The sequence below is a fragment of the Bradyrhizobium tropiciagri genome (assembly GCF_018130545.1).
GTDB classification, from domain to species: domain Bacteria; phylum Pseudomonadota; class Alphaproteobacteria; order Rhizobiales; family Xanthobacteraceae; genus Bradyrhizobium; species Bradyrhizobium tropiciagri_A.
Map to the genome: position 1 here is coordinate 115,343 of NZ_JAFCKF010000009.1, position 55,099 is coordinate 170,441.

General features: G+C 64.9%; 57 protein-coding genes (2 of these 57 cut by a window edge). 33 read left to right on the forward strand and 24 right to left on the reverse strand.

The annotated features are described in order from the left end of the window. The 6 genes from JQ616_RS32415 to JQ616_RS32440 form a co-directional block, all read left to right on the forward strand. On the forward strand, nt 1–860 hold the 3' portion of the coding sequence (locus tag JQ616_RS32415) for an MFS transporter (protein WP_212021891.1). Its footprint begins 331 nt before the window's first position; the window shows 860 of its 1,191 coding nt (coding positions 332–1,191); its start codon lies beyond the left edge, outside the window; it ends in the stop codon at nt 858–860. Nucleotides 861–1,053: 193 nt separating this feature from the next. Further along, entirely contained in the window at nt 1,054–2,577 is a 1,524-nt protein-coding gene (locus JQ616_RS32420; RefSeq protein ID WP_212021892.1) for an SUMF1/EgtB/PvdO family nonheme iron enzyme, read from the forward strand. A gap of 37 nt (nt 2,578–2,614) precedes the next feature. Beyond that, the gene (locus JQ616_RS32425) at nt 2,615–3,040 is read left to right on the forward strand and encodes a DUF4399 domain-containing protein (RefSeq protein ID WP_212021893.1); all 426 of its coding nucleotides are present in this window, start codon (nt 2,615–2,617) and stop codon (nt 3,038–3,040) included. Between the two features lie 104 nt (nt 3,041–3,144). Beyond that, the gene (locus JQ616_RS32430) at nt 3,145–3,942 is read left to right on the forward strand and encodes a transporter substrate-binding domain-containing protein (protein WP_433996023.1); all 798 of its coding nucleotides are present in this window, start codon (nt 3,145–3,147) and stop codon (nt 3,940–3,942) included. 531 nt (nt 3,943–4,473) lie between these two features. Then, the gene (locus JQ616_RS32435) at nt 4,474–5,292 is read left to right on the forward strand and encodes a formate/nitrite transporter family protein (RefSeq protein ID WP_076865713.1); all 819 of its coding nucleotides are present in this window, start codon (nt 4,474–4,476) and stop codon (nt 5,290–5,292) included. A gap of 60 nt (nt 5,293–5,352) precedes the next feature. Next, nucleotides 5,353–7,089 carry a bifunctional protein-serine/threonine kinase/phosphatase gene (locus JQ616_RS32440; protein ID WP_212021894.1) on the forward strand — a complete coding sequence of 579 codons (1,737 nt, stop codon included), beginning with the start codon at nt 5,353–5,355 and terminating at the stop codon, nt 7,087–7,089. A 133-nt stretch (nt 7,090–7,222) separates the two neighbouring features. On the opposite strand, the gene JQ616_RS32445 is transcribed toward JQ616_RS32440, so the two are convergent. Together JQ616_RS32445 and JQ616_RS32450 are read right to left on the reverse strand one after the other, a co-directional pair. Continuing rightward, on the reverse strand, nt 7,223–8,017 hold the full coding sequence (locus tag JQ616_RS32445) for a substrate-binding domain-containing protein (RefSeq protein WP_212021895.1): 795 nt from the start codon (nt 8,015–8,017) through the stop codon (nt 7,223–7,225). A gap of 197 nt (nt 8,018–8,214) precedes the next feature. Next, nucleotides 8,215–9,438, reverse strand: a complete 1,224-nt coding sequence (locus tag JQ616_RS32450) for a polyhydroxyalkanoate depolymerase (RefSeq protein ID WP_212021896.1) — start codon at nt 9,436–9,438, stop codon at nt 8,215–8,217. A gap of 177 nt (nt 9,439–9,615) precedes the next feature. Here JQ616_RS32450 and JQ616_RS32455 point away from each other — a divergent pair, with 177 nt between their 5' ends. Both JQ616_RS32455 and JQ616_RS32460 read left to right on the forward strand, forming a co-directional pair. Beyond that, nucleotides 9,616–10,272 carry a glutathione S-transferase gene (locus JQ616_RS32455; protein ID WP_212021897.1) on the forward strand — a complete coding sequence of 219 codons (657 nt, stop codon included), beginning with the start codon at nt 9,616–9,618 and terminating at the stop codon, nt 10,270–10,272. A gap of 320 nt (nt 10,273–10,592) precedes the next feature. Then, complete coding sequence (locus JQ616_RS32460; protein ID WP_212021898.1) at nt 10,593–11,027, forward strand: cupin domain-containing protein; 435 nt, start codon at nt 10,593–10,595, stop codon at nt 11,025–11,027. Between the two features lie 299 nt (nt 11,028–11,326). Here the strand turns inward: JQ616_RS32460 and JQ616_RS32465 are convergent, their stop codons facing one another. After that, nucleotides 11,327–11,551 (reverse strand): hypothetical protein, encoded by a 225-nt coding sequence (locus JQ616_RS32465; RefSeq protein WP_212021899.1) that lies wholly within the window; start codon nt 11,549–11,551, stop codon nt 11,327–11,329. Nucleotides 11,552–11,747: 196 nt separating this feature from the next. On the opposite strand from JQ616_RS32465, the gene JQ616_RS32470 reads away from it, so the two are divergent. After that, nucleotides 11,748–12,119: a hypothetical protein gene (locus tag JQ616_RS32470; protein ID WP_212021900.1), complete on the forward strand. Its 372-nt coding sequence runs from the start codon at nt 11,748–11,750 to the stop codon at nt 12,117–12,119. 179 nt (nt 12,120–12,298) lie between these two features. On the opposite strand, the gene JQ616_RS32475 is transcribed toward JQ616_RS32470, so the two are convergent. Both JQ616_RS32475 and JQ616_RS32480 read right to left on the reverse strand, forming a co-directional pair. Next, entirely contained in the window at nt 12,299–13,402 is a 1,104-nt protein-coding gene (locus tag JQ616_RS32475; protein ID WP_212021902.1) for a mandelate racemase/muconate lactonizing enzyme family protein, read from the reverse strand. A gap of 202 nt (nt 13,403–13,604) precedes the next feature. After that, nucleotides 13,605–14,843: an ABC transporter substrate-binding protein gene (locus tag JQ616_RS32480; RefSeq protein WP_212021904.1), complete on the reverse strand. Its 1,239-nt coding sequence runs from the start codon at nt 14,841–14,843 to the stop codon at nt 13,605–13,607. Between the two features lie 240 nt (nt 14,844–15,083). Here JQ616_RS32480 and JQ616_RS32485 point away from each other — a divergent pair, with 240 nt between their 5' ends. Beyond that, nucleotides 15,084–15,923 carry an AraC family transcriptional regulator gene (locus JQ616_RS32485; RefSeq protein ID WP_212021906.1) on the forward strand — a complete coding sequence of 280 codons (840 nt, stop codon included), beginning with the start codon at nt 15,084–15,086 and terminating at the stop codon, nt 15,921–15,923. A gap of 129 nt (nt 15,924–16,052) precedes the next feature. On the opposite strand, the gene JQ616_RS32490 is transcribed toward JQ616_RS32485, so the two are convergent. After that, nucleotides 16,053–16,787 carry a GntR family transcriptional regulator gene (locus JQ616_RS32490; protein WP_212021908.1) on the reverse strand — a complete coding sequence of 245 codons (735 nt, stop codon included), beginning with the start codon at nt 16,785–16,787 and terminating at the stop codon, nt 16,053–16,055. A 128-nt stretch (nt 16,788–16,915) separates the two neighbouring features. Here JQ616_RS32490 and JQ616_RS32495 point away from each other — a divergent pair, with 128 nt between their 5' ends. Continuing rightward, complete coding sequence (locus JQ616_RS32495; protein WP_212021909.1) at nt 16,916–18,280, forward strand: class-II fumarase/aspartase family protein; 1,365 nt, start codon at nt 16,916–16,918, stop codon at nt 18,278–18,280. Between the two features lie 63 nt (nt 18,281–18,343). Beyond that, nucleotides 18,344–19,657: a cation:dicarboxylate symporter family transporter gene (locus JQ616_RS32500; RefSeq protein WP_212021911.1), complete on the forward strand. Its 1,314-nt coding sequence runs from the start codon at nt 18,344–18,346 to the stop codon at nt 19,655–19,657. 205 nt (nt 19,658–19,862) lie between these two features. On the opposite strand, the gene JQ616_RS32505 is transcribed toward JQ616_RS32500, so the two are convergent. Further along, nucleotides 19,863–20,873, reverse strand: coding sequence for a polyprenyl synthetase family protein (locus JQ616_RS32505; RefSeq protein WP_097675303.1), 1,011 nt, complete (start codon nt 20,871–20,873; stop codon nt 19,863–19,865). Nucleotides 20,874–21,008: 135 nt separating this feature from the next. Here JQ616_RS32505 and JQ616_RS32510 point away from each other — a divergent pair, with 135 nt between their 5' ends. From JQ616_RS32510 to JQ616_RS32545, 8 genes are all read left to right on the forward strand, one after another. Further along, on the forward strand, nt 21,009–21,236 hold the full coding sequence (locus JQ616_RS32510; RefSeq protein ID WP_212021913.1) for a DUF2007 domain-containing protein: 228 nt from the start codon (nt 21,009–21,011) through the stop codon (nt 21,234–21,236). Beyond that, nucleotides 21,199–22,056 carry a tRNA1(Val) (adenine(37)-N6)-methyltransferase gene (locus tag JQ616_RS32515; protein WP_249137551.1) on the forward strand — a complete coding sequence of 286 codons (858 nt, stop codon included), beginning with the start codon at nt 21,199–21,201 and terminating at the stop codon, nt 22,054–22,056. The genes JQ616_RS32510 and JQ616_RS32515 overlap by 38 nt, the downstream gene beginning before the upstream one ends. Before the next feature lie 320 nt (nt 22,057–22,376). After that, entirely contained in the window at nt 22,377–23,300 is a 924-nt protein-coding gene (locus tag JQ616_RS32520) for a S49 family peptidase (RefSeq protein WP_212021915.1), read from the forward strand. A 116-nt stretch (nt 23,301–23,416) separates the two neighbouring features. Continuing rightward, nucleotides 23,417–23,608 carry a hypothetical protein gene (locus JQ616_RS32525; RefSeq protein WP_050403245.1) on the forward strand — a complete coding sequence of 64 codons (192 nt, stop codon included), beginning with the start codon at nt 23,417–23,419 and terminating at the stop codon, nt 23,606–23,608. Nucleotides 23,609–23,853: 245 nt separating this feature from the next. Next, nucleotides 23,854–24,789, forward strand: a complete 936-nt coding sequence (locus tag JQ616_RS32530) for a glycine--tRNA ligase subunit alpha (RefSeq protein ID WP_212021917.1) — start codon at nt 23,854–23,856, stop codon at nt 24,787–24,789. Then, entirely contained in the window at nt 24,789–26,885 is a 2,097-nt protein-coding gene (glyS, locus tag JQ616_RS32535; RefSeq protein ID WP_212021920.1) for a glycine--tRNA ligase subunit beta, read from the forward strand. The genes JQ616_RS32530 and glyS overlap by 1 nt, the downstream gene beginning before the upstream one ends. Nucleotides 26,886–26,888: 3 nt before the next feature. Continuing rightward, nucleotides 26,889–27,482, forward strand: coding sequence for a class I SAM-dependent methyltransferase (locus tag JQ616_RS32540; protein WP_212021922.1), 594 nt, complete (start codon nt 26,889–26,891; stop codon nt 27,480–27,482). Between the two features lie 120 nt (nt 27,483–27,602). After that, nucleotides 27,603–28,694: a hypothetical protein gene (locus tag JQ616_RS32545; protein WP_212021924.1), complete on the forward strand. Its 1,092-nt coding sequence runs from the start codon at nt 27,603–27,605 to the stop codon at nt 28,692–28,694. Nucleotides 28,695–28,844: 150 nt separating this feature from the next. On the opposite strand, the gene JQ616_RS32550 is transcribed toward JQ616_RS32545, so the two are convergent. Then, nucleotides 28,845–29,204: a DUF1236 domain-containing protein gene (locus JQ616_RS32550; RefSeq protein WP_212021927.1), complete on the reverse strand. Its 360-nt coding sequence runs from the start codon at nt 29,202–29,204 to the stop codon at nt 28,845–28,847. 234 nt (nt 29,205–29,438) lie between these two features. Between JQ616_RS32550 and JQ616_RS32555 the strand changes: the two genes are divergently transcribed. The 7 genes from JQ616_RS32555 to JQ616_RS32585 all read left to right on the forward strand — a co-directional run bounded on the left by JQ616_RS32555 (nt 29,439) and on the right by JQ616_RS32585 (nt 38,136). Next, a complete protein-coding gene (locus JQ616_RS32555; RefSeq protein WP_021080009.1) occupies nt 29,439–29,594 on the forward strand; it encodes a DUF3096 domain-containing protein in 156 nt (51 codons plus the stop codon). Between the two features lie 91 nt (nt 29,595–29,685). Continuing rightward, nucleotides 29,686–32,601 (forward strand): pyruvate, phosphate dikinase, encoded by a 2,916-nt coding sequence (gene ppdK / locus JQ616_RS32560; protein ID WP_212021929.1) that lies wholly within the window; start codon nt 29,686–29,688, stop codon nt 32,599–32,601. A gap of 441 nt (nt 32,602–33,042) precedes the next feature. Continuing rightward, nucleotides 33,043–34,536: a cell wall hydrolase gene (locus tag JQ616_RS32565; protein ID WP_212021930.1), complete on the forward strand. Its 1,494-nt coding sequence runs from the start codon at nt 33,043–33,045 to the stop codon at nt 34,534–34,536. Between the two features lie 188 nt (nt 34,537–34,724). Continuing rightward, a complete protein-coding gene (locus JQ616_RS32570; protein ID WP_212021931.1) occupies nt 34,725–35,969 on the forward strand; it encodes an MFS transporter in 1,245 nt (414 codons plus the stop codon). A gap of 45 nt (nt 35,970–36,014) precedes the next feature. Next, complete coding sequence (gene acuI, locus JQ616_RS32575) at nt 36,015–37,001, forward strand: acrylyl-CoA reductase (NADPH) (protein WP_212021932.1); 987 nt, start codon at nt 36,015–36,017, stop codon at nt 36,999–37,001. Nucleotides 37,002–37,187: 186 nt separating this feature from the next. Beyond that, nucleotides 37,188–37,766 carry a hypothetical protein gene (locus JQ616_RS32580; protein WP_212021933.1) on the forward strand — a complete coding sequence of 193 codons (579 nt, stop codon included), beginning with the start codon at nt 37,188–37,190 and terminating at the stop codon, nt 37,764–37,766. Nucleotides 37,767–37,833: 67 nt separating this feature from the next. Further along, the gene (locus JQ616_RS32585) at nt 37,834–38,136 is read left to right on the forward strand and encodes a DUF6894 family protein (protein WP_433996024.1); all 303 of its coding nucleotides are present in this window, start codon (nt 37,834–37,836) and stop codon (nt 38,134–38,136) included. Between the two features lie 12 nt (nt 38,137–38,148). Here JQ616_RS32585 and JQ616_RS32590 read toward each other — a convergent pair whose 3' ends face one another. The 5 genes from JQ616_RS32590 to JQ616_RS32610 all read right to left on the reverse strand — a co-directional run bounded on the left by JQ616_RS32590 (nt 38,149) and on the right by JQ616_RS32610 (nt 43,714). Continuing rightward, the gene (locus JQ616_RS32590) at nt 38,149–40,869 is read right to left on the reverse strand and encodes a DUF2339 domain-containing protein (RefSeq protein WP_212021934.1); all 2,721 of its coding nucleotides are present in this window, start codon (nt 40,867–40,869) and stop codon (nt 38,149–38,151) included. A gap of 105 nt (nt 40,870–40,974) precedes the next feature. After that, the gene (locus JQ616_RS32595; protein WP_106320504.1) at nt 40,975–41,481 is read right to left on the reverse strand and encodes a tyrosine phosphatase family protein; all 507 of its coding nucleotides are present in this window, start codon (nt 41,479–41,481) and stop codon (nt 40,975–40,977) included. A gap of 120 nt (nt 41,482–41,601) precedes the next feature. Beyond that, nucleotides 41,602–42,213 (reverse strand): YfbR-like 5'-deoxynucleotidase, encoded by a 612-nt coding sequence (locus JQ616_RS32600; protein ID WP_212021935.1) that lies wholly within the window; start codon nt 42,211–42,213, stop codon nt 41,602–41,604. Then, nucleotides 42,210–42,836 (reverse strand): DNA-3-methyladenine glycosylase I, encoded by a 627-nt coding sequence (locus JQ616_RS32605; protein ID WP_212021936.1) that lies wholly within the window; start codon nt 42,834–42,836, stop codon nt 42,210–42,212. Before JQ616_RS32605 ends, JQ616_RS32600 begins: the two co-directional genes overlap by 4 nt. Beyond that, nucleotides 42,833–43,714: a YgfZ/GcvT domain-containing protein gene (locus JQ616_RS32610; RefSeq protein WP_212021945.1), complete on the reverse strand. Its 882-nt coding sequence runs from the start codon at nt 43,712–43,714 to the stop codon at nt 42,833–42,835. Before JQ616_RS32610 ends, JQ616_RS32605 begins: the two co-directional genes overlap by 4 nt. Before the next feature lie 129 nt (nt 43,715–43,843). On the opposite strand from JQ616_RS32610, the gene JQ616_RS32615 reads away from it, so the two are divergent. After that, nucleotides 43,844–45,178: a dihydroorotase gene (locus JQ616_RS32615; RefSeq protein WP_212021946.1), complete on the forward strand. Its 1,335-nt coding sequence runs from the start codon at nt 43,844–43,846 to the stop codon at nt 45,176–45,178. An 83-nt stretch (nt 45,179–45,261) separates the two neighbouring features. On the opposite strand, the gene JQ616_RS32620 is transcribed toward JQ616_RS32615, so the two are convergent. The 5 genes from JQ616_RS32620 to JQ616_RS32640 all read right to left on the reverse strand — a co-directional run bounded on the left by JQ616_RS32620 (nt 45,262) and on the right by JQ616_RS32640 (nt 47,742). Next, on the reverse strand, nt 45,262–45,528 hold the full coding sequence (locus JQ616_RS32620; RefSeq protein WP_212021948.1) for a hypothetical protein: 267 nt from the start codon (nt 45,526–45,528) through the stop codon (nt 45,262–45,264). A gap of 156 nt (nt 45,529–45,684) precedes the next feature. After that, nucleotides 45,685–46,341 carry an HAD family hydrolase gene (locus JQ616_RS32625; RefSeq protein ID WP_212021950.1) on the reverse strand — a complete coding sequence of 219 codons (657 nt, stop codon included), beginning with the start codon at nt 46,339–46,341 and terminating at the stop codon, nt 45,685–45,687. After that, a complete protein-coding gene (locus JQ616_RS32630; RefSeq protein ID WP_212021952.1) occupies nt 46,331–46,708 on the reverse strand; it encodes a TIGR02301 family protein in 378 nt (125 codons plus the stop codon). The genes JQ616_RS32625 and JQ616_RS32630 overlap by 11 nt, the downstream gene beginning before the upstream one ends. Nucleotides 46,709–46,782: 74 nt before the next feature. After that, complete coding sequence (locus tag JQ616_RS32635) at nt 46,783–47,202, reverse strand: NUDIX hydrolase (protein WP_212021954.1); 420 nt, start codon at nt 47,200–47,202, stop codon at nt 46,783–46,785. A 39-nt stretch (nt 47,203–47,241) separates the two neighbouring features. Continuing rightward, nucleotides 47,242–47,742, reverse strand: coding sequence for a hypothetical protein (locus JQ616_RS32640; protein ID WP_212021956.1), 501 nt, complete (start codon nt 47,740–47,742; stop codon nt 47,242–47,244). A 62-nt stretch (nt 47,743–47,804) separates the two neighbouring features. On the opposite strand from JQ616_RS32640, the gene JQ616_RS32645 reads away from it, so the two are divergent. Continuing rightward, nucleotides 47,805–48,566, forward strand: a complete 762-nt coding sequence (locus tag JQ616_RS32645) for an SOS response-associated peptidase (RefSeq protein WP_212021958.1) — start codon at nt 47,805–47,807, stop codon at nt 48,564–48,566. Nucleotides 48,567–49,000: 434 nt separating this feature from the next. After that, complete coding sequence (locus JQ616_RS32650; RefSeq protein WP_212021960.1) at nt 49,001–49,171, forward strand: hypothetical protein; 171 nt, start codon at nt 49,001–49,003, stop codon at nt 49,169–49,171. Nucleotides 49,172–49,223: 52 nt separating this feature from the next. On the opposite strand, the gene JQ616_RS32655 is transcribed toward JQ616_RS32650, so the two are convergent. Genes JQ616_RS32655 through JQ616_RS32665 form a run of 3 tightly spaced genes read right to left on the reverse strand, consistent with a single transcriptional unit; the run spans nt 49,224 to nt 50,507 of the window. Continuing rightward, nucleotides 49,224–49,610 carry a RidA family protein gene (locus JQ616_RS32655; protein ID WP_212021962.1) on the reverse strand — a complete coding sequence of 129 codons (387 nt, stop codon included), beginning with the start codon at nt 49,608–49,610 and terminating at the stop codon, nt 49,224–49,226. Between the two features lie 4 nt (nt 49,611–49,614). Continuing rightward, nucleotides 49,615–50,079, reverse strand: coding sequence for a DUF6691 family protein (locus tag JQ616_RS32660; protein ID WP_212021964.1), 465 nt, complete (start codon nt 50,077–50,079; stop codon nt 49,615–49,617). 2 nt (nt 50,080–50,081) lie between these two features. Next, nucleotides 50,082–50,507, reverse strand: coding sequence for a YeeE/YedE family protein (locus JQ616_RS32665; RefSeq protein ID WP_212021966.1), 426 nt, complete (start codon nt 50,505–50,507; stop codon nt 50,082–50,084). 197 nt (nt 50,508–50,704) lie between these two features. Here JQ616_RS32665 and JQ616_RS32670 point away from each other — a divergent pair, with 197 nt between their 5' ends. After that, nucleotides 50,705–51,139: a hypothetical protein gene (locus JQ616_RS32670; RefSeq protein WP_212021968.1), complete on the forward strand. Its 435-nt coding sequence runs from the start codon at nt 50,705–50,707 to the stop codon at nt 51,137–51,139. 122 nt (nt 51,140–51,261) lie between these two features. Here the strand turns inward: JQ616_RS32670 and JQ616_RS32675 are convergent, their stop codons facing one another. Then, nucleotides 51,262–51,786 (reverse strand): mismatch-specific DNA-glycosylase, encoded by a 525-nt coding sequence (locus tag JQ616_RS32675; RefSeq protein ID WP_212021970.1) that lies wholly within the window; start codon nt 51,784–51,786, stop codon nt 51,262–51,264. Nucleotides 51,787–51,834: 48 nt separating this feature from the next. On the opposite strand from JQ616_RS32675, the gene JQ616_RS32680 reads away from it, so the two are divergent. After that, entirely contained in the window at nt 51,835–52,380 is a 546-nt protein-coding gene (locus tag JQ616_RS32680) for an HD domain-containing protein (RefSeq protein ID WP_212021972.1), read from the forward strand. Nucleotides 52,381–52,626: 246 nt separating this feature from the next. Here the strand turns inward: JQ616_RS32680 and JQ616_RS32685 are convergent, their stop codons facing one another. Then, a complete protein-coding gene (locus JQ616_RS32685) occupies nt 52,627–53,022 on the reverse strand; it encodes a hypothetical protein (RefSeq protein WP_212021973.1) in 396 nt (131 codons plus the stop codon). Nucleotides 53,023–53,180: 158 nt separating this feature from the next. On the opposite strand from JQ616_RS32685, the gene JQ616_RS32690 reads away from it, so the two are divergent. Then, complete coding sequence (locus JQ616_RS32690) at nt 53,181–54,851, forward strand: flavin-containing monooxygenase (protein ID WP_249137552.1); 1,671 nt, start codon at nt 53,181–53,183, stop codon at nt 54,849–54,851. A 92-nt stretch (nt 54,852–54,943) separates the two neighbouring features. On the opposite strand, the gene JQ616_RS32695 is transcribed toward JQ616_RS32690, so the two are convergent. Then, on the reverse strand, nt 54,944–55,099 hold the end of the coding sequence (locus JQ616_RS32695) for a hypothetical protein (protein ID WP_212021975.1). The gene runs 240 nt beyond the window's last position; the window shows 156 of its 396 coding nt (coding positions 241–396); its start codon lies beyond the right edge, outside the window; it ends in the stop codon at nt 54,944–54,946.

The following is a 55,099-nucleotide window of genomic DNA, read 5'->3' on the forward strand; positions in this document are numbered from 1 at the left end:
TTGCCTCGATCTACCATCCGGTCGGCACCGCGATGATCGTGTCCTATGCCGAGAAGCTCGGCGCCCAGATGGGGATCAACGGCGTCTGGGGCAATCTCGGCGTCGCCTCGTCGGCGCTGGTCACCGGCGTGATCGGCCAGTATCTCGGCTGGCGCTGGGCCTTCATCGTGCCCGGCACGGTCACCGTGCTGATCGGCATCGCGTTTGCGATGTCGGTGGTGCATGAGGACCGCAAGGGCTCCAGGCAGGCCGCGGCGCAGGCGCGGGTCGCCAAGGAAGACATGTGGCGCGTGGTGCTGTCGCTGTTGATCGTGGTGATCGCGATCTCGACCACCTTCAACGCAGTGACGGTGGCGCTGCCAAAACTGTTCGCCGAACGGCTCGCCGATCTGACCAAGAGCCCGGCGCTGCTCGGCGTGATCGCGGCCGGCGTCTATGTGTTCGGTGCGATGACGCAATACACCATCGGCAAGCTGCTCGATAAGCATTCGCTGAAGACGGTGGCGCTGCCGCTGTCGTTCATGCTGGCGCCGTTCCTCTATCTGGCAGCGAGCCTGTCCAACCTTCCGCTGATCGTGGTCTCGATCGGCATCGTGATGGGCGCGTTCGGCCAGGTCACGGTGAACGATGCCATGGTCGGCAAGTACACCACAGAGGAATGGCGCTCGCGCGCCTATGCGGTGCGCTATTTCGTCGGCTTCACCGCGGCGGGCGCCTCCGTCGGCCTGGTGGCCTGGCTGTACGACCAGGGCGGCTTCTCGATGATGCTGCGCGCCTTCGCGGCGCTCTGCCTGCTGGCGATCGCGGCCGCGATCATCCTGCCGCGCGAGATCCGCACCCCCGCCGCGCAAGGGGGCTGATACCGGGCGTTTTTGCGGCGGTTGCCGTCGAGATGATGCGCGTCCGCCCAGCCGGCGGCGCGCGGCAATCCGTGACCTTGTCACGCTTCACGAACTTTGTTCCGACCCGCAGATGTGGTAGGTTCAGCTGTGCCTCGGGCACAAAGGCGCCGGTTGCGCCGCCAGCACGTATGTGTGGAGCAGCCGGAGCGCCATGGGAGAGATTCGCGACTTCAAGTCAGGTCGGCCACAGCCTCCCCGCGATGCCGTGCCGCGGCGACTGGCGGCGATCGTCGTCGGCGACATCGCCGGCTACAGCCGACTGATGCAGCTCGATGAAGAGGGCACCCATGCCCGCGTCAAGCGGACCGAGCGTGATCTCATCGAGCCCACCATCACCGAGCACCATGGCAAGCTGATCAAGACCACCGGCGACGGCTTCATCGCGATGTTCGACAGCCCGGTCGAGGCGGTCCGATGCAGCATCGTGATCCAGCAGAACATGATCGGCCGTAACGCGGCGATCGCGCGGGATCAGTGGATCGAGTACCGGATCGGCGTCAACCTCGGCGACATCATCATCGAGTCCGACGACATCTATGGCGACGGCGTCAACGTGGCCTCGCGGCTCGAGGGGATCGCAGCGCCGGGTGACGTCTTCATCTCCGGCGGCATCTACGAGCAGATCAAGCACAAGATGGTCTGCGGCTACGAATCGCTCGGCGACAAGAAGGTGAAGAACATCACCGATCCGATCCGGGTCTACCGCGTGCTGCCGGACGCCGCTGCCTATCAGAGGACACGCCGGCGCCGCGAGTCGATCCTGCTGACGCTGCTTGGATTGGCGATTACGATCATCGCGGGCGGTGTGCTGTGGTACCTGCTTGCGCAACCGCGCAGCAAGCAGGTCGAATTGGCGAAGGCGCCGCCGTCGCCGGTGGCATCGCCTACCGTCCCGCAGCCGGCACCGGCGCCAAGCCAGAGTTCAAGTCCGGTCCCGGCGGCGCCGGTGCAGCAAGCGTCGCCGCAACCCGCGCCTTCCGCGAGCCCCGCTGCGGAGTTGCCGGAGCCCGAGATGGTGTCGCTCAAAGGCGGCAGCTTCTCGATGGGAAGCAATGAAGACCCGTCGGAGCGGCCGATCCGCAAGGTGGCGGTCAAGCCGTTCGCGATGGGCAAATACCCGGTCACCGTGCGGGAGTGGAATGCCTGCGCCGCGGCCAAGGCCTGCGGCTTCACGGCCGGCGGCAAGGACGACGTTCCGGTCACCAATGTGAGCTGGAGCGATGCGAAGCAATATGTCGCCTGGCTCGCCGAGCGGACGAAGAAGGCCTACCGGCTCCCGAGCGAAGCCGAATGGGAGTACGCGGCGCGCGGCGGAACGCAATCGAAATACTGGTGGGGCGATCAGGTGCAGACGGGCCACGTCGGCTGCAAGGATTGCGGCGGCGACGCCGCGGCGGAACAGCCGGTCAAGGTCGGCAGCTTCAAGCCGAATCCGTTCGGTCTCTACGACATGGGCGGCGGGGTCGATCAATGGGTCGAGGATTGCTGGCACAGGAATTACCAGGGCGCGCCGGATGACGGTGCGGTCTGGACCGGAGGCGACTGCGGCTCCCATGTCATTCGCTCCGGCTCCTGGAAGAATGACGCACGCTATGTGCGCCCGGCCAATCGCGACAATTACGATACCAATGTCCGCTACCCGACCCACGGTTTCCGGGTTGCGCTGTCTCCCTGAGCGGTCATCCGCAATCGCCGGGTTTCAAGGAGGGGCTATGAGACGTGCACGCCTGATCATGCTCGCTGCGGCACTGGCATTGCTCGCGGGTCCCGTCGTCGCGCAAAACAAGCCGGCGGGCAAGGATGCCAAACTGTATTTCATCTGGCCGCGCAACGGCGCTGTTCTCAAGGGCCCGTTCGTGTGCCGCTTCGGGCTGCACAACATGGGCGTCACCCATGCCGGCGACGACTATCCGAACAGCGGCCATCACCATCTGCTGATCGATGTCGATGAGCCGCTCAATCCTAATGAGCCGATTCCGTCGGACAAGTCTCATCAGCACTTCGGCGCGGGCCAGACCGAGACGCAGCTCGATCTCGCGCCCGGCAAGCACACCCTGCAACTGGTGCTGGGCGACGCCAAGCATTATCCCTTCAACCCGCCGGTCGTCTCCGAGAAGATCACCATCCGGGTGAAATAGGCCGATACGGATAGCTCCCTTGCGAGAACCGCCGCTTGCACAAGGCCGCGCGGTGCGGTTTGTTGCGCGCCGCCGGACAGCAAGACCGGCGTGGAGGACGTCCGATGTTGTATCGACTGCTGCGTCTGGCCGGCCTCGTTCTGGGAGTGATTGCAATGACCGCATCCGCCAATGCCGACGCCTTGAAGGACCAGATCGCGCCGACCGGAAAGCTCCGGGTCGCGATCGCGATCAGCCCGGCGGGTGGCGCGTTCTGGTCGACCAAAACCGGCAATGGCTATGCCGGCGTTCCCGTCGATCTCGGCCGCGAGATGGCGGCGCAGCTCGGCGTTCCCGTCGAATATGTCGTGCACCAGAATTCGGGCCAGATCACCGACGCGGCGGCGAAGAGCACCTGGGACGTCACCTTCCTGCCCAAAGATCCCGAGCGCGAAACCAGGATGACGTTCGGGCCGATCTATGAGGTCGCCGATGCCACCTACATCGTCAGGCCGGGTTCGAAGATCACGAACTTTGCCGCCCTCGACCAGGACGGCGTCAAGGTCGCCGCCGTCAACAACACCACGACGATGCGCGGCGCGATCGCCCATCTCAAGCATGCCAAGGTCACGGGCTATCAGACCTATGACGAGATTTTTCATCTGCTGGAGAATGGCGAGGTCGACGCCTTCGCGCTGTCGCGTGACCAGCTTATGGCGATGGCGAAGAAGATCCCGGGCTCTCGCGTTCTCGACGAGACCTTCAAGCAGACCGTCACCGCGGTCGCCGTCCCGCTCAACCATCCGCTCGCCGCAGCGTTCGTGGGCAAGTTCATGACGGAAGCGATCGCCAACGGCACGCTGCGCAAGGCCTATGACAACAACGGGCTGAAGGACACGCCGGTGCGGACCGAGGTGAAGTGAAGTAGTCGACGTCCGATCTATCCGACCTCTCTCCCCGACATCCTGAGGTGCGAGCGGAGCGAGCCTCGAAGGATCGACGGCCCGGCCGGTGGCCGTGCATCCTTCGCGACGCGCGGAGCCTGTCATCGGGCCGTGCCTGCGCGGACCCGTTGGCGCTCCTCTGGATGACGGGAAGACGGACTGCGCCCTGGTCCGCCCGGCATCTGTGCAAGTTGCATAAATCGGCGCCAATGCGCCGGTTAGGTCTCGTGCCCGTAACTTAAATCATTGGATTAATGGGGATTTTTGGCCCGTCGCCCCCCGTCCCCGGTTGGCATATCCATTGCTTTTGCTTGTCTCAGTCAACGACGACTGCCGTTCTCCGGATCGCCGAAGCCAGTGCTGGCCCAGGCGAGGGGATCGAGGCGCCCGGCCGGGCGCCGCGAGCAATCGTTCAAGCCCCATCTCCCCGGACGAACGAGCATTTCTATCAACCCGCGTCGCTTCCGGCAGGCAGCCGGCGCGGCCGAATTGCGCAAGGGGAATTTACCAATGGCCTATCTCGCACCGTCCGAATTCGTCACCAAGATGGTGGACGCCGGCGAATCCAAGATCTTCATGTCGACGCGCGACACCGTGATCCGCGCTTACATGGCCGGCGCGATCCTCACGCTCGGCGCCTGGTTCGCCGTGACCATCAACGTGAACACGGGGCAGCCACTGATTGGAGCGCTGTTGTTTCCGGCCGGTTTCGTCATGCTTTATCTGTTGGGCTTCGATCTGTTGACCGGCGTGTTCGTGCTGTCACCGCTGGCGCTGCTCGACAAGCGTCCCGGCGTCACGCTCGGCGGCGTGCTGCGCAATTGGGGGCTGGTGTTCGTCGGCAACTTCCTCGGTGCGCTCACCGTGGCGTTCATGATGGCCTTCGTCACGACTTTCGGCTTCACGCAGGAGCCCGACAAGGTCGGCATGACCATCGGCAATATCGGCGAGAGCCGGACGCTCGGCTACGCCGCGCACGGCGCGGCCGGCATGGCAACACTGTTCATCCGCGGCATGCTGTGCAACTGGATGGTCTCGACCGGCGTCGTCGGTGCCATGATCTCGACCACGGTGCCCGGCAAGGTGATCGCGATGTGGATGCCGATCATGGTGTTCTTCTACATGGTGTTCGAGCATTCGGTGGTGAACATGTTCCTGTTCCCGTCCGGGCTGATGCTCCACGCGAAGTTTTCGATCGTGGATTACCTGGTCTGGAACGAGATCCCGACCGTGCTCGGTAATCTGGTCGGTGGTCTCGCCTTCACCGGGCTGACGCTCTACACCACCCATGTGAAGACGGCGCCGAAGCGCCAGCGCCTCGCGGCTTGATCCTGCCGGCCGATGGGGCTCTCCTCTGATGGAGGGCCCCATTCGCTTTTGGGACGGACGATGCCGCGCGCGCTGAACATATCGGTCGGGCAATTCTCTGATCAGGGCCGCAAGGACACCAATCAGGATTTCCACGGCGTCTTGATCCCCGACGAGCCGCTGCTCGGCCTCAAGGGCATCGCCGTGGTGCTCGCCGACGGCATCTCCTCGAGCAGCGTCGGCCGCGTCGCCGCCGAGTCCGCGGTCAAGAGCTTCCTGACCGACTACTATTGCACTTCGGAATCCTGGTCGGTGAAGACCTCGGCACAGCGGGTGCTGGAGGCGACCAACTCCTGGCTGCACGCGCAGACCAGGCGCAGCCAGAACCCCTACGACAAGGACAAGGGCTACGTCTGCACCCTGAGCGCCTTGGTAATCCGCTCGACCACGGCGCATCTGTTCCATGTCGGTGACAGCAGGATCTACCGCGTCGCCGGCAACAGCCTCGAACAGCTGACCAACGACCACCGCGTCGTGATCTCGTCGCAGCAGAGCTATCTCGGCCGCGCGCTCGGCGTGAACCCGCAGCTCGAGATCGACTACCAGAATCTTGCGCTCGCGCGCGGCGATATTTTTCTGCTGGTGACCGACGGCATCTACGAGCACGTCCCGGCGCGCCAGCTGGCGAAGTCGATCAGGGATGGCGCCGCCGATCTCGACGCGACAGCGAAGTCGATCGTCGAACAGGCCTATGACAACGGCAGCGAGGACAATCTCACCGTCCAGATCGTCCGGATCGACGAATTGCCCGACGGCGATGCCAGCGAGGTGTTCGGCCAGCCGACCGAGCTGCCGCTGCCGCCGCTGCTCGACGCGCGGATGCTGTTCGACGGCTATCGCATCGTGCGTGAGCTGCATGCATCGCATCGCAGCCATATCTATCTCGCGCTCGACGAGGAGAGCGGCACCACGGTCACGATCAAGATCCCCTCGATCGACCTGCGCGACGATCCGGCTTATCTGAAGCGCTTCGTGATGGAGGAGTGGGTCGCTAGAAGGATCGACAGCCCGCATGTGCTGAAGCCGTTTCTGCCGCAGCGCAAGCGCAACTTCCTCTACGTCGCGATGGAATATATCGACGGCCAGACCCTGACGCAGTGGATGACGGACAATCCCGCGCCGGCGCTGGAGACGGTGCGCGATATCACCGAACAGATTGCAAAAGGGCTGCGCGCGTTCCACCGCAAGGAGATGCTGCATCAGGATGTCAGGCCCGACAACATCATGATCGACAGCACCGGCACGGTGAAGATCATCGATTTCGGCTCGACCCGGATCTCGGGTGTTGCCGAGGCGACGCCGGCGGGCGTCGAGGACATTCTGGGCACCCAGCAATACACCGCGCCGGAGTATTTCCTCGGCGAGGGCGGCAGCGCGCGCTCTGACCTGTTCTCGCTCGGCGTCGTCACCTATCAGATGCTGACCGGCCGCTTGCCCTACGGCGCACGGATCGCGCGCGCTCGGACGCGCTCCGACTTCAACCGGCTGGTCTACCATTCGGCCGCCCATGGCGGCCGCGAGGTCCCGAGTTGGGTCGATGGCGCGCTGGAGCGCGCCGTGCACATCAATCCACTCAAGCGTTACGAGAGCTTTTCCGAGTTCCTGTTCGACCTGCGCAATCCCAACGCCAAATATCTGACCACGTCATCGACCCCGTTGATCGAGCGCAACCCGGTGCTGTTCTGGAAGTCGACCACGCTGCTGCTGGCGCTCGTCGTGGTGCTGCTGCTGGCCTACGGCGCGCATCACTTGCGGTAGAGATCTAGGCTCCGTCATCCTGAGGAGAGCGGAACGCGCGTCTCGAAGGATCGACGGCCCGGCTGGTGGCCGATTCATCCTTCGAGACGCGCTGCGCGCTCCTCAGGATGACGGGGAGAGAGCGTGCGCGCGACTAATGCGTCGCACCGCCTGCAATCGGATCCAGCCCGCTCTTGACCAGCGCATCGCGCGCGTCCGGCGAGGCGAGGAAGCTGATCAGCGCCTTGCCGGCGTCGGGCTCTTTTGAAACCGTCGCGATCCCGGCGGAGAACACCGTGATCTTCTGCAACGGCTCCGGCAGCGGGCCGACGATGTCGATGCCGGTGACCGGCTTCAGCTCGGAAATCTGCTGCAGGCCGATCTCGGCCTCGCCCTTGGCGACGATCTCGCCGACCGGGGTCGCCGGGATCATCCGTGCCTTGTCCTTCATCTGGTCGGCGATGCCGAGCTTGCCGAACATCTCGGTCGAGACATAGACGCCGCTGGCGCTGTCGGAATAGGCGACCGATTTGGCCGTCAGCAGCGCCTGCTTGACACTGTCGGCCGAACTGATGTCCGGCTTCGGCGCGCCTGCCTTGACCGCGATGCCGATCGGCGACTTCACGAGGTCGACGCGGCTGTCGGCCACCACCTTGCCCTGCTTGATCAGGTCACCGAGCGCATAGCCGACCATGATCAGCACATCCGCCGGCTCGCCGCGCTCCAGCCGCACCGGAATGGCGTTGGTCGTGGTGCCCATCGACGGCCCGAAGGCGGTCACCACCTTGTGCCCGGTCTTGCGCTCGAACTCCGGCACCAGTGCCTTGTAGGCCGCCGTCAGCCCGCCCGAGATCATGACATGGACCTCGGCGGCGGATGCAGCTGACGTGAAGGCGAGGGCGCCGATGACGGCGAGCGTGAGGGCACGGAAGGCAGTGGCGGAACGCATGGAGTTTCTCCCTGGACGATTCTTAGGGCGCGGGGGTCGTCGTGGCCGGGAGACTACTGTGCGAGGGGATGCGTGACTAGCCATTGATCGTCATTGCGAGCGAAGCGAAGCAATCCATCGCACCGCATTTGCGGAACGGTGGATTGCTTCGTCGCTTCGCTCCTCGCAATGACGGGGGAAGGAGTGTCGTTGCGCCGTCACGAATTCACATGCACGAAATCGCGCAGCAGCGGATAGATTTCGTTGTTCCAGCGCTTGCCGGAGAACACGCCGTAATGGCCGACGCCGGCCTGCATGTGGTGCACCTTGCGATAGGTGCGCACGCCGGTGCAGAGGTCTTGCGCGGCGAGCGTCTGCCCGATCGAGCAGATATCGTCCTTCTCGCCTTCCACCGTCATCAGGCCCATGCGCCGGATCGCCGCCGGGTTCACCGGGCGGCCGCGATGCATCAGCATGCCCTGCGGCAACAGATGTTCCTGAAACACGTCGCGCACGGTCTCGATGTAGAATTCCGCCGGCAGATCCATCACGGCGAAATATTCGTCGTAGAAGGTCTTGATCACCTCGGCCTTGGCGGTCTCGCCCTTGGCGAGATGGTCGGCGAGGTCGATGTGCTGCTTGATGTGGCGCTCGAGGTTCATCGACACGAACGCCGTGAGCTGCACGAAGCCGGGATAGACCTGACGCAACGCGCCCTTGCACTGCATCGGCACGTAGTTGATCAGATTGTCCTCGAACCACTTGATCGGCTTGCTCTTGGCGAACTCGTTCACCTTGGTCGGTAGGATCCGTGTGTCGATCGGTCCGGCCATCAGCGTCAGCGACGCCGGCCGCGCCGGATGGTTGTCCTCCGACATGATCGCGGCCGCCGCCAGTGCCGAGACCGAGGGCTGGCAGATCGCCACCATATGCGCGCGCGGGCCGAGCTGGTCGAGGAAGTCGATCAGATGGTCGGTATAATCCTCGAGCCCGAAGCGACCCTTGCTGCGCGGGATGTCGCGCGGATTGTGCCAGTCGGTGATGTAGACGTCGTGGTCCTGCAGCAGCGTCTTCACGGTGCCGCGCAGCAGCGTGGCGAAATGGCCGGACATCGGCGCCACCAGCAAGAGCCGCGGCTGCTCCGGACCGTCGACCTTCTTGAAATGCAGCAGCGAGCCGAACGGCGTCGCATAGGCGACCTCTTCGGTCACCTCCAATTCCCTGTTGCCGACGGTCACGCTGCCGATGGCGTAGTCGGGGCGGGCGTAGCTCAGGCTGGAGCGGGAGATCAGCTCCAGCGCGGCGGCGAGCCGGCCGAACGTCCGCTGCGAGGTGCCCCGCGGCACCAGATTGAGATAGCGCAACGCCGCTGCAGCGCCGGTCCGCCACGGCGCCGTGAGGTCCATATGGTTCTGATAGGCCTGGTACAGCATTGACATCATACGCATCCACCCGGTGGCCCGGTCTGCCAAGCAATATCGAGGCCAGAGGCGGGCCGGGTGCTCGGCAAATTGGCACGTCGCTTGCTGCAAAAACGAACGGCTGCCCGAGCGCGCGGCGGTTGGACCGCTGCGCAGGGTCCGGGAGCCAGGGACGCGGTCAGGCGTGAGGAAACCGATATGACGAAGGCGACGCTCACCATCAGCAGCAAGAATTACTCGTCCTGGTCGCTGCGCGGCTGGCTGCTGGCGAAATTCGCCGGGCTGGAGTTCGAGGAGATGGTCACGGCACCCGATGACCCCTCGGCGCGGGCCGAGCTGCTGCTGCTGTCGTCGTCGATCCTGGTGCCCTGCCTGCGCCACGAGGGCGCAACCGTCTGGGATACGCTGGCGATCGGCGAGTACCTCAACGAGATCATGCCGCATGCCGGGCTGCTGCCGGAGGACCGCATCCAGCGCGCGCATTGCCGCTCGATCTCGGGCGAAATCCATTCCGGCTTCACCACGCTGCGGTCCTCGCTGCCGGTCAATCTCAAGGGGCATTTCCCCGGCTTCAAGATCTGGTCGCGGGCGCAGGCCGACATCGACCGCGTCTGCGCCATCTGGCGCGATTGCCTGGCCAAGTCCGGCGGCCCGTTCCTGTTCGGCGAACGCCGCACCATGGCGGACGCGATGTATGCGCCGGTGGTGACCCGCTTCATGACCTATGACGTCAAGCTCGATCCCGTCCTTGCGGCCTATGCCAAGACCATCATGGCGATGCCCGAGATGCAGGAATGGGTCGAGGCCGCGAAGGCCGAGCCCGCCGACGTCGAGGAGCTCGAGGTCGAATATTAGGCAGCGTGCCTCCGGCCTGCCTGTGCCGGCGGCCCAAGCTCAAGGCAAGCTTTGCTCAAGGGACGGGCCGCCGACGTCGGGCATCGGCGATGCGCTGCCGGCTTGCGCGACCGGCGCTGACCGCAAAATTCACGCCTCGCGCCAAATGCTTCCGTTGTGGTGACCGCGCATCGCGAGACCGATCGCCGCAGCCCAACCGGGCTGGCAAGGATTTCGCATAGCAACAATCAAGCTGTGACCGCGACGATGCGACGCTGCCGAAAATTTGGACGCTGAGCCGCGCCGCGATCTCGCGAACACGAGAACCGTGGAGGCTTGAAATGAACCAGCACGCCGTCGTCAGCAAATTCTCCCACGTCAAACCCGGTGACACCGAGTTCAAGGGCGGAGGTCTGCGCGACTTCTTCCTGTATCGCGACCTTGGCATCGCCGATGCCACCAGCGGGCAGGTGATCTGCCATCTGGTCAGGGCCAATCCCGACATGCCGCCGGAAGAGGGCACCGGTTGGCACAAGCATCTGTGCGACTTTCAGATCGTGATCATGACCAAGGGCTGGGCCCGCTTCATGTACGAGGACAAGGAGACGCTGGTCGAGGCCGGCGACGTCATCCATCAGCGTCCCGGCATTACCCACTATCTGTTCGATTACTCGAAGGACATGGAATACCTCGAGATCGTCAGCCCCGCCGACTTCAAGACCGTGGACGTGCCGCCGGCGACCGAGACCGTGCCGCCGACCACGCCGTGGAAATGATCGCCAAGGAAATGATCGCCGAGGTAAGGGAAAGGGATCGCAATGTCGTCTGCGGAGGAATTAACCTTTGTCGTCGGCCGCTGGCTGCGGCCGATCGTCATGCTTCTGTATGTGGTGCGCCGTCTTGGGCTGATGACCACATCTAGCCGTGAACAACGGAGTACGTCGCTCAATCAGTGATTCGGACGCGGTTCGTTCCATCCGCGTTCCAAATCTTAAAGCGCAGCGCGTGCGCGTCGCGTTTTGAAACAGCATGCATGGTCCCGAAGGACCATGCGCAAGAACGGCGCGTCACGGCCTCAGACGAGGCCCGGTTGCCTCTCGCGTGGCTTCCGCCAGGCGATGACGTTGGCTTCCAGCGCGCCACCTGTCGCGTCATTGCGCCACTGGCCGTCGACGAAGCGGCAGGCGAACGGCAGCTGATACGTCCCGCTGTGATCCTCACAAAGCACTTCCACGCGTTGTTCCGGCGAAGGCTCGCCACTGCCATCGAATTGCGCCAAGCGTTTTTCGCGCGTTGCCATGCGATCTGTCTCCACTGCCCAAGGTCGAGCCAAAAGGGGTCGAACCAAACAAAGTTCCGAAGGCCCCCGTCCCCACGAGTAGTCCCCGTAATCAGTGCAGCACACCGCTCGAATACGGTTTCAGTGTGGTATGTCTGCCGGGCTTTCAGCGTCGTGCGCACAAAACTGTGAATGACGCATGTGATTGGGGATGCCGATGATTGCGCGTTTTGTCTTTGTCTTGCTCGTGCCGCTTGTACTCGCGCTGGTCGGAACCGCGCATGCGCAGGACGTTCCCGGCATCGAGATCTGCACCGTCGAGAAAACCATGGAGCGGCGCACCAGCTGCCTGCAGAGCAACGTCGATTTCCTGCAGAAGACGATCAGCAAGCTCACAACAGATCATCAGCAGAAGCTCGACGCCGCCAACCGACAGATCGCGAGCTTGCAGAACGCGGCGGCAAATCTGCAAAAGCTCGTCGCTGATTTGCAGGCGGCGCAGGCCAAGCTGACCGAGGATCTGAAGAAGAAGGCCGACGCGCCGCCGGCGAAGGATGCTGCGCCTGCGGCGAAGGACGGCACGAAGTAGAAGAATTCTATCCGCGAGTTTTCTTCGCCTCTCTCGCTTGCGGGGGAGGCGTATCGCATCGTTGGATGCGATACGGGTGGGGGCTCTCTCCATTCGAAGAGCGTCGCTTGCGGCGAAACCCCCACCCCAGCCCTCGCCCGCAAGCGGGAGAGGGGGCACAGCTGTTCTGCGGCGACTTCTCACGCTACCCGATATTTCTCCATCACGTCGCGATCCGGCTCATAGCCGAGCCCGGGGCCTTGCGGCACGGCGACGTGGCCGTTGGCGTCGACGGCGATGCGGTCGCCCCACAGGCAGGCGGGGCGCTTCATGAAGAACACTTCGATCAGGCCCGCATCGCGGATCGCCATCAGATGCAGCGTGGCGAGGAAGCCTGGCCCGAAATAGGGCGAGTGCGGAATGACCTGGACGCCGAACTCGTCGGCGAGCACGGCGACGCGGAGGAATTCGGTGACGCCGCCGACCTTGATCACGGATGGCTGCGCATGACTGACGGCGCCTGCGGTCATCATCTGGCGAAACTGATGCACGGTGCAGGCGTTCTCGCCGGCCGCGATATCGAGCCGGCCCTCCCTGCGTACTTCCGCCAGCGTGGCAAAATCTTCCGGCGGCCAGACCGGCTCCTCCAGAAACATCGGCGCGGCCTGCTTGCAGTCGCGCGCGAACTGGATCGCCGCCGGCCCGTCCAGCGGGCAGTTCATGTCGACCATCAGCGGCACATCGGGGCCGATCGCCTCGCGCGCGGCTGATACCGCCGGCACGGTGGTCTCGTGCAGCTTGATCGCGGCATAGCCGAGCTTGATCGCCTTCTTGCATTCGGTGGCGATATGCGTGGGATTGCCGATCCGCATCAGGCTTGCATAGGCCGGGATCGCGCTGCGCTTGGCGCCGCCGATCAATTGATGCAGCGGCACGCCCTTCACCTTGCCGGCGAGATCCCACAGCGCGATGTCGAGCGCGGAGATCGCAAACATCGTGATGCCGTAGCGGCCGAACAGATGCAGATTGCGCTGGATCTGCTCCATCACGGCAGGGATCCTGGCCGCATCCGGCACCTCGAGGCCGCGGGCCTGCGGCGCAATCATCTCGGCCACCGCCGTGCAACTGGTCTTCGGACAGACATAGGCGAAGGCATCGCCCCAGCCGGTCAGGCCGGCATCGGTCGACACCTCGACCAGCACCATGTCGAGCGCGGAGATTGCAGACGCGCCCTGGCGGAAACTTGCGGGGCCTGCGTCATAGGGAATGCGAATGTGGTGGGCGCGGACGTCGGTGATTTTCATTGTTGTTGTCCTTCCGATCGCAGGATGTGCCTTGGGTCGCGGTGGCCGGCCACTTTGGGCTCGGTACGGCGCCGGGTTGATCGCCCGGGTTCCGGCCATCGCAAATCTTGCTTGCGAAAATCTTGCGCGTGAATCGTGTCGAAGACGTGGATGCCCGGCGCGTTGCCGGGCATCATGAAGCCCAAAGTTGTGGCGGTGGACCTTAGGAGCTCTTCTCGCCGCTCATGACGGGACCGAACCGCTCCCAGCTCTCGCCCTTGAAGCGCATCATCTGCAACTGCTCGATCGGTGCATAGTCGTCCGGTCCGGTCTTGATCTTGGTGCCGGGCAGATAGATGCCGATCTCGAAATTGAGGCTTGCCGCCTGCTTCATCAGGTTCTCGCGGGTGAGGTTGTCGCCGCATTGCCGCAACACCTGCTCCAGCCCCTTTGCAACGCCGTAACCGAACACGGTCGAGGCGTCGTTCTGGTCGCCCTCGGGATACCACTTGGTCATGAAGGCGCGCCACTCGTTCATGGCGGGATCGTTCTTCCACTCGTGATCCGCGGGGTCCTTCAGATATTGGGTCGACAGGATGTCCTGGCTCGCCTCATAGCCGGCGGGCTTTATCACACCGCCGATCGAGACCGAGACGTTGGTCAGGAACTGGACCGGATGCCAGTCGAGCTCGGCAACCTTCTTGATCGCTTGCGCCGCGAATTTCGGCGTCGCGATGTTGACGAAGATGTCGGGGTTGGCGCCCTTGATCTGCACGATCTGCGAATCCACCGTCGGCGACGAGGTCTCGTAGGAGGATTCGACGACGATCAGTTTCTTGGCCGCATCGCCCAGACCTTCATGCAGGCCGATCAGATAGTCCTTGCCGAAATCGTCGTTCTGGTAGAGCACGCCGATGGTCTTGCCGGGATATTTATCGAGGATGTATTTGGCATAGATGCGCGCCTCGACCTGGTAGCTCGGCTGCCAGCCCATGGTCCACGGAAAGTTCTTCGGATCGTTCCACTTGGCGGCGCCGGTGGAGACGAACAGCTGCGGCACCTTCTTGGCGTTCATGTATTTCTGGATCGCCGTGTTGCCCGGCGTGCCCAGCGGATTGAAGATCAACAGCACCTCGTCGCTCTCGACCAGCTTGCGAGCCTGCTCGACCATCTTCGGCGGCGAGTAGGCGTCATCATAGGAGATGAAGTTGACCTTGCGGCCGTTGATGCCGCCTTCGCTGTTGAGCTTGTTGAAATAGGCGGCTTCGGTCTTGCCGATCGTGGCGTAGGCCGAGGCCGGGCCGGAATAGGGCATGATGTTGCCGACCTTGATCTCGGTGTCGGTCGCGCCCGGGTCGTATTTCTTCTGGGCGCTGGCGGCGGTTGCGACGGCGATCGTCAACAGCGCCGCAAGCGCCGCAGACTTGACGCAGTTGGCATAGCTCGAGCGGTGGTGGTGCATCCTTGTCCTCCCTGACATGCTGGCCGCGGCTCGTGCAGTCTTGATTTTCGGGCAGCTTGATGAGCCGTCGGATCGATGCAACCGCGAGTATGCACGATTGGGACGGTGTTGCCAGCAACGGCTTTGGGATAAATTTCCGCCGAACGAAATCACGGTTTCGCGGCTGCGCAGCAAGGACTGTCAAGCGCCGCGCGCGGCGGCCGTGCATGATGCCCGAGCTTTGCAGGAAAGCCGTCGTCCATGAATCCAGCCCAGAAGGCGCTCTGGTACATCGAAAGCCACCTCCACACGTCGCTGACGCTCGACGACATCGCTGTCGTCGCCGGGGTCTCGCGCTTCCATCTGGTGCGGGCGTTCGCGGAGGCGACCGGGTTCTCGGTGATGCGCTACGTGCGGGCGCGCCGTCTCAGCGAGGCCGCACGTGAGCTCGCGGCCGGGGCGCCCGATATTCTCAGCCTGGCGCTGGACGCGGATTACGGCTCCCACGAAGCGTTCACCCGCGCGTTTCGCGACCATTTCGGCGTCACGCCGGAGACGGTGCGCGCGACGACGTGCCTGACCAAGCTCGATCTGCAGGAGCCGATCACCATGATCTCGACCGCTCTCGATCATCTCGATCCGCCGCGCATTGCGACCGGCAGGGCCTTCCTCGTTGCGGGTGTCGGCGAGCGCTACAACCACGCCAATGACAGCACTGCCGGCATTCCGAGCCAGTGGCATGGCTTCCACCAGCAATGCGCGCATATTCCTCGCCAGATCGGCAACGGCGCCTATGGCGTCTGTTGCAACGGCGACGACGCCGGCAATTTCGACTACATCGCCGGTGTCGAGGTCGCCGATTTCTCCGACCTGCCGCGCGAATTCGCGCGGGTGCGGATCCCGGCGCAGAAATACGTGGTGTTCACCCACAAGGACCACATCTCGACCATCCGCCGCACCGTCAACACGATCTGGAACAGGTGGCTGCCGCAATCCGGCATGAAGGTTGCGGACGCGCCGAACTTCGAGCGCTACGACGAGACCTTCGACAAGAACACCGGCAATGGTGGGTTGGAGATCTGGGTGCCCGTGGAGGAGTAGGGGGCGCCCGCCGTGTCATTCCTGGGATGACGGTTGCGGCAAACTGGATGTCGTCCCTGCCTGGTGCGCAATTGCGCACCAGGCAGGGACGACACTGTCTATGGTGCGCGTGAGTGCCTACCGCCGCTTTCACGCCGAGCGGTCGCGGCGCAGCCGCATCGAGAACGTGAAGCGGTCCGCTGGATGCACGGTCGCGGATATTTCGACGGTGTCGCCGGCCTGATCCAGATAGCGCCTGACGATGCGCAGCGCTGCGGCGCCTGAGGTCTCCCCCAGTGCCTTTGCCATCGCCGGGGTCAGCGGCACAGCCTGCACGTCCTGGCGGATTTCGGCGATGCGCCGGCCGTAGCGCTGCTCGATCAGGTCGCTGATCAGCGCGCGCGGATTGTCGCGCACGATGTCACGCAGCTCGGCATAGGCGGGATCGACATAGACGTCGGTCCAGCCGATCGGCGTGGAGCCCGACGACGCGCTCATGCGCAGGCTGGAGATGCGCAGCCATTTGCTGCCGGCCGCGCAACCGAGCTCACGCGCCAATTCCTTGTCGGCAACGATATCCCTGATCTCCTGGACCACGCGGGTGTGTTCGATGCCGAACTGGACGAGGTCCTCGACCGAGGCCAGCGATTGGTGGTAGCCGCGCGACGGCGACGCCGCCTCGACCCTGGTCCCGGCCTTCTTCTTGCGCGACACCAGTCCGAGGTCCTGCAACTCCCGGATCGCGGCCCGCACGGTGTGCCGGCTGGCGCCGTATTGCTCGCAGAGCTCGAGCTCCTTCGGCAGCATCGAACCCACCGGAAACCTCCCGTTTCCAATGCCTTCCGCGAGATCGCGCGCCACCTGCGCGTATCGGGTCTCACCCATTCCGGAACGTTCCCTCGGGCCGAATCTGACGGCCGAGCGTAGCACCGGCTTGACATTATGTCCGGACATAAAATACAAGGATTATGTCCGGACATAAAAATGCCGGCCATAACCTTGGGAGGTTCTCCATGCGCGCCACCGTTCCGACCGCCACGACGGTTCTCGACTCGATCCTGTTTCGTGACGCCTTCGGTACGCCGGCCATGCGCGAGATCTTCTCCGACTATTCGCTGATCTCCCGCTACGCCGAGGTCGAGATCGCGCTGGCCAAGGCCGAGGCGCGCTGCGGCGTCATTCCCTCCGATGCTGCCGACGAGATCGCCAAACGGACCGATGTCGCGGCGCTGGATTTCGACCTACTGCACCAGGAAACCGACATCGTCGGCTATCCGATCCTGCCGCTGGTGCATCAGATGGCGAAGCAATGCGGCGACGCCGGCCGCTTCGTGCACTGGGGCGCGACCACGCAGGACATCATGGACAGCGCCGTGATGCTGCAGGTCCGCGACGGCCTTGAGATCATCGAGCAGGACATCTCGGAGCTGCGCAAAATTCTCGCGGACCTGTCGAAGCGGCATCGCGACACGCCGATGGCCGGTCGCACCCATCTGCAACAGGCGCTGCCGGTCACCTTCGGCTACAAATGCGCGATCTGGCTTGCGATGTTCGATCGCCACGCCGAACGGCTCGCGCAATTGAAGCCACGCGTGCTGGTCGGCCAGTTCGCCGGCGCTGCCGGCACGCTGGCCTCGCTGGGCGGCAAGGGTCTCGAGGTCCAGCAGGCGCTCTGCGACGAGCTCGGGCTCGGAGTGCCGGTGTCCACCTGGCACGTAGCGCGCGACGGACTCGCGGAAGTCGTGAACTTCTTCGCCCTCGTGACCGGCTCGCTCGGCAAGATCGCGCTCGACATCATGATCATGGCCTCGACCGAATTCGCCGAGGTCTACGAGCCCTTCGTGAAGGGCCGCGGGGCATCCTCCACAATGCCGCAGAAGCGCAATCCGATCTCGTCGGAGCTGATGCTGGCCGCCGCCAAGGGCGTGCGCCAGCACGCCGGTCTGATGCTCGATGCGACGATCCAGGATTTCGAGCGTGCCACCGGACCGTGGCATGCCGAATGGATGGCGATCCCCGAGAGCTTCGTTCTGACCGCCGGCGCCCTGCATCAGGCTAAATTCGCCCTCAGCGGCCTGATCGTCGACGAGGCGCGGATGGCGACCAATCTCGACATCAGCCGCGGCCTGATCGTGGCGGAAGCCGTGATGATGGGCCTCGCGCCGCAGCTCGGGCGCCAGGACGCCCACGACGTCGTTTACGACGCCTGCCGCCGCGCCAATGAGCAGCACATCTCGCTTGCGGACGCGCTCGCGGCCGATCCGAAGATCGCCTCGCGCATCGACCGGGCGACGATCGAGCGCCTGACCGCGCCGCGCAACTATCTCGGCCTCGCGCCCGAGATGGTCGATCGCGTGCTGGCGAGCGTGGCGCGCTAGCGCGTCACCTCGTATCGCCTGCCCATCAAGAGACGCGACCAACGCGCATTCGGAGGAAACCCCATGTCTACGACTGCCGCCTCGCTTGGACTCCAGACGTCAGCGCCTGCGCCGACTTCGAAGAATCCGCTTTGGAAGAATCTCGGCTTCCAGGTCATCATTGCCATGATCCTCGGCGCGGCCGTGGGTTTCCTGTTTCCGTCTTGGGCGATCGAGCTCAAGGTCCTCGGCGACATCTTCCTGCGTCTGATCAAGACCGCGGTGGCGCCGCTGGTGTTCCTGTGCGTCGCCGCGGGCATCGTGTCGGCGGGCGACTTCAAGCGGGTCGGCAAGGTCGGCCTGGTCGCGATGATCTATTTCGAGATCGTCTCGACCATCGCGCTGGCTTTCGGGCTGCTCGCCGGCAATCTGCTCGGCCTCGGCAAGGGCATCGCGACCGCGACGGCCACAGCCGGCGTGAAGCCGCCGGCGGCACCGGGAAAGCCGCAAGGTGCGCTCGATTTCATCCTCAACATCTTCCCGGACAATTTCCTCGGCGCCTTCACCCGCGGCGAGCTGCTGCAGGTGCTCGCCATCGCCATCATCTTCGGCGCCGCGCTGCTGCGCCTGAAGGCGGACAAGCGCCAGCCGATCGAGACCGGGCTGAACCGGATATCCGAGGTGCTGTTCGAGTTCATCCACATCATCATGTCGTTCGCGCCGATCGGCACCTTCGGCGCCGTCGCCTTTGCGGTGGGATCGAGCGGGACGGCGGTGCTGTTGTCGCTGATCTATCTCGTGCTCAGCTTCTACGCCGTGGTGGCGCTGTTCATCGTCATCGTGCTCGGAACGGTCTGCGCGCTGTTCGGGATCAACCTGTTCCGTTTCCTGCGCTACATCAGGGACGAGATTTTCATCGTGCTCGGCACGGCGTCGTCGGAAAGCGTGCTGCCGCGTCTGCTCGAAAAGCTGCCGCAGCTCGGTTGTTCGCGGCAATGCGCCGGCCTGGTGCTGCCGACCGGCTATGCGTTCAATCTCGACGGCACGTCGATCTACATGGCGATGGGCGTGCTGTTCCTGGCCAATGCCTACAACGTGCCGCTGGGCTTCAGCCAGCAACTCGGCATTCTCGCGCTGATGCTGATCACCTCGAAGGGCGCCGCGACGGTCTCGGGCGGCACCTTCGTGGTGTTCGCGGCGACGGTGACCGCGACCGGCGTGTTGCCGCTCGAAGGACTGGCGGTGCTGTTCGGCGTCTATCGCTTCATGTCGATCGCGGTCGCAACCACCAACGTGATCGGCAACGCGGTCGCGACCGTCGTCACCGCGAAGCTCTGCGGGGAGTTCGACGAGGCAATGTCGCAACGGGTGTTGCGTGCGCAGGGTGACGCGGTTTGAGGGAGCGGGGTGTTAGATCTGAGTTGCCCGACGACGCCACAAACTCTCCGTCGTCCCGGCGAAGGCCGGGACCCATAACCACCGATACTCATTGTTGCGCGATGCCGGAATGACGAGTCGTGTTCACCACACCCGCCGCGGAGTATGGGTCCCGGCCTTCGCCGGGACGACACCCGTTTTGTGGTGCTAGTGAGTACCTAACAGCCTAATGCGATCTTGCCAGGCAGAACGCGACGACCTGTTCCAGCGCCGTCTTCATCGGTGACGACGGGAACAGCGCCAGCGCGTCGACGGCCATCGCGCCGTAATGCTGGGCGCGGCTGATGGTGTCTTCCAGCGCGCGATGCTTGGTCATCAGCCCGATGGCGTGGTCGAGATCGGCCGATCCGATCTCGCCGCGCTCCAGCGCGCGGATCCAGAACTGGCGCTCGGTGTCGTTGCCCCTGCGGAAGGCCAGCACGACGGGCAGCGTGATCTTGCCTTCGCGGAAATCGTCGCCGACATTCTTGCCGAGCTTGGCGGACTTGCCGCCATAGTCGAGCACGTCGTCGACGAGCTGGAACGCGATGCCGAGATTCATGCCGACCGAGCGGCACGCGGTCTGCTCGGCCTTCGGCCGGTTGGCGATGACAGGGCCGACCTCGCAGGCGGCTGCGAACAGCTCGGCGGTCTTGCCGCGGATCACGGCGAGATATTCGTCCTCGGTGGTCGCGGTGTTCTTGGCGGCGGCAAGCTGCATCACCTCGCCCTCGGCGATGGTGGCGGCGGCCGCGGAGAGGATATCGAGCGCGCGCAGCGAGCCGACCTCGACCATCATCCGGAACGCTTGGCCGAGCAGGAAGTCGCCGACCAGCACGCTGGCCTCGTTGCCCCACAGCATCCGCGCGGACAATTTGCCGCGGCGCAGCTCGCTCTCGTCGACCACGTCGTCATGCAGCAGGGTCGCGGTGTGCATGAATTCGACCGCGGCGGCGAGCTTGATATGGCCGTCGCCGCTGTAGTCGGCGAGCTGGGCCATCGCCAAGGTCAGCATCGGGCGCAGCCGTTTTCCCCCGGAGGAGATCAGATGGTTGGCGACCTCCGGGATCATGGTGACCTCGGAGCCGGTCCGCGAAAGGATCGTCGCGTTGACGCGCTCCATGTCGGCGGCGACAAGTCCCACCAGCCCGTCGATCGAAGCATTGGACGGGCTTTCGAAGGGTACAATAACCGCCACGCTGGTCTCCAATTTTGCCGAATACGCACTATGCTCAGCTATAACAATAGAAACTGCGCGGTGCAGCGGCAAGGGCACGAAGTTGTTGACATGTGACGCATTGGCCGCACAGCCGGGGCAACAGGAGAGCGTATTTTGCGGGAATTGGTTCGGACCAATGACATGGTGCTGGTCTCCGCCATCGGCGCGCTGCTCGACAGCGCTAACATCCATCATCTGGTGCTGGACCAGAACATGAGCATCATCGAGGGCTCGCTCGGCGTGCTGCCGCGGCGGATCCTGGTGCATGAGGACGACAAGGATGAGGCCCGCCAGCTGCTGACCGATGCCGGCCTCGGCCATGAATTGCGGGCCGATGACTAGAGCGTTTTCAAGCGAAGTGGGCTCCGGTTCGCGTGAAGAAAACGCGTCAAAAAAGGAGTCTCCAGCCCTTGAGATCACCGAGGACGGATTCCTCGGCGGACAATTGCGGCTGCGGCAGCCCCGCAGCGGCCATCGGGCCGGCCATGACGCGATCCTGCTCGCCGCGGCGACGCCGGCCCGCCCTGGTGAGCGCGTCGTCGATCTCGGTGCCGGCGTCGGTGCGGCCGGGCTTGCGGTGGCGCGGCGGGTGAGGGGGATCGATCTGGTCCTGGTCGAGATCGACCCTGGATTGGCCGAGCTGGCGCGGAATAACGCCGGTGCCAATGCGATCAAGGCCGAGGTAATCGTGCTCGATGTCGAGGCCAGTGCCGCAGGCTTCGACGAAGCAGGCCTCACGCCTGACAGCGCCGACGTCGTGCTGATGAACCCGCCGTTCAACGATTCCGCCAGGCACCGCGCCTCGCCGGACGCCGTGCGCCAGCGCGCCCATGTCGCGACCGCGACCACGCTTGCCGCCTGGGTTCATGCGGCGCGGCGGATCCTGAAGTCGAACGGGCAGTTGGCGATGATCTGGCGGGCGGACGGGATTGCCGAGGTGCTGGCTGCGCTGGAGCGCGGCTTCGGCAGCCTCGAGATTTTGCCCGTTCACGGTGAAGGGGCGTCGCCTGCGATCCGAATCCTGGTGCGAGCCACCAAGGGTGGCCGGGCGCCGATCCGGCTGCATGCCGCGCTGCTGCTCAAGGAAGAGTCAGGTGTGCCCAACAAATGGGTGGAGGAGATCTTGGCTGGAAAGGGGGAATTGCCGCTGGCGCGGCGCTAAAGCATGATCCGGAAAAGTGCGCAGCGGTTTTCCGAAAAGATCATGCTCAAACAAGAAGCTAAAGCGTTGCGCTTTAGCGGGCAGAGCGCCGCCCGCGTCGTACGGGCACTAAATTACTGCGAAGCCGTTTCCGACTGGCGTTCCGGCGTCGACGTGAACCGGATCGCCGTCAGGAGCGTACCGATCAGCAAAATCAGCAGATAGATCTTCATGAGTCCCTCTCCGCCGCGAATTGCAACCCCAATGACAAAATGCAAAACGCGTTCCACGGAATCCAATGACAGTGGCGTGATAAAAAGTGGTTAATTCGAGGTAACGGCATGAGTGAACAAATAAGTGATCGCCACGGCCATTCCGGAGGACGTTCGGGACTGCTCGAACGCGTGCAGGGAATGTTGCCGGCACGTTTCCGGCGCGGCACGGCGGTGGTGCCTGTCGTGCGGCTGTCGGGTGTGATCGGCGCGGTGACGCCGCTGCGGCCCGGCATGACGCTCTCCGGCGTTGCCAAGATGCTGGAGCGCGCCTTTGGCACGCGTAATGCCAAGGCGGTTGCGCTGGTGATCAATTCGCCGGGCGGCTCGCCGGTGCAGTCGCGGCAGATCTATCTGCGCATCCGGCAATTGGCGGCCGAGAAGAAGCTGCCGGTGCTGGTGTTCGCCGAAGATGTCGCGGCGTCCGGCGGCTACATGATCGCCTGCGCGGGCGATGAGATCTATTGCGATCCGTCCTCGATCCTCGGCTCGATCGGCGTGGTCGGCGGCAGCTTCGGTTTCCAGGAGGCGATCAAGAAGATCGGGGTCGAGCGGCGGCTGTATACGGCCGGCAGCCACAAGGCGATGCTCGATCCGTTCCTCCCCGAAAACCCTGACGACGTCGCCCGGCTGAAGACGATCCAGCGCGAGATTCATGCAACCTTCATCAACCTGGTGAAGCAGAGCCGGGGCAGCCGCCTGAAGGGCGCCGACGACGTGCTGTTCACCGGTGAATACTGGGCGGGCGAGACTGCGATCGGTCTCGGGCTTGCCGATAGCATCGGCGATCTCCGCTCGGTCTTGCGGGCCCGCTATGGCGAGAAGGTGCTGACCCCGGTGATCGCGCCGGCGAGCGGCCTGCTGTCGGGCCTGCTCGGCCGCAGGGCGCCGGGGGCGGGATCGCTGGCCGCGCTGGATGGCTTGGCCGGGTTGCCGGACGACCTGATCTCGGCATTGGAAACACGGGCGATTTGGGCCAGATTCGGGCTCTGAACACGGGGATGTGAGCGCGCCATTTAGCCCTAAAACCGCGATTGCGGCGCAGCCTTGGTTGCGCGAGAATGCCTGCCATTGGGGGCCTGACAGACGTGAACGACAAGGATCGACCGATGCCGCCGCTGATTGCATTCGCAGGCGTCCTGGGTGGCTTGGCCGTGGTCCGCTGGGCATACAAGACGGCCGTCCGGATCAACCAGGAACTGGAAGAGGCGCGCTTGTCCCGCGTGGCCGAGACCACGCGTGCCAGCGAAATCAAGACCCTGCGCCGCGACCCCGTGACCGGGGCCTACCGCCCGGGCTAGCGCTTGTTCTCCCTCGCCCCGCTCTTGCGGGGAGAGGGCCGGGGTGAGGGGCTGCTTCCGCAAACTCGAAAGACGAGAGTTCGCGGAGAGTCCCCCTCACCCGAAATCCGCGCTGCGCGCGAATTTCGACCTCTCCCCGCAAGCGGGGCGAGGTGACAGAAACATCCCCCATCGCCTTGATTCCATTGGCCGCCGCCGATACGGTCCCGCGCGTTTCACACCCCCTCGCGAGATCGATTCCAACGATGGACGCCCTGCCTGACCACATGCGCCCGGAACGTTCGTTCCAGGGCTTCATCCTGGCTCTCCAGCGGTTCTGGGCCGAGCAGGGTTGCGTCATCCTGCAGCCCTACGACATGGAAATGGGCGCCGGCACCTTCCATCCCGCGACCACGCTGCGCGCGCTGGGGCCAAAGCCCTGGAATGCGGCCTATGTGCAGCCCTCGCGGCGGCCGAAGGACGGCCGCTACGGCGAAAATCCCAACCGGATGCAGCACTACTACCAGTTCCAGGTGATCATGAAGCCGTCGCCGCCGAACCTTCAGGAGCTCTACCTGAAGTCGCTGGCCGCGATCGGGATCGATTCGGCGATCCACGACATCCGCTTCGTCGAGGACGATTGGGAGAGCCCGACGCTCGGCGCCTGGGGTCTCGGGTGGGAATGCTGGTGCGACGGCATGGAAGTCTCGCAGTTCACCTACTTCCAGCAGGTTGCCGGCGTCGAATGCGCGCCGGTCGCGGGCGAACTGACCTATGGGCTCGAGCGGCTCGCGATGTATGTGCAGGGCGTCGACCGGGTCTACGACCTCAACTTTAACGGCCGCGAGGGTGCCGCGAAGGTCACCTATGGCGACGTCTTCCTGCAAGCCGAGCAGGAATATTCACGGCACAATTTCGAATATGCCGACACCGCGATGCTGTTCGAGCAGTTCAAGATGGCGGAAGCGGCCTGCCGCAAATATCTCGCCGCCGGCTGGCGCGAGGGGAGCAATCACAAGGAACATCTGATGGCCTTGCCGGCCTACGACCAGTGCATAAAGGCGAGCCACGTGTTCAACCTGCTCGACGCCCGCGGCGTCATCTCGGTGACGGAGCGGCAGAGCTATATCGGGCGCGTGCGCGATCTGGCGAAGGCCTGCGGCGAGGCTTGGATCCACACTGAAACGGGCAGGGCGGTCTGATGCCCGATCTTCTCCTCGAACTGTTCTCCGAAGAAATCCCCGCGCGCATGCAGGCCAAGGCGGCGGACGATCTGCGCCGCATGGTGACCGACAAGCTGGTCGCCGAGGGCCTCGTCTATGAAGGCGCCAAGGCGTTCGCGACCCCGCGCCGTCTTGCGCTCACCGTGCACGGCATTCCCGCGCGCCAGCCCGACCTGAAGACCGAACGTCGCGGCCCGAAGATCGGCGCGCCCGATGCGGCGGTGCAGGGCTTTCTGAAAGCGACGGGTCTCAATTCGCTGGACGAAGCGAAGATCCAGAAGGATGCGAAGGGCGATTTCTACATCGCGCTGATCGAAAAGCCCGGCCGCCCCGCGATCGACGTCATCGCGGAAATCCTGCCGGTCATCATCCGCACCTTCCCGTGGCCCAAGTCGATGCGTTGGGGCGAACGCTCGGCCAAGTCGGGCGCGCTCACCTGGGTGCGGCCGCTGCACTCGATCATTGCGACCTTCGGTCTGGAGACCGAGGAGCCCGATGTCGTGAAATTCTCGGTCGACGGCATCGAGGCCGGGCAGACCACCTATGGTCACCGCTTCATGGCGCCGGGCGCGATCTCGGTGCGCCGCTTCGAGGATTACGAGGCCAAGCTGAAGGCCGCGAAAGTCATCCTCGATCCGCAGGCGCGCAAGGACATCATCGTCGAGGACGCCAAGGAACTGGCGTTCGCGCAGGGCCTCGAACTGGTCGAGGACCAGGTGCTCGTCGACGAGGTCTCCGGCCTGGTCGAATGGCCTGTCGTGATGATGGGATCGTTCGAGAAGGAATTCTTGGTCATCCCGGACGAGGTGATCCGCGCCACCATCCGCAACAACCAGAAGTGCTTCGTGGTCAGGGATCCCAAGACGGGCAAGCTGACCAACAAGTTCGTGCTGACCGCCAACATCGAGGCGCCCGACGGCGGCAAGACCATCGTCGCCGGCAATGAGCGCGTGATCCGTCCGCGGCTGTCGGATGCGAAGTTCTTCTACGAGACCGACCTCAAGACCAAGCTGGAAGACCGGCTGCCGAAATTCGAACAGATCGTGTTCCATGAGAAGCTCGGCACCCAGGCTGCGCGGATCAAGCGGATCGAGCGGTTGGCCGCCGAGATCGCGCCGCTGGTCAGCGCCGACGTCGAGAAGACCAAGCGCGCCGCGCGCCTCGCGAAGGCGGATTTGCTGACCGAAGTGGTCGGCGAATTCCCCGAGTTGCAGGGCCTGATGGGCAAGTACTATGCGCTGGCGCAGGGCGAGGATGCCTCGGTCGCCGCCGCGAGCGAGGAACACTGGAAGCCGCAGGGCCCGACCGATCGCGTGCCGACCGATCCGGTGAGCGTCGCGGTGGCGCTGGCTGACAAGCTCGACACGCTGTCCGGGTTCTGGGCGATCGATGAGAAGCCGACCGGATCGAAGGACCCGTACGCGCTGCGTCGCGCCGCGCTCGGCGCGATCAGGTTGATTGTCGAGAACACGTTGCGCCTGCCGATCCTGAAGGCGGCCAAATCCGCGTTGCTGGGACTGTCGGTCAAGGCCGATGCGGAAACGTTGCCGAACGATCTGCTCGCCTTCTTCGCCGATCGCCTGAAGGTGCAACTACGCGAGCAGGGCGCGCGGCACGATCTCGTCGACGCCGTGTTCTCGCTCGGTGGCCAGGATGACCTGCTGCTCGTCGTCCGCCGCGTCGAGGCGCTCGGCAAATTCCTCGACAGCGACGATGGCAAGAATCTGCTTGCAGGCACAAAACGCGCCAGCAACATCCTCAGCATCGAGGAAAAGAAGGACAAGCGGGCCTTCGATGGCGCGCCCGATGCTGCGCTCTACAAGCTCGACGAAGAAAAGGCGCTGGCTGCGGCGATCGAGCAGGTGAAGGCTGAGGCCTCCGCCGCCGTCGCCAAGGAAGACTTCGCCGCCGCTATGTCCGCGATGGCCAAGCTGCGTCCGGCGGTCGACGCGTTCTTCGACAAGGTCAAGGTCAACGACGATGACCCGAAGGTGCGCGAGAACCGCCTGAAGCTGCTCAACGAGATCCGTGCAGCGACCCGTGCGGTGGCGGATTTCTCCCGGATCGAAGGCTGATCGATGGACCGCGCAACGCTCGCCGCTTACGACAAGGAAGCGGCGGCGTTCGCGCAGGACTGGCACGATCAGCCGACCCCTCGCGATCTGCAGGAGGTCGTCGGGCAATTCTTCATCAAGGGCGGCGCGACCGCCGATATCGGCTGCGGCAGCGGCCGCGAGGTGGCCTGGCTCAATGCTAGTGGCTTCCCGGCCGAAGGTTTTGACGCCTCCGAGGGCCTGCTCGCAGAAGCCCGCACCCGCTATCCGGCGCTGCGCTTTAGGCAAGCCGAACTGCCCGCACTATCCGGCATCGCCGCCAACAGTTTCGACAATGTGCTGTGCGAAACCGTGATCATGCATCTCGACCCCGCGCTGATCGCACCGTCGGTGCGCCGCATGTTCGAGCTCGTGAAGCCCGGCGGTATCTTCTATCTGAGCTGGCGCGTGACCATAGGCGACGACGCGCGCGATGCGCACGGCCGGCTCTACGCGGCGTTCGATACTGCGCTGGTGCGGACTGAACTCGCGGCGGCCGAATTGCTGCTCGACGCCGAGGTCGTCAGCGCCTCGTCCGGCAGGATCATTCACCGCATCGTGGCACGGAAGCGCGCCTGATCCGGTCCCCGGAAATATCTAGACACAATTTGCAATTTGTTAACCATGCCCTGCGAAGGTCCTGCCGGATCAACGATTTCTTAAGAAATCGCCCCTCGCGCCAATGCAGGGACCGCCCCGATGACCTCGATCGGCACCACCCCCAATCCCTACGCCCAATATGGTTCGGCCTATGCGCGGGCCGCAGCGACGCCCTCGCTGGCCGCGACCTTGTCGGGCGACGGCACGGCCGGCGATCTGTCGGCGTCCAATGCCGCGACCAACCTCACGCTGTCTGATGCCGCCCGCGCGCAGCTCGCCAAGACGCCGCAGCCCGATTTCGCGACGGTGACGAACGACGCGCGCACAACGCTCGACCGGCTCTACACGGTTGCCGGCGTCAAGGCGCCGATCGTCGACGGCAAGACCACGATCGATCTCTCGACCTTGGACCGCCGCTCGCTGTTTGCGATCTCGACCAACAATGGCGGCAAGTTCACGCCGGATGAGCAGGCGGTTGCGGCGACCGAATTGAAGCAACGCTTCGACAAGGCCATGGCACCGTCGCTTGCGACCACGCGGCTGACCGGCGACTACAGCGTCAGCTACAAGGCGGCGCTCGATTATCTCGATGGCGCCAGCGACGAGGAAAAGGCCACCGCGACCTGGGCCAGCCAGCGCGCCGCGGTGCTCAAGGGTGTTCAGGCGACGCAGCAGGATCCGACCACGGCACCGTCCGGAATTGCCGGGGACCCGGTCGCGGCCGCGCTGGCAGGAACCATGACGCCCTCGACAGGAACCACGCGCGACTTCTCCAGCGTGGCAAGCGACGTGCGCGCCTTTCTCGATCGCCAGAAGAGCGAGGCGGCGAAGAGCGGCAAGGAACTGGTGTACGATTCCCGCCGCAAGACAGGGCAGCTTGCCGATCTGTCTTCGCTCGACAACCGCTCGCTGTCGGCGATCTCGCTGAACCAGGACAAGAAGTTCTCAGGCGAGGAGATCTTCGCAGCCAAGCAGGAACTCAACACGCGGACCCGCCTTGCCGTGCTCGACGCGCTGAAGCAGAGCCAATCCGCCGGCGACCCGCGCCAGTTCTCACTCGGCATCCTCAAGCAATATTCCTCGATGAGCGCGGAGGAGCGCCAGGCCGCCAACTGGACCCAGGATTTCCAGGACGCCGCGATCAAGAGCTACAAGTCGACCTCGACGCTGCTCTCGATCCTGAAGTCGTGAGCCAACACAACAGTCAAATCCACCACTCACAACAGAAGAGCCCCGCCTGGAGGGGAGGCCAGGCGGGGCTTTCTGGTCCGGTCGATCTTCACGCACATCCGCTTGCGCGGCGCCCGGACTGTTCGTTCAGGCTATCGCGCTAACGCTAGTCTAGTCGACCACCTGAACGATCCGTCGCGAGCGCGGCTCGACCAGAACGGTCTCGCCATTCACGACGGTGTAACGATAGGGCGTCGCGCCGAACCGTTGCGGCACGTCGTAGGTGGTCACGCCGGCATCCGGCAACACGGTGCCGACGATGACACGATCCGGAACGGTGTAGTTCGGTACGCGCTCGCGCACGATGTATTCGCGGAACGCCGGACGCTGCTCGACGGCAATGCCCTCGTCATCCTCGACTGCGACCGGCGGGCCACCGCGGACAACGCCAACGGTCTGGGCCTGTGCGGCAACAGCCGGCACCGTGATCGCAGCAGCAACCGCTGCAACGGCAAGTATTCTGTTTCGCATGGCTTGCTCCATTCTTTTACCGTGCGCGCCGGCCTTCGCCGATGCGCACGGCGAGCCAATGCATCGGCTGCGGTGATGTTCCGGAAAAACCGCCGTCACATACGCGGCAATTTGGAGCAATTTTCGTGAGTTGCGGGAACCTGTTGCGGTGCCATGCGTCTTGATGTGGGAACCTCGTCAGCGGATAAACTGCCGCTCGATTCGCACCTCCAAAAACTGCCGGAGAAAACTTCAATGACCATCACCGCTGGGCATCTGCCTGCCATCGTGGCTCTGGCTGCGGGCGTCCTGATCCTGATCATGCCGCGGCTCCTCAACTACATCGTCGCGATCTACCTGATCTTTGTCGGCCTCGTCGGAATGGGCCTGCTGCGCTGGCTCCACCTGTAGCGGGAAAGCGGGGTTTCGCGGCTTGCGCGGAACCCCCCAAAATGGTGTAAGGCGCGCATCTTCGACCCCTCCTTCCGGATTGTTGTCTGACATGGCCAAAGCCGTCGCGAAGTCCAAGAAACCTGCTGCGAAAACTGCTAGCAAAACAGCAGCGAAATCAAAGCCCTCCGCCGCCGCCCGCAAGGCTGCTCCGGCGCGCAAGGTGCTGAAGAAGAGCGCCCCGAAGGCGGCGCCGAAAGCCGCCGCGAAACCGGCCGCAAAGCCCGCCAGCAAGGCGCCGGCGAAGGCGGTAGCCGCTCCGAAGAAGGCGGCCCCGGTTGCGATCAAGGCCGGCAAGTGGGTCTATACGTTCGGCGACGGCAAGGCCGAGGGCCAGGCGACCCTGCGCGATCTGCTCGGCGGCAAGGGCGCCAACCTCGCGGAAATGGCCAATCTCGGCCTGCCGGTGCCTCCCGGCTTCACGATTCCGACCTCGGTCTGCACCTATTTCTACGAGCACGACAAGACGTATCCGAAGGAATTGAAAGCGCAGGTTGAGAAGGCGCTCGACTATGTCGGCAAGCTGACCGGCAAGACCTTCGGCGACGCCAAGAACCCGCTGCTGGTCTCCGTGCGCTCGGGCGCGCGCGCCTCGATGCCGGGCATGATGGACACCGTGCTCAATCTCGGCCTCAACGACCGCACGGTCGAAGCGCTCGCCGAGCTCTCCGGCGACCGCCGCTTCGCCTATGACAGCTATCGCCGCTTCATCACGATGTATTCGGACGTGGTGCTCGGCTTCGAGCATCATCACTTCGAGGACATTCTTGACACCTTCAAGGACGGCCAGGGCTACTCGCTCGACACCGACCTGACCGGCGACGACTGGGTCGAGCTGGTCGGTAAGTACAAGGAAGCGGTCGCCAAGGAGACCGGCCACGAGTTCCCGCAGGATCCGCACGACCAGCTGTGGGGCGCGATCGGCGCGGTGTTCTCATCCTGGATGAACGCGCGCGCGGTGACCTATCGCAAGCTGCACGACATTCCGGAATCCTGGGGCACCGCCGTCAACGTGCAGGCGATGGTGTTCGGCAACATGGGCGAGACCTCGGCGACCGGCGTTGCGTTCACCCGCAACCCCTCGACCGGCGAGAGCAAGCTGTACGGTGAGTTCCTGATCAACGCGCAGGGCGAGGACGTCGTCGCCGGTATCCGCACGCCGCAGGACATCACCGAAGAGGCACGCCAGGAGAGCGGCTCCGACAAGCTGTCGATGGAAGCCGCGATGCCGCACGCCTTCAAGGAGCTGACGCGGATCTATACGCTGCTCGAGAAGCACTACCGCGACATGCAGGACATGGAGTTCACGGTCGAGCAGGGCAAGCTGTGGATGCTGCAGACCCGCGGCGGCAAGCGCACCGCGAAGGCGGCGCTGCGCATCGCCGTCGAGCTCGCCAATGAGGGCCTGATCTCGCGCAAGGACGCGGTGACGCGGATCGATCCGGCGTCGCTGGACCAGCTGCTGCACCCGACCATCGATCCCGCCGCCAAGCGCGACGTGATCGCGACCGGTCTTCCTGCATCACCCGGCGCGGCCTCGGGCGAGATCGTGTTCTCGTCGGATGAAGCGGCCAAGCTGCAGGCCGACGGGCGCAAGGTGATCCTGGTCCGCATCGAGACGAGCCCGGAAGACATCCACGGCATGCACGCCGCCCAGGGCATTCTCACCACCCGCGGCGGCATGACTTCGCACGCGGCGGTGGTCGCGCGCGGCATGGGCAAGCCCTGCGTCTCCGGCTGCGGCACCATCCGCGTCGATTACGGCCGCGGCACCATGAGCATCGGCGCCCGTACCTTCAAGACCGGCGACGTCATCACGATCGACGGTTCGGTCGGACAGGTGCTGGCCGGCCGCATGCCGATGATCGAACCGGAGCTGTCCGGCGAGTTCGGCACGCTGATGGGCTGGGCCGACGAGGTCCGCAAGCTCGGCGTCCGCGTCAACGGCGACACGCCCGATGACGCGCGCACTGCGGTGAAGTTCGGTGCCGAAGGCATCGGTCTCTGCCGCACCGAGCACATGTTCTTCGAAGAGACCCGCATCCGCACCGTGCGCGAGATGATCCTCTCCGAGGACGAGCAGTCGCGCCGCGCCGCGCTGTCGAAGCTGCTGCCGATGCAGCGCGCCGACTTCGTCGAGCTGTTCGAGATCATGAAGGGCCTGCCCGTCACGATCCGCTTGCTCGATCCGCCGCTGCACGAGTTCCTGCCGCACACCCAGGCCGAGATCGAGGAAGTGGCGCGCGCCATGAACACCGATCCGCGCAAGCTCGCTGACCGTGCTCGCGAACTGTCCGAGTTCAATCCGATGCTCGGCTTCCGCGGCTGCCGTCTCGCGATCGCCTATCCGGAGATCGCCGAGATGCAGGCACGCGCGATCTTCGAGGCGGCGGTCGAAGCCGGCAAGCGCACCGGCAAGCCGGTCGGGCTCGAGGTGATGGTGCCGCTGATCGCGACCAAGGCCGAGTTCGATCTGGTCAAGGCCCGGATCGATGCGACCGCCAACGCGGTGATGAAGGAGACCGGCGCCAAGCTGACCTATCAGGTCGGCACCATGATCGAGCTGCCGCGCGCCTGCCTGATGGCCGGCGAGGTGGCGGAGACCGCGGAGTTCTTCTCGTTCGGCACCAACGACCTGACGCAGACCACCTACGGCATCAGCCGTGACGACGCCGCGAGCTTCCTCGGCACCTATGTCGCCAAGGGTATCCTCGAGATCGATCCGTTCATCTCGGTCGATCGCGACGGCGTCGGCGAGCTGGTGAAGATCGGCGTGACGCGCGGCCGCAAGACGCGGCCGAGCCTCAAGGTCGGCATCTGCGGCGAGCATGGCGGCGATCCCGCCTCGGTCGCGTTCTGCCACGAGGTCGGGCTCGACTACGTCTCGTGCTCGCCCTATCGCGTGCCGATCGCGCGTCTCGCCGCCGCGCAGGCCGCGCTCGGCAAGGAGATCGCCAGCCAGGCGTAAGCGACCACGCAGGTTCAGCGAATGCAAAGGCCGGGACCATGTCCCGGCCTTTTTCGTCCCTTGAGCGATGGCAGAAGGACGCCGTCATTGCGAGCGGAGCGAAGCAAGTCATGTCTCCACTTGCCGAGACATGGATTGCTTCCGCCTTCGCCAAGACTTCGGCCGACAAGTCGTCGCTAGCGCACCTCGCCATGACGGCGGAGGGCCACGCGCAACACTTTGTTCACCATCTCCGTTGACCTGTTGTTTACGACTTTCATGCGCCGCGCATTTACCAAGGCGCGCGATGCAATGTGCGAAGACGCTGCGATCGCTTGAGTGTAGCGCGCGGGCAACGCCGATTAACTCCGCGGCAACCTAAACAAGTTAGCAACGAGAAAGGTCGAATTGCGCGGATGGACCGCGTTCGATTGCACTCAGTAAGCGTTGCGTGAGCGTACGATGTTTGTGTCGCGTAACCAGCCGAGGAGCGCACGTCTCGCGCTCTTCGGACTCGGTCTCAGCATCTTCGCTTTGATGCCGACCGAGCTCGGATATCAGGATATTGCCTCGCTCCTGGCCCGGCAGCCCGGCGTTGCCGAGCGCTGGCAGAAGCGCGTCTTCTCGTCGGCGGTCGGCTCCATCCAGGTCGCGACCTACAGCTTCGGCCGTCCGATCGGAACCTCGGCGCCGCAGGATCCGCAGATCCTGCTCGCGCGGCTCGACAGTTCGAGCGTCGACATCACCGGCGCGGTGACGCGCAATCCGATCGCGGCACCGCCGCCGCGCTATGCGGCATCCGATTTTCCCAAGGTCGATCGCACCTTGAAGGGCGATCGTCTCGTCGTCAGGCGTCCCGACCAGGTTGATCCCGCACAGCCGGCAAATACCGCGCCGGCGAACGAGGATCCCGCGACGTCGAATGCGTCGGTCAAGGGCATGAAGACCGCGACCGCAATGGGTGGCAACGTACTTGCCGACAACGCGCCGCTCGATCCGGAATTGCAGGAGGCGCTGCGTGCGCCGCCGCTGCCGCAATATGCCACGCCGTCGCCGCAGCAATACGACGTGTCGATGTCGCTCGAGGCCAACCCGCTCGACGATCTGAAGCCCGCGCCCGCAACGCCTGCACCTGCACCCGTCGATGCCGCGCGCGAGCGCGACCCGTTCGCATTCAAGACCGCCAGCCTGTTCTTCGGCTCGTCGCTCGGCACGCCCGAGAATCTCGAGCGCTGGCAGCCCGGCGAGGCGCCGGTCGTCGTCGCGCCTGCGGTGCAGCCCGATCCCGACATGAAGGTGATGGCCTCGCTGCCGGTCGATGCCGACGGCCCGGTGAAGGCTGGCGAGATGGGCGAGAGCATCGCGCCGAAGGGCGAAGTCAACGCCGACGACCAGCACAGCAAGACGCCGGCGGAACGGCTCGGCCTGTTCGACGACAAGGCGCGGGCCAAGTCGGAGAAGTGCCTCGCCGAGGCGGTGTATTTCGAAGCGCGCGGCGAAGCGGTGCGCGGCCAGATCGCGGTCGCCCAGGTGGTGCTGAACCGCGCCTTCTCCGGCAAATATCCGGAGACGGTGTGCGGCGTGGTCTACCAGAACAAGAACCGGCACTACGCCTGCCAGTTCACCTTCGCCTGCGACAACATCCCTGACGTCGTCCGCGAGCCCGACATGTGGGACCGCGCGAAAAAGATCGCGAAGGCGATGCTCGACGGCAAATTGTGGCTGCCGGAAGTCGATCGCTCGACCCATTACCACGCCTATTGGGTGCGGCCGTCCTGGGTCAGCGAGATGAAGAAGATGTACAAGTTCGGCGTCCACACCTTCTATCGCCCACGCGCCTGGGGCGACGGCAGCGACGCCCCGAGCTGGGGCAGCGCGGCCGAGACCGCCAAGATATCGGCGCAGCTCGCCGAGGCCGCCCAGAGCTCGGCCGAGCAGGCCAGCGCCAAGCGCTAGGGTAACTCGGGGGGCGATGTGCCCCGGAATGACGCCCGTCATCCTCTCGGATTCTGCAGAGCAGCCCTGCGAGCGAATATTTTTCTCCTGTTTTTGTCCTGCCCCTCTTGGGGTTTTCATGCAGCTGCATTAACTCCCCGTAACGTTTCGCGGGGCGGTTCCCCCGCCAGCCGCGGGGGGAAGACAACATGGCCGTTACCACCGGGGATATCCGACCGGCGTCCGGCAGCTGGCGCACGCCGCTGGTTATCATCGTCTGCGGCTGTGCGATCGCGCTGCTGAGTTTCGGCCCGCGCTCCAGCCTCGGCTTCTTCGTGCAGCCGATGGGCCGCGAGTTCGCCTGGGGCCGCGACGTGTTCGGCCTTGCCATCGCGCTGCAGAACCTGTTGTGGGGGCTCGGCCAGCCGATCGCAGGCGCCATTGCCGACCGCTTCGGCCTGCTGCGCGTGATGATCGTCGGCGCGTTGCTGTACGCCGCCGGCCTGTTGCTGATGCGTTACTCCACCACCTCATTGTCGCTCGACATCAGCGCCGGCGTGCTGATCGGTTTCGGCCTGTCGGGCTCATCGTTCAATCTCGTGCTGGCGGCCTTCAGCAAGCTGCTGCCGGCGGAAAAGCGCGGCATCGCGCTCGGCGCCGGCACCGCGGCAGGCTCGTTCGGCCAGTTCCTGTTCGCGCCGTTCGGCGTCGCGATGATCGACAATTTCGGCTGGCAGACCGCGCTCGTCGTGTTCAGCGCACTGATGCTGCTGATCGTGCCGCTCTCGTTCGCGCTCGCGACACCGCCGGCGGAAACGAAGGAGGCCGCGCCCGCCGATCAGCAATCGTTCAGGACGGCGCTGGCGGAGGCGTTTGGCCATCGCTCCTACGTGCTCCTGGTGATCGGCTTCTTCACCTGCGGCTTCCAGCTTGCCTTCATCACCATCCATCTGCCGGCCTATCTGGCCGACCGCGGCATTCCGGCGACAACAGGCGGTTGGGTGGTCGCGGCGATCGGCCTGTTCAACATCATCGGCTCGCTCAGCGTCGGCTGGCTGCAGAACTATTTTCCGAAGCGCTATCTGTTGTCGGTGATCTACTTCACGCGCGCGCTGGCGACGGTTGCCTTCATCTCGTTCCCGGTCACGCCGTTCTCGGCGATTGCGTTCGGCGCGGTCTCGGGGCTGCTGTGGCTGTCGAGCGTGCCGCCGACCTCGGCGCTGGTCGCGCTGATGTTCGGCACCCGCTGGTTCTCCACCCTCTATGGCTTCGCCTTCGTCAGCCATCAGGTCGGCGGCTTCCTCGGGGTCTGGCTCGGCGGCGTGGTGTTCGAGAAGTTCGGCTCATACACCCCAATCTGGTGGCTGTCGGTGCTGTTCGGCGTGCTGTCGGCGCTGATCAACCTGCCGATCGTCGAAGCGCCGGTCGCGCGCCCGGTTGCGCAGCCTGCCTGATGAGATAAAAACTCCTCGAAACCAAGATTACGGGGAGTGCGCATCGTGGCAACGTTCAAGGCAATCAGGATCGACAAGGCGGACAAGGGTACCACCGCCGCACTGACCCAATTCGACGACGCGGAATTGATGGATGGCGACGTCACCGTCCGCGTCGAATGGTCGACGCTGAACTACAAGGACGGCCTGGCGCTGACCGGCAAGGCGCCGGTGGTGCGCCGCTTTCCGATGATCGCCGGCATCGATTTCGCCGGCACGGTCGAACAGTCCAGCCATCCTGACTGGAAGGCGGGCGACAAGGTCGTCTGCAACGGCTGGGGCATGGGCGAGACCCATCTCGGCGCCTATGCCGAGAAGGCCCGCGTCAAGGGCGACTGGCTGGTCCGGCTGCCCGACGGCATCTCGGCGCGCGACGCGATGGCGGTCGGCACCGCCGGCTATACGGCGATGCTGTCGGTGCTGGCGCTGGAGAAGCACGGGCTCACCCCGAAGAGCGGCCCGGTGGTGGTGACGGGCGCTGCCGGCGGCGTCGGCTCGGTGGCGATCGCGGTGCTGTCGAAGCTCGGCTACCACGTCATCGCGTCGACCGGACGGGTGTCCGAGGCCGACTACCTCAAGGGACTCGGCGCCAGCGAGGTGATCGACCGCGCCGAGCTGTCGGGTGCCCCGAAGGCGCTCGCCAAGGAGCGCTGGGCCGGCGGCGTCGACAGCGTTGGCTCCACCACGCTCGCGAACCTGCTGTCGATGACCAAGTACGGCGGGGCGATCGCGGCCTGCGGCCTGGCGGCTGGTATGGACCTGCCGTCGTCGGTCGCGCCGTTCATTTTGCGCGGCGTGTGCCTTCTCGGTATCGATTCCGTGATGTGCCCGATCGAGCTTCGCCGGACCGCCTGGCGCCGCCTTGCCAGCGATCTGGACAAGGCTAAACTGGCTGATATCACTCATGAAATCGTTTTGGACGAGGTCATGCCCTATGGCGCGAAAATCCTCGCCGGCGAGGTCCGCGGCCGCATCGTGGTAAAAATAGTCTGAGGACGTTCAGACTTTACCAACCAAGCTGCTCCAATGTTGCCACGGTTGGTATGGTAAGCAGCGGGTAAAGAGGCTTGCAGCATGATCCCGGGGGGCCGGGATTCCTCGCGCAGACGCCGAGAAGCGTCGGTAGCGGGGATCATGCTCACAAGGAGCGGGTGCCCGCGCTCGTTAGTGGAGTAGCTCATGCTTGCGCGTTTGGTGTTGGGGGCCGTCACGGCCGGAGCGATGGTCGTGCCGGCATTCGCAGGCATGATGAACGCAGATGAGGCCCGCAAGTTCGTCGCAGGCAAGGTATTCGCCTTCACCTGTTTCGATGGCACCCGCGGCGCGGGCCGTATCCTCGACGATCTCGGCGCAGCAGGCTCGATCCAGTTCTCCGGCTCCGGTCCGATCCGCCATGTGCGCCTGCCCGGCAACACGCTGCAAATCCGCGGTCAGAGCGTTTGCGCGTCGCTGAAGGGCATTCCGTTCGAGCCGTGCTTCAATCTCGACAAGCAGGATGACCGGACGTTCCGCGGTTCGGTTTCCGGCATGGGATTCGCCTATTGCGATTTCCATCACCAGGGCGGCCAGCAGATGCTGATGGCGCGCGCGGCGGCGCGTCCGCGCTCGCTGCACCCGCGCACCCGATCCGCGGAAGCCTCGCCGACCGAAGTGTCGCGCGTTGAGACGCCGCAGGTCGGAAGCGCGAAGCTTGAGCCGGTCAAGGCCGAGCCGGCCAAAGTCGAGAGCGCACCGGAATTGCGCCGCTCCACCGACTAACGTCTCATCTGCGCGCTAGCGGGAATAGCTGCCGAGCCGTAGTCATACGGATGGCGGTCTCCACGCGTTGATCGCTACTCAATACCTAGCGTCCGCCGAGGCGCAGGATGGTGGGGACACCGATTTGAGTAGTCATATGGCGCAATATTTTTTCCGTATCAGTGATGGCGATTACGCTGGTGCGTCCGACCACGCGACGGAGTTCGAGAGCCGTGACGTGGCCTGGGCCGAGATGACCAAGGTCTGCGGAAATTTCCTTGGCAGCATTTCGCGCAACATGAAGCAAGACAGCGAATGGCACATGGAGCTGCTCGACGAGAGCCGCAAGCCGGTGTTCAGGATTCGCCTGGTCGCTGAATCCGTCGACTGAGGCTCTCGCCGTTCAGGACAACGAGCTCGACCCTCCGGTCTGCAGCGCAGGCGGCGCTGTGCGCCTGCGGAACAGGATGCGCTGATACAGCCAGCCGATCGCGACCAGCACGATGCCAAGGCACATGAACGACAGCGCCCGGTAGACACCGGTGAGCGTCGACATGTCGACCAGGAATGCTTTCAGGATCGTCAGCCCGATCACCGCAGCGGATGCGAGTCGCGCCCGCTGCGAGTTGACGACGATGCCGATGCCGAGCAGCGCGACGCCGAACATCAGCCACGCGATCGAATAGGTGTATTGCTCCGCGCCCGTGGTCTCGCCGCGCGACAGCACCGGCCCGTGATAGAGCCTGCGGATCTCGAACGTGACATAAGCGAGCGCAAGCACCAGCGCGCCGGCCGCAATCGTGTTGGCATAGCTCGCGGGGCGATGCCCTGCCACCGCGTAGGACAACAGCAATGCCAGCACGGCCGGCAGTCCATAGCCGAGCAGCAGCAGATTGATGAAGCTGCCGCCGACGTCCTGCCACCACAGCATCGGATTCTCCAGCCCGAGCAACCCGAACAGGCTGGCAAGCCCGGCGAAGACGGTCAGCAGCACCGCAGCGACATTGTGGACGATGCTGCCGCTGCGCAGCCGCAGCCGCTCCAGCCCGATCGCCATCGCGAGCGTCACGCCGACCTGGAGCGCGACCTCGGTCAACCCGGCGCTCGCGTAATAGACGTCGCCGCGATTGACCGCGTGGCGGATCTCCATGAAGGCGAGCAGCACCGTGAACAGGATCGCGGCGGACTCGACCATGCGCAGCGGGACGTCGTCGCCGTTGCGGCGCAGAAAGTGACTGCCGGCCCAGAACGACAGCGCCGGCACGCCATAGCCCCACAACAGCCAGTTGAAGATCGGCGTGGTGCCGACGGCATCGCCGGCGATCCGCGGCTCATAGCCGATGCGCAGCACCACGATGCCGGCGAGGATCGCGGCGAGCCAGCGCAAGAACGGGATCGGCCGCTGCACCGACAGCCATGCCGTACCCATCGACACCAGCGCCAGCGCGATGGTGAGCCAGCCCTTGTCGAGCGCGAAGGTCAGCGCAAGCGCCAGCGCGGCGAGGGCGCCGGTCGCGGACAATGCGATCGAGGGTGATAGTTCGGGCCGCTCGCCGCGCCGGGTCAGCGCCTCGGTCGCGGCGGCGTAGGCCGCAGCCAGCAGCACGGCGAGGACCGCGAACGGGATCGAACGATCGAGATGCGCGATGCGCGCATAGAGCGTGACCAACAGCGCGATAGGCGTGAACACCGCCGCGGCAGCCCAGGTCGCGGTGACCTTCGTGGTGACGAAACGGAATTGTGCGAGGAAACCGGCGATGCCGAAAACGGCCGCGAACAGCGCCGCAGTGACGAGATGCAGCGAGACCGAGCCATCGGTCGCGGACGGGCCGATGCCGGGGATCGCACCGCCCGGCAGCACCAGCATGTCGACGTTGCGGCGCACCGCCCATTCGCCGAACACGATGAAGATGAAGGCCGATGCGGCGGCGATCGCACCGGCAGCCGCGGGCGCGCGCCAGGCGACGAAAAGGCTGCCCGCCGTCAGCAGCGCAAAGCCGATCATCGCGGTGTCGGCGTGGGCGCTGTTGAGCACGATCAGCATTGCGCCAAACAGATAGGCCGCGAGCGAGCCCGAGGAGATCGGCTCGATCTCCTCGCCATCGCCGTCGGGGCCAAACATGAAGCCGCAGACCACCAGCAGCGCCGCCAGCACGAAGCCGGCTATGACGTGGAAAACATGCGGCGCGATCATCTCCGGGCCGCATTGCAGGCACGGGAAGGTCCACAGCAGCGCGAAGGCGATGGTGGTGACGGCAAGCCAGCGCCACAGCCGGATGCGTGCGAGGCCGAACGCGGCCGCCGTGACGATCGCGAGATAAATGTAGAGCGACCAGAAATCGGGCTTGTCCGACGAGACCAGGATCGGCGTGACGAACGCGCCGACGATGCCGAGTCCTGCCAGCGCCGGCCCGTGCAGCAGCGCCGCAGCAAGCGTGCCGAGCGCGACCATGCCGAGCAGGATGAAGGCGGTTGCCGGCGCGAGGAAGTCATACAGCGCGTAGGCGGCGTAGACCGTGGCGAAGGCCACGGCGGTGCCGGCCGCGGTGAGGATCGCCGGAATGTTGGCGATCGGGAGCGCTTCGATGCTGGAGATGTTTTCCTGGCGCCGTGTCCATTCACCGGCGCCGAGCAGCGCCAGCGCGAACAATCCGCCGAGCATCGTGCGCACGCCGGGGCCGAGCAGCCCGGCCTCGATCGAATAGCGCACCATGAAGAAGCCGCCGAGCGCGAGCGTCAGGCCGCCGATCCAAACCACCCAGCGGGTGCCGAGCGTCTCCTCGAAACCGGGCGCAGGCGGTGGCGGGGGCGGCGGTTCTGGCAGCGGCGGCGGCGCTGCGTTTGATGCGTCCACGACCGGCTCTGCCTGTGGCTCCGGCTCGCTCGCGGCAGCCTCGGGCAGCGGCGGCGGAGCGATGGGCGGCGCTGCCGGAAGCGTCTGTTCGAACGCCTCGAGCGGCGCCAGCGGCGGCGGCATCGCGGTCCGCGCGGCGGTAACGCCTGCGGCCTCGAGCGCATCCAGCCGGCGCCGCAGCGCTGTGATCTGGCTCAGCGCCTTGCGGGCGAAGATGATCGCCACGATGGCAATGACGAGCGTGAGGAAGTCGAACGGCGAATCGAACATTGGGCCTCCGGCAGGACGCGCCGGACTTTTGGCCAGCCAGCAGCCCGTCGCAACCTAGTAGTGCACTTGGGAGGACCGGAAGTTCAAGGCCGCGGCAGCTTCGCGCTAGTCCAGATCGATATGGAAGGGCCGGCCTTCCACACTCATGCTGCCGGGGCCCATCGCATCGAGCGCGCGCAGCATCCGGCCCTCGCGTCCGAGCGCCTTGTCGGCGAGGCTGACGATCAGCCGGTTGGGCGCCGCGATCGGCGAGGCCTCGCGGATCAGCCGGGCAATGGACATTTCGTCGCGGTGCGGATTGAGCGCGCAGACAGTGGCGAATGCGCTTGCGGTCGAGCGGCTGATGCCGGCGTAGCAGTGCACCACCATCGGTGCGCGGCGATCCCAGCCGCGCACGAAGCTCAGCACGCGCTCGATATGCGTCTCGTTCGGCGCCACGAACCCGTCCATCTGTTCGACGATGTCGTCCATTGACACTTTCAGATGGTTGGCCGGAAGCACCGAGGGCGGCCGCTGCACCTGATCGACATTGGCCATCACGGTCAGCACATGGCTGGCTCCGGTGGCACGAACCGTATCGGAGAGCGCGGCAAGCGAGCAGACGTGTAGCATGATGGTCCTTGGCTATCGGGTGCCGCGATTATAACGGCTGCTTCCGGACGGGCAAAGGCGGACGGCGCCATGCCTGGTGTTCGTTTTGCGGCGCAACCGCAGCACGTCTCGCTGTGCTGCCTAAGACGCGCATACTGCGTTGAAGCGTTCGAGGAACTGCTTTTCAGCCCGCGCCGCGGTCCAGGGCGTCAGATAGTCGCGCTCGGTCGCTTCGGGCAATTCCGGATCGCGGCCGAACAGCCGCTTGGCTTCGGCTTGCGAAAATCCCGCCAGATGCGTCGCCTCGAGATAAGCGGCGCCGCGGTCGGCGGCCTTGATTTGCTGGGTGATCTCGTCTGCCAGCACCGCCGGCAGGCCGAAGCGGATGTGGATCGCCGACAGCAACCGCTTCTCCACCACCTTGTATTCGCCCGCGAGCACTGCCTTGAACGGCGAGATCATGTCGCCGATGACGTATTCCGGTGCGTCGTGCAGCAGTGCTGCGAGACGATGGCTGATGTCGACGCGCGGAATCTGCTGACGCATCACCGCCTCGACCAGCAGCGTGTGCTGCGCCACCGAGAAGATGTGCGCGCCCGAGGTCTGACCATTCCAGCGCGCGACCCGCGCCAGTCCATGCGCGATGTCGACGATCTCGATATCGAGCGGAGACGGGTCGAGCAGGTCCAGCCTGCGTCCCGACAACATCCGCTGCCAGGCGCGGGTTGTCTCCGTCGATTTGCGTGCCGTCATTTCTTCTTGAGCCGCGGGCTGCGGAGCTTGCCGCTGCAAGACTCGTGGCAGAAGCAAGTGACGAGATGATCGTTGACCATGCCGGTCGCCTGCATGAAGGCATAGACGATGGTGGGGCCGACGAATTTGAAGCCGCGTGCGCCGAGCTCCTTGGAGACCTTGATCGAGACCGGCGTCGAGGCCGGCACGCTCGCGGTGGTCTTGAACTGGTTGACCTTCGGCTTGCCGTCGACGAAGTCCCACAGGAATTTCGAGAAGCCGGGGCCCTTCTCCATGATCTCCAAATAGCCCTTGGCACTCGCCACTGTGCCTTCGATCTTGGCGCGGTTGCGGACGATGCCGGCGTCGTTCATCAACGCATGCACCTTCTTGTCGGTGTAGCGCGCGATCTTCTCGGGCTGGAAATCGTCGAAGGCTTTGCGGAAATTCTCGCGCTTGCGCAGGATCGTGATCCAGGACAGGCCGGCCTGGAATCCGTCGAGGATCAGCTTTTCGTAGAGCGCGCGGTCGTCATATTCCGGCACGCCCCATTCATTGTCGTGATAGGCGACGTAGAACGCGTCCTCACCCGGCCAGGGGCAGCGCGTCTTGCCGTCGGGATGCAGCTTCGCGGTACGGCTCATGCGACGGTCTGTTTGGGTGTGGTACGGACAACGCTGGGATCGGCGAGGTGGAGCGACAGGCCGCCCGCGGTCAGCGCCAGGCCGGCGTCGAGCGCATCGGCGACGCGGTCGATGCGCACCAGCGCCAGGCCTTTATCGCCGGCGGTCGAGCCGATGGTGCCGACCTGCTTGTCGCCGGCGAGGATCGTTGCGCCGGCCTCGGGCGAGGGGCCATCGAGAATGATCTTCACCGTGCGGGTGCGCGCCGTGCCGCGATGCTGCATGCGCGACACCACCTCCTGGCCGACATAGCAGCCCTTGTCGAAATCGACACCGTTGAGGCGGTCCATGTTGGTCTCGTGCGGGAAGGCGTCGCCATACATGAAGTCGAGCCCGCCGCGCGGCACGCCGGTCGCGATCCGGTGCGCCTCGTAGGCACTGCTGTCGACGAGTTCGGCGCCAATCAGATCGGCAAGTTTCTGCTTCAGGTCTTCCGGGATCAGGATGCGCCAGCCCAGCGCCGGGTTGCGCGGATCGGCGAAGGCGAGATCGGGCGTCGCCGCCGGCACGCCATCCCAGGCCGCCAGCACACCGAGACTGTCGGAGAGGTTCTCGACCACGACCTTGGCGCGCAGCTTGTAGAAGCCGAGCTTGTCGGCAAGCCCCTTGGCAAGCGCGCGCGGCGCGTCGATCAGGAAACCGCCGCCGTGACCTGTGGGTATCTCGGTGATCAGGAAATCGACGATGATCTTGCCCTGCGGCGTCAGCAGCGCGCCGAACCGGGCCTGCCCGGGCTGCAAGAGTTCGACGTCGGTCGTGATGAGGCCGTTGAGGAAGTTGCGGGCGTCCTCGCCAGAGACCTTGATCACGCCCCGATCTGGAAGAAACGCTGCTTTCATTCGCAAAATTGGCTCTTTTTCCAAGTTCCTTGGGAAACGCGCAGGCTGCGGATATCCCCTGCCAAGCTAAGGCGCTAGAGTGCGCCGAACAAGGCCCGCGCGACAGCGGAAAGCGGGCGCCGAGGACCTATGAATCAGCATTTTGACACCATTCTAAAATCCGGCACCGTGGTCAATCAGGACGGCGAGGGCGTGCGCGATATCGGCGTCACCAATGGCCGTATCGCCGCGATCGGATCGCTCGGCCAGGCCTCGGCCGGCGAGGTGATCGACTGCAAGGGCCTGCACATCCTGCCCGGTGTGATGGACACCCAGGTGCATTTCCGCGAGCCCGGGCTGACACAGAAGGAAGACCTCGAGACCGGCTCGCGCAGCGCCGTGATGGGCGGCGTCACCGCGGTGTTCGAGATGCCGAACACCAACCCGCTGACGGTCACGGAAGCGGCGTTCACCGACAAGATCAACCGCGCACATCATCGCATGCATTGCGACTTCGCGTTCTTCATCGGCGGCACCCGCGAGAACGTGCAGGACCTGCCGGAGCTCGAACGCGCGCCGGGCTGTGCCGGCGTCAAGGTGTTCATCGGCTCCTCCACCGGCGCGCTCCTGGTCGAGGACGACGAGAGCCTGCGGCGGATCTTCCAGGTGATCAAGCGCCGCGCCGCGTTCCACGCCGAGGACGAATACCGCCTCAACGAGCGCAAGCCGCTGCGGATCGAGGGCGATCCGCGCTCGCATCCGGTGTGGCGCGACGAGACCGCGGCGCTGATGGCGACCGAGCGGCTGGTCAATCTCGCGCGCGAGACCGGCAAGCGCATCCACGTGCTGCACATCTCGACCAAGGAAGAGATCCTTTATCTGCGCGACCACAAGGATGTCGCCTCCTGCGAGGCGACGCCGCACCACCTGACGATGGCGGCGCCGGAGTGCTACGAGCGGCTCGGCACGCTGGCGCAGATGAACCCGCCGGTGCGCTCGGCCGATCACCGCGCCGGGATCTGGTACGGCATCGAGCAGGGCATTATCGACGTGCTCGGCTCGGACCACGCGCCGCATACGCTGGAGGAGAAGGACAAGACCTATCCGGCCTCGCCGTCGGGCATGACTGGCGTGCAGACGCTGGTGCCGCTGATGCTCGATCACGTCAACGCAGGGCGGCTGTCGCTGGCCCGGTTCGTCGACCTCACCAGCGCGGGTCCGGCGCGCCTCTACAACATCGCCTGCAAGGGCCGCATTGCGGCGGGCTATGATGCCGACTTCACGATCGTCGATCTCAAGCGCAGCGAGACCATCACCAACAAATGGATCGCCTCGCGCGCGGCCTGGACGCCCTATGACGGCGTGCGGGTGCAGGGCTGGCCGGTCGGCACCTTCGTGCGCGGCAAGCGCGTGATGTGGCAGGGCGAGGTGACGACGCCGTCGCTCGGCGAGCCGGTCCGGTTTCTGGAGACGCTGAAGGCCTAGCGCATCACATGCGCCAGATTCTGGTTTGACGCGTTTCCGTTACGCGAACTGGTGCCCGGTTCGCGCGAAAACGTCTTGTGGGATTACTGCCTGGCGAGCGCCAGCGAGAATTCGCCGTTGCGCACCCGTGCGGGGAGGCCTTCGGCGAATTTCGCCACCGCGTCCTCGCCATAGGTCGTGACGAGCTCGGCCAGCGCCGCAAACAGGCTCGCCTGCGCAAGGCAGTCGCCGTCGACGCCGTCGTGACGTGCTTCCGCCCAGGCCTCGTTCAGATAGCCCAGCGCGGCCTGCTTCTGTTCGTGATCGGGACGTGGGTCGTCTTGGTGATGGAAGGACGCTGGATGGCGCATGAAACTCTGCAAAATGAATGCGCGCGGTCCGAGGAGCGAACCACTGCGACGCGTGAGATGTATCACGCATGCGGGTACCGCCTAGCCCACTTCTTTCGAAAAGGTTAACGGCCGTTACGGCATTTAAAGGGGAATTTCGGGCGTTCCCACCCGCCCTCAGCCAAATGAGCTGTGGATATGGTCCAGCACCGCGCGCGGCGAGGCGCAGAGATGGCTGGCGCCGGCCTCAACCAGCTCCTCGGCCGTACCATAGCCATAGGTGACGCCGACGGCGCGGATGCCGTTGCGATTCGCGCCGATCACGTCATGGCTGCGGTCGCCGATCATCAGGGCCTTGGCCGGATCTGCCCCGGTCTGCTCCAGCGCATAGGCCAGCAGGTCGACCTTGTTGACCCGGGTTCCGTCGAACTCCGAGCCGAACACGTGGTCGAAATAACCGTTAAGCCCGAAATGGGCGACGATCCGGGTCGCGAACACGTGGGGCTTCGAGGTCGCCACGTAGATGCGGCCGGGCCGCTGCCGCAGCTCCGCCAGAACCTCCGCGATATCGGGATAGACCGCGTTCTCGAACAGCCCGACGTCGCCGAACCGCTCGCGGTAGAGCTCGACCGCCCGGTCGGCGAGCTCCTCGCCGCCGAGCAGCATCGCAAAGCTCGCCCTGAGCGGCGGCCCGATGCACCAGGTCAATTCGTCCTGCGACGGAACCGGGCGGCCGAGCTTTTCCAGCGCATACTGGATCGAACCGGTGATGCCGGGCTTCGGGTCGGTCAGGGTGCCGTCGAGGTCGAAGAAGATCGCGCGGTCAGTTGGCATAGCGGGCCGTCAGGTCGCGCGAGATCTTCGAGCCTTCCTCGATGTAACGGCGGATCGCCACACTCGCCGCGGGCGTGCAGGTCCGGTAGGTCTGCTGGAAGCCGTTGTAGCCGCGGTTGAAGCCGGCAACCATGCGGGCGCGGCGGTCACCGGAAGGGGTCTCGGCGTCGATCAGCGCCTGCATCTCGTTGCGCCATTTGGTGCCCTCGTTGGCGTTGCAGATGCCGCGCAGATAGTGCAGGGCGCCGAGGATTTCGGCCAGCCGCTGCAAATCGCCGTCGAACGGCGCAGCCGCATCCTGCGCCCGGGCGGGCGTCGCGAGGCATGCCGACATCAGGATCACAACGGCGAGAAAGGCTCTGATCATCAGGGGTTCCGGAATGGCCGTGGTATGCCCCCTCAATGCGCCCGAGGCAAGGCGGGAACGCCCGGAAACAGGCCTCAAACCAGCCGCCGGGCGGCCGCAATCACCTCGTGGAGGCCACCGGTGACCTTGAGGTCGCCGATCTCCTCCGGCGCCAGCCATTTGAAATCGTCGTGCTCGTCGTTCAGCACCGGCTCGCGGGAGGCCCAGCGCGCCGCGAAGGTCATGATCATGTAGTGCCCGGTGCCAGGAAGGGTCGGCAGCACCTCGCGCCAGCCGGCCAACCCCAGGATCTCGACCCTAAGACCGGTCTCCTCGTCGATCTCCCGGTGCAGTGCGGTGTGCAGCGTCTCGCCGAACTCGACCCGGCCGCCGGGCAGCGAATAGAAGCCCTTGCCCGGCGAGCGGGCGCGGCGGACCAGCAGCACCTTGCCGTCGCGGAAAATCACGCCTGACACGGCGAGCTGCGGGCGGATCGGGGGTTCGGGAGAGGTCAAAGGGCAGCACCAGTTTCGCAGACCACCATGCCCGATAAATCAGGCGCCCGCCATGATGCGGTCGACGTCGGCCTCTGCGGCGCCGTTGATGACGCCGGCGGTCTGCATCACCAGCGGCTTGACCCAGACGATGGCCTGCTCGGCGAGCGCGACCCGGCTCTTGTCCTGCTGCAACTGCCGCATCGCGGCGCCGACCTCGGTCAGGATCCTGGTCATGCTGTCGGTGAGCTGGTCGAATTCGGCCCGGATATTGGCGTTCGCCATCTCGTAGGCCTCGATCGCGAGGTCACGTGCCTTGAAGTTGGACGCGGTGAAATGCTCGGCATAGGACAGCGGCTGCCATTCCAGGAAATCGTCGGCGCATTCCGGCAGGTCAGGCACCATCTCCAGCAGCATGATGGCTTCGTTGAAATGATTGAGGTAGTCGGTCGCAAGCCCGGTGCGGGGATTGATGTTGGCGGCGCGCAACTGCGCCGCCCGCGCCTCGTCGGGGTACGTCGGTCGCGGGGAAGAGCCCGCTATGGCGGCCGTTGAGGTCATTGATCGCAGTCTTTAACGTTCCAAGTTAAGGCAGAATAAACGGATACCACTCTGGACGGAATATGTGCGGACGCTTTGTCATAACCTCGCCGCCGGCGGCCTTGCGGGAGATGTTCGGCTATATCGAGCAGCCGAATTTTCCGCCACGGTATAATGTTGCGCCGACCCAGCCGATCCCGGTCGTGCTGCTGCAGAATGGCGGCCGGCATTTTCAATTGATGCGCTGGGGCCTGATCCCGTCCTGGGTCAAGGACCCCCGCACCTTCTCGCTGCTGATCAACGCGCGCTCCGAGACGGTGCGCGAGAAGCCGGCGTTCAAGAACGCGATCAAGCGGCGCCGCGCGCTGATCCCAGCCGACGGCTATTACGAATGGCACGATTCTGGCGGCCGCAAGCGGCCGTTCTTCATCCATCGCCGCGACGGCTATCCGCTCGCCTTCGCAGCACTTGCCGAGACCTGGATGGGCCCGAACGGCGAGGAGCAGGACACGGTTGCGATCGTCACCGCGCCGGCGAGCCCCGATCTCGCGCAGCTGCATCACCGCGTCCCCGTCACGATCCGCCCCGAGCAATTCGCGCGCTGGCTCGACTGCCTGCCCAATGATGTCGACGACGTGATGCCGATGTTGAAGGGGCCCGATGTCGGCGAGTTCGTCTGGCACCAGGTGACGATGCGGGTCAATGCGGTTGCCAATGACGATGCGCAATTGCTGCTGCCGATGACCGCGGAGGAGATCGCCGCGGAGGATGCGCCGCCGGCGAAGAAGGCCGCGCCGCGGAAGACGACGGCGCGAGAGGATGACGGGCAGGGCTCGCTGTTCTAGGGCTGAAGAGGCTGCGCGTACTGCACGATGTGGATATGGGCGCGCATGTTCCCACATCGTCGTCCCGGCGAAGGCCGGGACCCATACGCCGCAGCCGGTGTTGTGAGAGGGACTCGTTATTTTAGCGCGGCACAGCAATTGGCATCGGTGGTTATGGGTTCCGGCCTGCGCCGGGACGACGATGAGTTTGGTTTTCGATTCAAACGGTCAAACATGCGGGTGATCCAGTATTCCAGAGACGCCGAAGCCTTAGCGGAGGCGGCGAGCCGGGCGATGACAGGTGAGGATGAGGACGCGACTGTGCGTTCTCGTACCGGCGGAAATTCAGGTCGGCACAAACTGCACTGGCCGCTCGTACCCTCGACGACATACCCTTGCGTCAAGTGATGAGTCGCCGGTATCCGGCGAGCCCTGTCGTGAACACGGGGGAAGCGATGGCTGGTAATCACGCTCCGGATGAACAGGAGCCGTTCAGTGAGCAGATCGCGGGTATTCTGCAAGCCTTCACGGCTGAAGAGCTTCGCCAGCTCCTGACGGAGATCGAGCGCTTCTTGAAAGTCGACCGCAGCAAAGAGCACGCCGTTCCGCGCAGCGAGGTGAGCTGACGCCGCCGCGCGGACGTGTGGTGTTGGCGATCGTGCCGCGTCCGGGGACGCGTCACCCCTTCACTGACGCCACGCCCTCGATCTCGATCAGCATTTTCGGATTGGGCAGCGCCAGCACCACGCAGGTGGTGCGCGCGGGGTAGGGGGCGGGGCCGAACGCGCCGGCATAGAGCGCGTTCATGGTGGCGACGTCGCTGGCGCGGGTCAGCAGCACGTTGACCTTGACCAGGTCGCGCATCGTCGCGCCCGCCTCGGTCAGCACGCGCTTGAAATTGGTCACGACGTTGGCGAACTGCGCCTCGAAACTGTCGGGCAGCTCGCGGTTGGCGTCGAAGCCGGGAATGCCGGATATGAACAGCAAATCGCCGACACGGGCGCCGAACGAGAGCGGCGGCGCCTGGACGCCGGGCGGCGGAGGGAAGTGCTTGATCTCTGTCATGGGATCACCCGTCTGCGCGAGAGGGAAGGGGAGAGGTTTCGATGGCGCGTGGCGCGGCGGCCCGCCCGCGCCACAGCCCGTTGCCGATCATGCCGGCCAGCATCGCGATGACGAACACCACGATCGGCAATGAGAGCCCGGCGAGATTGACCAATGCCGGCCCGGGGCAGATGCCGGCGAGGCCCCAGCCGATGCCGAACAGCACGGCGCCGCCGACCAGCGACGCATCGATGTCGTTGCGGTCGGGCCAGACGAAGCGCGCCGAGAAGGCGGGCGCGGTGCGCCGCCGCGCGATCGCAAAGCCTGTGGCGGCGACCGCAACCGCCCCCGCCATCACGAAGGCGAGCGTCGCATCCCAGGCGCCGAACAGGTCGAGGAAGCCGAGCACCTTCTGTGGATCGGTCATGCCGGAGATCAGGAGGCCCGCGCCGAAGATCAGACCGCAGATGAAGCTTGCGAGAACCGGCATGGCTAACCTCCGATCACATGTCTTGTGACCGCGACCGTCGCGATCGCCGCCGTCATGAAGATGAACGTCGCCACGATCGAGCGGCCGGACAGCCGCGCGAAGCCGCAGACGCCGTGGCCCGAGGTGCAGCCATTGCCCATGCGGGTGCCGAACCCGACCAGGAGGCCTGCGATCGCGATCACGACGAGGCTTCCGTTCATCGCCGGCCGCGGCAGCGGCGCGCCGAACAATGCCGCAACCAGCGGCGCCGCGATCAGCCCGAAGATGAACGCGATGCGCCAGCCGCGATCGCTGGTATCGGGCTGGAGCAGGCCGCCGGCGATGCCGGTCACCCCGGCGATTCGCCCGGTCAGCAGCATCAGGAGCGCCGCGGCGAGCCCGATCAGCGCGCCGCCAAAGAGGCCGGAAAGTGGGGTGAAATTGTGCATCGATGCGGGTCCCTGTTGCGCAAACTCCTCAGCGATGGCGCAAAGCGGTGGGCGCATATGCGCCAATGGTCGCGCGACCATATCGGCGATGATAGACTCCGCGCCAACATGAACAAGCGCAATCCTGCGTGTTTTGCCGGCATTTCGACGTGCCGCCACCCGGTCGGATTGCCCCGATTCGATCTGGAGAACTCCCCATGAAATTGTCGTCCGCCGCCCGCGCCGTGCTGTTCGCGCTGGCGCTGCTCACCGGATCGTCCGCCGCGTTGGCCGATGAAGGCGCGGTGACGCTCGTCATCTTCAAGGGCGGCTGGATCTTCGGCGGCTCCGCCGGCAAGGGCGTCCTGACCTTCCACGGCCAGACCTACGGGCTCACCGCCGGCGGGCTGGATTACGGCCTCGTGTTCGGCGGCTCGCAGACCACGTTGCAGGGCAAGGTGCGCAACATCCGCCGCGCCCAGGATATCGCCGGCGTCTACGCCGCGGCGGGCGTGGGCGTCGCGCTCGGCGCCGGCATGCGCGGCATCCTCCTGACCAACCAGAACGGCGCGGTGCTCGAACTGAGCGGCAAGCAGGTCGGCCTGATGGCCAATGTCGACCTCAGCGGGTTGGCGATCACGTTGAAGGAATAGGCGGTCCGGAGGGTGGATTAGCGAAGCGTAATCCACCGACTCGTATCCGCGATTGAAGATGGCGGGTTACGCCTTCCGCCTTCGCTCGTTGAGCTACGGCGGACGTAGTCGGCTAACCCACCCTACGATTTCGTGATCCACTGCGCCAACTCGCGCCACGGCTGCAACGTCCAATGCCCGGAGGCTGCGCCCGATGGCGACGGCAGTACGAACACATCCGGAAATCCGTTCATCGGCGGCTGCCTCCCGAGCGCAAGCGCGCTGGTCGGCTTGTTGTAGAACAGGCTCGCTGCCTTCTTGCTGGTGAAGGCAATCGTCTTCGGTCGAACTGTCTCGATCTTCGTCCTGAAGCCCACCACGTCGAACGAGCCTCGCGCGATCTCATGATCCATCCCGGCGCCGGTCTTGGAGAGATCGGTGAAGCCGATGCCGAGCGCGAGCAATGCCGCGAACTCGTCGGGCTGATAACGTCGCGGCGTGATGCCGGCCTCATGCAGCGCGCGCCAGAATCGGTTGCCGGGATGCGCGTAGTAATGCCCGACCGCGGCTGAGCGCGTGCTGGCCGCGGTGCCGACGAACACCAGGCGCAGATTGGCGCGGAGCTGGTCGGGGAGGCGGTGGAGGTCGGTGTCGCGCAGGTCGCTCATCCGGGTGACTGCCTACCATTTCCGCCGTGGTCGTTCTATCATTCGACCATGACCCGCGACGAATTGGCTGCTGCCTACACGGCACCCGGCCGCCATTATCACAACCTCGCGCATATCGAGGACTGCCTTGCGGCGCTCGCGCGTGTCGACGGCATTTCCACGGGCGAGCGCGAGATCCTGTCGGATGCGATCTGGTGGCACGATGTCGTCTACGACGCGACCCGGCCGGACAATGAAGAGCTGAGCGCGCAGCTCGCCGAACGGCATGTCCGCGCCGAGATCGCCCACGAGGTCGGCCGCCTGATCCGTTTGACAAAGACGCACGACGTGCAGGCCGGCGATCGCCTCGGCGCGATCCTGATCTCGATCGACCTCAGCATCCTCGGCGCCGAGCCCGCGCGCTACGATGCCTATGCGGCCGCGATCCGGCAGGAGTTCATCCATGTCGGCGATGCCGACTATCGCGCCGGCCGCGCCAGGGTGCTTCGCCACTTTGCCGAGCGCCCGGTGATCTTCCCCGACGCCGGCTTTGCGGCGACCTACGACCGCCGTGCCCGCGACAACCTCGCGCGTGAGCTGGCGTCGTTGAGCTGAGGCGTGCCCGCTAGGGCGCGGCAGGCAGATGGCTGCCTCCGTAGGGGCGGATTCCCAAAACATCGAAAACAACCCCATGCACAGTAGCCAGCGGCGTGCCGGCATTCGACACGGCACCTTGACATGTCGGGCAACTCAGTGGCATTATTCTATTATTCCGAAGTAGGGCCGCCGCGCCTCACCCTGCCGCACGTGGGGCCAGGTGAAGCGGAGTCCGCGGCTCGATTGCCCTGATCTCATCAGGCGCTAACGCACCGGCTCCTTGATCTCGTCTTCGGTCGTCACCGCTTGCGCCGGCCCGGTCGCACGCACCATCAAGAACCGTCCCGAGAACGCCGTGCCGCGGATGCTCCAGCGGCCGTCGATCTCCGTCGCGTCGGCATTGACCGCGCCCTCATAATGCACCGTGTCGTAGCCGTAGCCGGGTGGCTCGTAGCGCTTGACGAACGTGACCGCGCTGCCGGAGCGATGCCCCGCCAGCGAAGCATTGTGGGTGCTGATCGGGCAGCCCGGCATCACGCACGGTTCGGTCACGCTGCCGCCGAGCGCACCGCCGGCGTTGATCAGCGTCGCCAGGAACGTGACCATGCCGCTCGGCTGCACATAGCTGCCGTCCCAGACGCCGGTGAGATTGTCGTCCATGTTGCTCGTCCGGATTTCCGCGCGTTGAAACGCAGTGATCGATGTGGCGCTTGCAGCGCCTCAACGCAAGTCGCGTGCGCCGCGTCGCGGTTGCCTGATCCGGCAAAACGGTCTGTAATCCTGTCAAACAGATCAAGAAGAATTTTGGAGCGGGAATCATGGGAGAGGCGAAAACCCATTACGAGGTGATCGTGGTCGGCGCCGGCGTCGCGGGCATCTACCAGATCAAGCGGCTGGCCGATCTCGGCATCGACGCCACCGTGCTGGAAGCTGCGCCCGATCTCGGCGGCACCTGGTACTGGAACCGCTATCCCGGCTGTCGTTTCGACTCGGAGAGCTACACCTACGGCTTCTCGTTCTCGCGCGAGCTGCTCGACGAATGGCACTGGAAGGAGCGCTTCTCCGGCCAGCCGGAGAATTTGCGCTACCTCAACTACGTCGCCGACAAGTTCGACCTGCGCAGGCACATGCAGTTCAATTGCAAGGTCGAGACCATGCAGTTCGACGAGGCGCGCGATCTCTGGCGATTGACACTCGGCGACGGCCGCGAACTGACCTGCCGCTTCGTGGTGCTCGCGATCGGGCTGCTCTCGGCGCCGACCATGCCGCGCGTGCCTGGGATCGAGGACTTCAAGGGCCGCTCGTTCCATACCTATTTCTGGCCGCACGAACCGGTCGATCTCGCCGGCAAGAAAGTTGCCGTGATCGGCACCGGCGCGACCGGCATTCAGGTGATCGGCGAGATTGCCGACAAGGTCGGCGAGCTCACGGTGTTCCAGCGCCGGCCGAACTGGAGCGCGCCGCTGAACAACTCTGCGATCTCGGAAGCCGAGATGACCGACATCCGCGCCCGCTACGACGAGATATTCGCCGCCTGCGCGCTGACGCCGGGCAGTTTCGTCCATGGGCCGGACAAGCGCGGCTTCTACGAGGTGAGCCGCGAGGAGCGCCTTGCGCTGTGGGACAGGCTCTACGACGAGCCCGGCTTCGGCATCTGGCTCGCGAACTTCCGCGAGATTTTCATGGACGAGGCCGCCAATGCAGAGCTCTCTGAATACATCGCGGGCCGCATCCGCGGCCGCGTCAACGATCCCGAGGTCGCCGAGAAGCTGATCCCGCGAGATCACGGCTTCGGCGTGCAGCGCCTGCCGCTGGAGACCCGGTATTTCGAGGCCTACAATCGCGACAATGTGCAGCTCGTCGATCTCTCCGAGACGCCGCTGGTGCGCGTCACCGAGCAAGGCCTGCGCACCACGGCGCGCGACTACGCCTTCGACATCATCGTCTACGCCACCGGCTTCGACGCCATCACCGGCGCCTATGACCTGATCGATATCCGCGGCATCGGCGGCGAGCGGCTCGCCGACAAATGGAAGCAGGCGCCGTCGACCTTCCTCGGCATGCTCGTGCACGGCTTCCCGAACCTCTTGATGCCGACCGGCCCGCAAAGCGCATCGGCTTCCACGAACTTCCCGCGCGGCATCGAGAACGGCGTCAACTGGTGCACCAACCTGCTGCAATACATGTGGGACCGCGGCCTGACCCGCGCCGACGCCACGCTGGAGGCGCAGCAGCGTTGGACCGCGCATGTCGTCAAGATGTACGAGATCATGCTGATGCGCAAAGCCAAGGGTTGGTTCACCGGCTACAACTCCAACGTCCCCGGCCACGAGGAGGGCACGGTGCGGTACTTCGTCTACAACGGCGGCACGCCGAAGTTTCTGGGGATTATCAACGGGGTTGCGGAGAAGGGTTATCAGGAGATTGAGTTTGGGGCGGGGGCGCCAGGTGGCAGCGCACAGGTGGTAGTCAACGCGTCGGCGTCGTAGGGTGGGTTAGCGAAGCGTAACCCACTATCTTCGCGCCGCCCAATCGGCGGGTTACGCCTTCGGCTAACTCACCTTAGTCATCGCCACCGGCATCACATCGAGCAGCGGACATACGGCGTCTCCACCGGAACCGGTTCCTTGGAGCTGAGCGTGATCTTGTTCTCTCCAGAGAGTCTCACGTCGAATGTGACGTCTGAAATCGCGATGCCGTCCGAGCAAGCTGCGATCAGCCGAACGTTCTGCCCGTC

Excerpts from the sequence above, each read along its gene's own strand:
- glyS (WP_212021920.1), top strand. The coding sequence starts at position 24,789 with ATGCCCGATCTTCTCCTCGAACTGTTCTCCGAAGAAATCCCCGCGCGC.
- JQ616_RS32655 (WP_212021962.1), bottom strand. The coding sequence starts at position 49,610 with ATGACAGAGATCAAGCACTTCCCTCCGCCGCCCGGCGTCCAGGCGCCG.
- JQ616_RS32610 (WP_212021945.1), bottom strand. The coding sequence starts at position 43,714 with ATGAAAGCAGCGTTTCTTCCAGATCGGGGCGTGATCAAGGTCTCTGGC.
- JQ616_RS32470 (WP_212021900.1), top strand. The coding sequence starts at position 11,748 with ATGATTGCGCGTTTTGTCTTTGTCTTGCTCGTGCCGCTTGTACTCGCG.
- JQ616_RS32590 (WP_212021934.1), bottom strand. The coding sequence starts at position 40,869 with ATGTTCGATTCGCCGTTCGACTTCCTCACGCTCGTCATTGCCATCGTG.
- JQ616_RS32605 (WP_212021936.1), bottom strand. The coding sequence starts at position 42,836 with ATGAGCCGTACCGCGAAGCTGCATCCCGACGGCAAGACGCGCTGCCCC.
- JQ616_RS32520 (WP_212021915.1), top strand. The coding sequence starts at position 22,377 with ATGAGTGAACAAATAAGTGATCGCCACGGCCATTCCGGAGGACGTTCG.
- JQ616_RS32595 (WP_106320504.1), bottom strand. The coding sequence starts at position 41,481 with ATGCTACACGTCTGCTCGCTTGCCGCGCTCTCCGATACGGTTCGTGCC.
- JQ616_RS32690 (WP_249137552.1), top strand. The coding sequence starts at position 53,181 with ATGGGAGAGGCGAAAACCCATTACGAGGTGATCGTGGTCGGCGCCGGC.
- JQ616_RS32650 (WP_212021960.1), top strand. The coding sequence starts at position 49,001 with ATGGCTGGTAATCACGCTCCGGATGAACAGGAGCCGTTCAGTGAGCAG.
- JQ616_RS32680 (WP_212021972.1), top strand. The coding sequence starts at position 51,835 with ATGACCCGCGACGAATTGGCTGCTGCCTACACGGCACCCGGCCGCCAT.
- JQ616_RS32465 (WP_212021899.1), bottom strand. The coding sequence starts at position 11,551 with ATGGCAACGCGCGAAAAACGCTTGGCGCAATTCGATGGCAGTGGCGAG.
- JQ616_RS32515 (WP_249137551.1), top strand. The coding sequence starts at position 21,199 with ATGCCGGCCTCGGCCATGAATTGCGGGCCGATGACTAGAGCGTTTTCA.
- JQ616_RS32550 (WP_212021927.1), bottom strand. The coding sequence starts at position 29,204 with ATGCGAAACAGAATACTTGCCGTTGCAGCGGTTGCTGCTGCGATCACG.
- JQ616_RS32600 (WP_212021935.1), bottom strand. The coding sequence starts at position 42,213 with ATGACGGCACGCAAATCGACGGAGACAACCCGCGCCTGGCAGCGGATG.
- JQ616_RS32530 (WP_212021917.1), top strand. The coding sequence starts at position 23,854 with ATGGACGCCCTGCCTGACCACATGCGCCCGGAACGTTCGTTCCAGGGC.
- JQ616_RS32435 (WP_076865713.1), top strand. The coding sequence starts at position 4,474 with ATGGCCTATCTCGCACCGTCCGAATTCGTCACCAAGATGGTGGACGCC.
- JQ616_RS32570 (WP_212021931.1), top strand. The coding sequence starts at position 34,725 with ATGGCCGTTACCACCGGGGATATCCGACCGGCGTCCGGCAGCTGGCGC.
- JQ616_RS32430 (WP_433996023.1), top strand. The coding sequence starts at position 3,145 with ATGTTGTATCGACTGCTGCGTCTGGCCGGCCTCGTTCTGGGAGTGATT.
- JQ616_RS32620 (WP_212021948.1), bottom strand. The coding sequence starts at position 45,528 with ATGCGCCATCCAGCGTCCTTCCATCACCAAGACGACCCACGTCCCGAT.
- JQ616_RS32615 (WP_212021946.1), top strand. The coding sequence starts at position 43,844 with ATGAATCAGCATTTTGACACCATTCTAAAATCCGGCACCGTGGTCAAT.
- JQ616_RS32665 (WP_212021966.1), bottom strand. The coding sequence starts at position 50,507 with ATGCACAATTTCACCCCACTTTCCGGCCTCTTTGGCGGCGCGCTGATC.
- JQ616_RS32440 (WP_212021894.1), top strand. The coding sequence starts at position 5,353 with ATGCCGCGCGCGCTGAACATATCGGTCGGGCAATTCTCTGATCAGGGC.
- JQ616_RS32480 (WP_212021904.1), bottom strand. The coding sequence starts at position 14,843 with ATGCACCACCACCGCTCGAGCTATGCCAACTGCGTCAAGTCTGCGGCG.
- JQ616_RS32685 (WP_212021973.1), bottom strand. The coding sequence starts at position 53,022 with ATGGACGACAATCTCACCGGCGTCTGGGACGGCAGCTATGTGCAGCCG.
- JQ616_RS32675 (WP_212021970.1), bottom strand. The coding sequence starts at position 51,786 with ATGAGCGACCTGCGCGACACCGACCTCCACCGCCTCCCCGACCAGCTC.
- JQ616_RS32485 (WP_212021906.1), top strand. The coding sequence starts at position 15,084 with ATGAATCCAGCCCAGAAGGCGCTCTGGTACATCGAAAGCCACCTCCAC.
- JQ616_RS32445 (WP_212021895.1), bottom strand. The coding sequence starts at position 8,017 with ATGCGTTCCGCCACTGCCTTCCGTGCCCTCACGCTCGCCGTCATCGGC.
- JQ616_RS32525 (WP_050403245.1), top strand. The coding sequence starts at position 23,417 with ATGCCGCCGCTGATTGCATTCGCAGGCGTCCTGGGTGGCTTGGCCGTG.
- JQ616_RS32495 (WP_212021909.1), top strand. The coding sequence starts at position 16,916 with ATGCGCGCCACCGTTCCGACCGCCACGACGGTTCTCGACTCGATCCTG.
- JQ616_RS32425 (WP_212021893.1), top strand. The coding sequence starts at position 2,615 with ATGAGACGTGCACGCCTGATCATGCTCGCTGCGGCACTGGCATTGCTC.
- JQ616_RS32460 (WP_212021898.1), top strand. The coding sequence starts at position 10,593 with ATGAACCAGCACGCCGTCGTCAGCAAATTCTCCCACGTCAAACCCGGT.
- JQ616_RS32475 (WP_212021902.1), bottom strand. The coding sequence starts at position 13,402 with ATGAAAATCACCGACGTCCGCGCCCACCACATTCGCATTCCCTATGAC.
- JQ616_RS32630 (WP_212021952.1), bottom strand. The coding sequence starts at position 46,708 with ATGATCAGAGCCTTTCTCGCCGTTGTGATCCTGATGTCGGCATGCCTC.
- JQ616_RS32555 (WP_021080009.1), top strand. The coding sequence starts at position 29,439 with ATGACCATCACCGCTGGGCATCTGCCTGCCATCGTGGCTCTGGCTGCG.
- JQ616_RS32645 (WP_212021958.1), top strand. The coding sequence starts at position 47,805 with ATGTGCGGACGCTTTGTCATAACCTCGCCGCCGGCGGCCTTGCGGGAG.
- JQ616_RS32580 (WP_212021933.1), top strand. The coding sequence starts at position 37,188 with ATGCTTGCGCGTTTGGTGTTGGGGGCCGTCACGGCCGGAGCGATGGTC.
- JQ616_RS32450 (WP_212021896.1), bottom strand. The coding sequence starts at position 9,438 with ATGATGTCAATGCTGTACCAGGCCTATCAGAACCATATGGACCTCACG.
- JQ616_RS32670 (WP_212021968.1), top strand. The coding sequence starts at position 50,705 with ATGAAATTGTCGTCCGCCGCCCGCGCCGTGCTGTTCGCGCTGGCGCTG.
- JQ616_RS32455 (WP_212021897.1), top strand. The coding sequence starts at position 9,616 with ATGACGAAGGCGACGCTCACCATCAGCAGCAAGAATTACTCGTCCTGG.
- JQ616_RS32625 (WP_212021950.1), bottom strand. The coding sequence starts at position 46,341 with ATGCCAACTGACCGCGCGATCTTCTTCGACCTCGACGGCACCCTGACC.
- JQ616_RS32640 (WP_212021956.1), bottom strand. The coding sequence starts at position 47,742 with ATGACCTCAACGGCCGCCATAGCGGGCTCTTCCCCGCGACCGACGTAC.
- JQ616_RS32540 (WP_212021922.1), top strand. The coding sequence starts at position 26,889 with ATGGACCGCGCAACGCTCGCCGCTTACGACAAGGAAGCGGCGGCGTTC.
- ppdK (WP_212021929.1), top strand. The coding sequence starts at position 29,686 with ATGGCCAAAGCCGTCGCGAAGTCCAAGAAACCTGCTGCGAAAACTGCT.
- JQ616_RS32565 (WP_212021930.1), top strand. The coding sequence starts at position 33,043 with ATGTTTGTGTCGCGTAACCAGCCGAGGAGCGCACGTCTCGCGCTCTTC.
- JQ616_RS32420 (WP_212021892.1), top strand. The coding sequence starts at position 1,054 with ATGGGAGAGATTCGCGACTTCAAGTCAGGTCGGCCACAGCCTCCCCGC.
- JQ616_RS32545 (WP_212021924.1), top strand. The coding sequence starts at position 27,603 with ATGACCTCGATCGGCACCACCCCCAATCCCTACGCCCAATATGGTTCG.
- JQ616_RS32660 (WP_212021964.1), bottom strand. The coding sequence starts at position 50,079 with ATGCCGGTTCTCGCAAGCTTCATCTGCGGTCTGATCTTCGGCGCGGGC.
- JQ616_RS32500 (WP_212021911.1), top strand. The coding sequence starts at position 18,344 with ATGTCTACGACTGCCGCCTCGCTTGGACTCCAGACGTCAGCGCCTGCG.
- JQ616_RS32490 (WP_212021908.1), bottom strand. The coding sequence starts at position 16,787 with ATGGGTGAGACCCGATACGCGCAGGTGGCGCGCGATCTCGCGGAAGGC.